Annotated in this window: 52 protein-coding genes, 1 pseudogene and 1 riboswitch (2 of these 54 cut by a window edge); of the genes and pseudogenes, 30 read left to right on the top strand and 23 right to left on the bottom strand. The window is 65.0% G+C overall.

The genetic code is table 11. The annotated features are described in order from the left end of the window. From DVB37_RS17505 to DVB37_RS17485, 5 genes are all read left to right on the top strand, one after another. A protein-coding gene (locus DVB37_RS17505; protein WP_120157543.1) for a 4-hydroxythreonine-4-phosphate dehydrogenase PdxA crosses the window boundary here: on the top strand, positions 1 to 352 show its 3' portion. 680 nt of this gene lie to the left of the window's left edge; only the last 352 of its 1,032 coding nucleotides appear in the window; the start codon falls outside the window, past its left edge; its stop codon occupies positions 350 to 352. Between the two features lie 13 nt (positions 353 to 365). Further along, entirely contained in the window at positions 366 to 1,538 is a 1,173-nt protein-coding gene (locus DVB37_RS17500; RefSeq protein ID WP_046805392.1) for an L-rhamnonate dehydratase, read from the top strand. Between the two features lie 6 nt (positions 1,539 to 1,544). Continuing rightward, positions 1,545 to 2,477, top strand: coding sequence for a dihydrodipicolinate synthase family protein (locus DVB37_RS17495; RefSeq protein WP_120156327.1), 933 nt, complete (start codon positions 1,545 to 1,547; stop codon positions 2,475 to 2,477). A gap of 161 nt (positions 2,478 to 2,638) precedes the next feature. Further along, positions 2,639 to 3,562 (top strand): ABC transporter ATP-binding protein, encoded by a 924-nt coding sequence (locus DVB37_RS17490; protein ID WP_046805390.1) that lies wholly within the window; start codon positions 2,639 to 2,641, stop codon positions 3,560 to 3,562. Further along, positions 3,559 to 4,320, top strand: a complete 762-nt coding sequence (locus DVB37_RS17485) for an ABC transporter permease (protein ID WP_046805389.1) — start codon at positions 3,559 to 3,561, stop codon at positions 4,318 to 4,320. The genes DVB37_RS17490 and DVB37_RS17485 overlap by 4 nt, the downstream gene beginning before the upstream one ends. A gap of 45 nt (positions 4,321 to 4,365) precedes the next feature. On the opposite strand, the gene DVB37_RS17480 is transcribed toward DVB37_RS17485, so the two are convergent. From DVB37_RS17480 to DVB37_RS17470, 3 genes are all read right to left on the bottom strand, one after another. Further along, a complete protein-coding gene (locus DVB37_RS17480; protein WP_120157542.1) occupies positions 4,366 to 5,064 on the bottom strand; it encodes a glutathione S-transferase family protein in 699 nt (232 codons plus the stop codon). A gap of 172 nt (positions 5,065 to 5,236) precedes the next feature. Continuing rightward, on the bottom strand, positions 5,237 to 5,629 hold the full coding sequence (locus DVB37_RS17475; RefSeq protein ID WP_046805387.1) for a DUF4168 domain-containing protein: 393 nt from the start codon (positions 5,627 to 5,629) through the stop codon (positions 5,237 to 5,239). A 243-nt stretch (positions 5,630 to 5,872) separates the two neighbouring features. Then, a complete protein-coding gene (locus DVB37_RS17470) occupies positions 5,873 to 6,688 on the bottom strand; it encodes a sulfite exporter TauE/SafE family protein (RefSeq protein ID WP_120156326.1) in 816 nt (271 codons plus the stop codon). A gap of 187 nt (positions 6,689 to 6,875) precedes the next feature. Here DVB37_RS17470 and DVB37_RS17465 point away from each other — a divergent pair, with 187 nt between their 5' ends. Next, positions 6,876 to 7,643 carry a helix-turn-helix domain-containing protein gene (locus DVB37_RS17465; RefSeq protein WP_120156325.1) on the top strand — a complete coding sequence of 256 codons (768 nt, stop codon included), beginning with the start codon at positions 6,876 to 6,878 and terminating at the stop codon, positions 7,641 to 7,643. 18 nt (positions 7,644 to 7,661) lie between these two features. Here DVB37_RS17465 and DVB37_RS17460 read toward each other — a convergent pair whose 3' ends face one another. Beyond that, positions 7,662 to 8,306, bottom strand: coding sequence for a hemolysin III family protein (locus tag DVB37_RS17460; protein WP_120156324.1), 645 nt, complete (start codon positions 8,304 to 8,306; stop codon positions 7,662 to 7,664). Between the two features lie 417 nt (positions 8,307 to 8,723). Between DVB37_RS17460 and DVB37_RS17455 the strand changes: the two genes are divergently transcribed. Both DVB37_RS17455 and DVB37_RS17450 read left to right on the top strand, forming a co-directional pair. Further along, on the top strand, positions 8,724 to 9,833 hold the full coding sequence (locus tag DVB37_RS17455) for a PHB depolymerase family esterase (protein WP_104144331.1): 1,110 nt from the start codon (positions 8,724 to 8,726) through the stop codon (positions 9,831 to 9,833). A 243-nt stretch (positions 9,834 to 10,076) separates the two neighbouring features. Next, positions 10,077 to 10,589: a DUF1993 family protein gene (locus tag DVB37_RS17450; protein WP_104144332.1), complete on the top strand. Its 513-nt coding sequence runs from the start codon at positions 10,077 to 10,079 to the stop codon at positions 10,587 to 10,589. Positions 10,590 to 10,632: 43 nt separating this feature from the next. Here DVB37_RS17450 and DVB37_RS17445 read toward each other — a convergent pair whose 3' ends face one another. Both DVB37_RS17445 and DVB37_RS17440 read right to left on the bottom strand, forming a co-directional pair. Beyond that, positions 10,633 to 11,124: a VOC family protein gene (locus tag DVB37_RS17445; protein WP_046805381.1), complete on the bottom strand. Its 492-nt coding sequence runs from the start codon at positions 11,122 to 11,124 to the stop codon at positions 10,633 to 10,635. 103 nt (positions 11,125 to 11,227) lie between these two features. Further along, positions 11,228 to 11,584, bottom strand: coding sequence for a DUF1428 domain-containing protein (locus DVB37_RS17440; protein ID WP_120156323.1), 357 nt, complete (start codon positions 11,582 to 11,584; stop codon positions 11,228 to 11,230). Positions 11,585 to 11,752: 168 nt separating this feature from the next. On the opposite strand from DVB37_RS17440, the gene DVB37_RS17435 reads away from it, so the two are divergent. The 4 genes from DVB37_RS17435 to DVB37_RS17420 all read left to right on the top strand — a co-directional run bounded on the left by DVB37_RS17435 (position 11,753) and on the right by DVB37_RS17420 (position 16,445). After that, entirely contained in the window at positions 11,753 to 12,727 is a 975-nt protein-coding gene (locus DVB37_RS17435; RefSeq protein ID WP_120156322.1) for a GlxA family transcriptional regulator, read from the top strand. Positions 12,728 to 12,871: 144 nt separating this feature from the next. Next, positions 12,872 to 14,392, top strand: a complete 1,521-nt coding sequence (locus DVB37_RS17430) for an FAD-binding oxidoreductase (RefSeq protein WP_120156321.1) — start codon at positions 12,872 to 12,874, stop codon at positions 14,390 to 14,392. A gap of 28 nt (positions 14,393 to 14,420) precedes the next feature. Then, positions 14,421 to 15,638, top strand: a complete 1,218-nt coding sequence (locus DVB37_RS17425; protein ID WP_120157541.1) for a beta-propeller fold lactonase family protein — start codon at positions 14,421 to 14,423, stop codon at positions 15,636 to 15,638. A gap of 252 nt (positions 15,639 to 15,890) precedes the next feature. After that, positions 15,891 to 16,445, top strand: coding sequence for a M23 family metallopeptidase (locus DVB37_RS17420; RefSeq protein ID WP_104144336.1), 555 nt, complete (start codon positions 15,891 to 15,893; stop codon positions 16,443 to 16,445). Here the strand turns inward: DVB37_RS17420 and DVB37_RS17415 are convergent. Beyond that, positions 16,402 to 17,649 (bottom strand): D-amino acid dehydrogenase, encoded by a 1,248-nt coding sequence (locus tag DVB37_RS17415; RefSeq protein ID WP_046805375.1) that lies wholly within the window; start codon positions 17,647 to 17,649, stop codon positions 16,402 to 16,404. The genes DVB37_RS17420 and DVB37_RS17415 overlap by 44 nt on opposite strands. Before the next feature lie 134 nt (positions 17,650 to 17,783). Next, positions 17,784 to 17,874: riboswitch (glycine riboswitch) on the bottom strand. Positions 17,875 to 17,979: 105 nt separating this feature from the next. Between DVB37_RS17415 and ampC the strand changes: the two are divergent. Then, positions 17,980 to 19,188: pseudogene (ampC, locus tag DVB37_RS17410) on the top strand (class C beta-lactamase); the annotation flags it as partial. A gap of 152 nt (positions 19,189 to 19,340) precedes the next feature. Here the strand turns inward: ampC and DVB37_RS17405 are convergent. From DVB37_RS17405 to DVB37_RS17395, 3 genes are all read right to left on the bottom strand, one after another. Continuing rightward, complete coding sequence (locus DVB37_RS17405) at positions 19,341 to 20,351, bottom strand: 3-hydroxybutyryl-CoA dehydrogenase (protein ID WP_120156319.1); 1,011 nt, start codon at positions 20,349 to 20,351, stop codon at positions 19,341 to 19,343. Continuing rightward, a complete protein-coding gene (locus DVB37_RS17400; RefSeq protein WP_120156318.1) occupies positions 20,345 to 21,442 on the bottom strand; it encodes an NAD/NADP-dependent octopine/nopaline dehydrogenase family protein in 1,098 nt (365 codons plus the stop codon). The genes DVB37_RS17405 and DVB37_RS17400 overlap by 7 nt, the downstream gene beginning before the upstream one ends. A gap of 172 nt (positions 21,443 to 21,614) precedes the next feature. Next, positions 21,615 to 22,598: an AraC family transcriptional regulator gene (locus DVB37_RS17395; protein ID WP_120156317.1), complete on the bottom strand. Its 984-nt coding sequence runs from the start codon at positions 22,596 to 22,598 to the stop codon at positions 21,615 to 21,617. A gap of 103 nt (positions 22,599 to 22,701) precedes the next feature. Between DVB37_RS17395 and DVB37_RS17390 the strand changes: the two genes are divergently transcribed. From DVB37_RS17390 to DVB37_RS17375, 4 genes are all read left to right on the top strand, one after another. Beyond that, on the top strand, positions 22,702 to 24,087 hold the full coding sequence (locus DVB37_RS17390) for an MFS transporter (RefSeq protein ID WP_120156316.1): 1,386 nt from the start codon (positions 22,702 to 22,704) through the stop codon (positions 24,085 to 24,087). A gap of 95 nt (positions 24,088 to 24,182) precedes the next feature. Beyond that, complete coding sequence (locus DVB37_RS17385) at positions 24,183 to 25,244, top strand: DUF2242 domain-containing protein (RefSeq protein ID WP_120156315.1); 1,062 nt, start codon at positions 24,183 to 24,185, stop codon at positions 25,242 to 25,244. 124 nt (positions 25,245 to 25,368) lie between these two features. Continuing rightward, positions 25,369 to 25,794 carry a CopD family protein gene (locus DVB37_RS17380; protein WP_223264877.1) on the top strand — a complete coding sequence of 142 codons (426 nt, stop codon included), beginning with the start codon at positions 25,369 to 25,371 and terminating at the stop codon, positions 25,792 to 25,794. Between the two features lie 154 nt (positions 25,795 to 25,948). After that, entirely contained in the window at positions 25,949 to 26,146 is a 198-nt protein-coding gene (locus DVB37_RS17375) for a hypothetical protein (protein WP_120156314.1), read from the top strand. A gap of 156 nt (positions 26,147 to 26,302) precedes the next feature. On the opposite strand, the gene DVB37_RS17370 is transcribed toward DVB37_RS17375, so the two are convergent. After that, a complete protein-coding gene (locus DVB37_RS17370) occupies positions 26,303 to 27,073 on the bottom strand; it encodes a hypothetical protein (protein WP_240433913.1) in 771 nt (256 codons plus the stop codon). A 173-nt stretch (positions 27,074 to 27,246) separates the two neighbouring features. Then, a complete protein-coding gene (locus DVB37_RS17365; protein WP_046805366.1) occupies positions 27,247 to 27,693 on the bottom strand; it encodes a hypothetical protein in 447 nt (148 codons plus the stop codon). Positions 27,694 to 27,923: 230 nt separating this feature from the next. Between DVB37_RS17365 and ppk2 the strand changes: the two genes are divergently transcribed. Further along, complete coding sequence (gene ppk2 / locus DVB37_RS17360) at positions 27,924 to 29,210, top strand: polyphosphate kinase 2 (protein ID WP_120156312.1); 1,287 nt, start codon at positions 27,924 to 27,926, stop codon at positions 29,208 to 29,210. A 4-nt stretch (positions 29,211 to 29,214) separates the two neighbouring features. Here ppk2 and DVB37_RS17355 read toward each other — a convergent pair whose 3' ends face one another. The 5 genes from DVB37_RS17355 to DVB37_RS17335 form a co-directional block, all read right to left on the bottom strand. Then, complete coding sequence (locus DVB37_RS17355; protein ID WP_046805364.1) at positions 29,215 to 29,568, bottom strand: DOPA 4,5-dioxygenase family protein; 354 nt, start codon at positions 29,566 to 29,568, stop codon at positions 29,215 to 29,217. A gap of 15 nt (positions 29,569 to 29,583) precedes the next feature. Then, the gene (locus DVB37_RS17350) at positions 29,584 to 29,946 is read right to left on the bottom strand and encodes a translation initiation factor Sui1 (protein ID WP_046805363.1); all 363 of its coding nucleotides are present in this window, start codon (positions 29,944 to 29,946) and stop codon (positions 29,584 to 29,586) included. Next, on the bottom strand, positions 29,946 to 30,326 hold the full coding sequence (locus DVB37_RS17345) for an RNA-binding S4 domain-containing protein (protein ID WP_046805362.1): 381 nt from the start codon (positions 30,324 to 30,326) through the stop codon (positions 29,946 to 29,948). The genes DVB37_RS17350 and DVB37_RS17345 overlap by 1 nt, the downstream gene beginning before the upstream one ends. Before the next feature lie 325 nt (positions 30,327 to 30,651). After that, entirely contained in the window at positions 30,652 to 31,641 is a 990-nt protein-coding gene (locus DVB37_RS17340; RefSeq protein WP_120156311.1) for a tripartite tricarboxylate transporter substrate binding protein, read from the bottom strand. Positions 31,642 to 31,706: 65 nt separating this feature from the next. Continuing rightward, positions 31,707 to 32,609: an amidohydrolase gene (locus DVB37_RS17335; RefSeq protein ID WP_120156310.1), complete on the bottom strand. Its 903-nt coding sequence runs from the start codon at positions 32,607 to 32,609 to the stop codon at positions 31,707 to 31,709. Positions 32,610 to 32,725: 116 nt separating this feature from the next. Here DVB37_RS17335 and DVB37_RS17330 point away from each other — a divergent pair, with 116 nt between their 5' ends. Both DVB37_RS17330 and DVB37_RS17325 read left to right on the top strand, forming a co-directional pair. After that, on the top strand, positions 32,726 to 33,613 hold the full coding sequence (locus DVB37_RS17330; protein WP_046805359.1) for a LysR family transcriptional regulator: 888 nt from the start codon (positions 32,726 to 32,728) through the stop codon (positions 33,611 to 33,613). Between the two features lie 132 nt (positions 33,614 to 33,745). Further along, complete coding sequence (locus DVB37_RS17325) at positions 33,746 to 35,593, top strand: ABC transporter ATP-binding protein/permease (RefSeq protein WP_046805358.1); 1,848 nt, start codon at positions 33,746 to 33,748, stop codon at positions 35,591 to 35,593. Positions 35,594 to 35,596: 3 nt separating this feature from the next. On the opposite strand, the gene DVB37_RS17320 is transcribed toward DVB37_RS17325, so the two are convergent. The 4 genes from DVB37_RS17320 to DVB37_RS17305 form a co-directional block, all read right to left on the bottom strand. Continuing rightward, positions 35,597 to 36,400, bottom strand: a complete 804-nt coding sequence (locus tag DVB37_RS17320) for an aspartate dehydrogenase (RefSeq protein ID WP_046805357.1) — start codon at positions 36,398 to 36,400, stop codon at positions 35,597 to 35,599. 144 nt (positions 36,401 to 36,544) lie between these two features. Further along, entirely contained in the window at positions 36,545 to 37,939 is a 1,395-nt protein-coding gene (locus DVB37_RS17315; protein ID WP_120156309.1) for an amidohydrolase, read from the bottom strand. 170 nt (positions 37,940 to 38,109) lie between these two features. Beyond that, positions 38,110 to 39,084, bottom strand: a complete 975-nt coding sequence (locus DVB37_RS17310) for a tripartite tricarboxylate transporter substrate binding protein (protein ID WP_240433912.1) — start codon at positions 39,082 to 39,084, stop codon at positions 38,110 to 38,112. 153 nt (positions 39,085 to 39,237) lie between these two features. Next, the gene (locus DVB37_RS17305; protein ID WP_120156308.1) at positions 39,238 to 40,656 is read right to left on the bottom strand and encodes a carboxylesterase family protein; all 1,419 of its coding nucleotides are present in this window, start codon (positions 40,654 to 40,656) and stop codon (positions 39,238 to 39,240) included. Between the two features lie 622 nt (positions 40,657 to 41,278). On the opposite strand from DVB37_RS17305, the gene DVB37_RS17300 reads away from it, so the two are divergent. From DVB37_RS17300 to DVB37_RS28735, 6 genes are all read left to right on the top strand, one after another. Then, positions 41,279 to 43,351 (top strand): type VI secretion system Vgr family protein, encoded by a 2,073-nt coding sequence (locus DVB37_RS17300; protein ID WP_120156307.1) that lies wholly within the window; start codon positions 41,279 to 41,281, stop codon positions 43,349 to 43,351. A 113-nt stretch (positions 43,352 to 43,464) separates the two neighbouring features. Continuing rightward, complete coding sequence (locus DVB37_RS17295; RefSeq protein ID WP_120156306.1) at positions 43,465 to 44,424, top strand: hypothetical protein; 960 nt, start codon at positions 43,465 to 43,467, stop codon at positions 44,422 to 44,424. Continuing rightward, complete coding sequence (locus tag DVB37_RS17290; RefSeq protein WP_120156305.1) at positions 44,421 to 47,879, top strand: T6SS effector BTH_I2691 family protein; 3,459 nt, start codon at positions 44,421 to 44,423, stop codon at positions 47,877 to 47,879. The genes DVB37_RS17295 and DVB37_RS17290 overlap by 4 nt, the downstream gene beginning before the upstream one ends. A gap of 125 nt (positions 47,880 to 48,004) precedes the next feature. Further along, complete coding sequence (locus DVB37_RS28740; protein ID WP_240433911.1) at positions 48,005 to 48,679, top strand: DUF6708 domain-containing protein; 675 nt, start codon at positions 48,005 to 48,007, stop codon at positions 48,677 to 48,679. A gap of 442 nt (positions 48,680 to 49,121) precedes the next feature. Next, on the top strand, positions 49,122 to 49,859 hold the full coding sequence (locus tag DVB37_RS17280) for a hypothetical protein (protein WP_162941239.1): 738 nt from the start codon (positions 49,122 to 49,124) through the stop codon (positions 49,857 to 49,859). Continuing rightward, the gene (locus DVB37_RS28735) at positions 49,859 to 50,659 is read left to right on the top strand and encodes a DUF6708 domain-containing protein (protein WP_240433910.1); all 801 of its coding nucleotides are present in this window, start codon (positions 49,859 to 49,861) and stop codon (positions 50,657 to 50,659) included. The genes DVB37_RS17280 and DVB37_RS28735 overlap by 1 nt, the downstream gene beginning before the upstream one ends. A gap of 97 nt (positions 50,660 to 50,756) precedes the next feature. Here the strand turns inward: DVB37_RS28735 and DVB37_RS17270 are convergent, their stop codons facing one another. Together DVB37_RS17270 and DVB37_RS17265 are read right to left on the bottom strand one after the other, a co-directional pair. Further along, on the bottom strand, positions 50,757 to 51,707 hold the full coding sequence (locus DVB37_RS17270) for an adenosine deaminase (protein WP_120156301.1): 951 nt from the start codon (positions 51,705 to 51,707) through the stop codon (positions 50,757 to 50,759). Between the two features lie 72 nt (positions 51,708 to 51,779). After that, positions 51,780 to 52,715 carry a LysR family transcriptional regulator gene (locus DVB37_RS17265; RefSeq protein ID WP_120156300.1) on the bottom strand — a complete coding sequence of 312 codons (936 nt, stop codon included), beginning with the start codon at positions 52,713 to 52,715 and terminating at the stop codon, positions 51,780 to 51,782. 112 nt (positions 52,716 to 52,827) lie between these two features. Between DVB37_RS17265 and DVB37_RS17260 the strand changes: the two genes are divergently transcribed. The 4 genes from DVB37_RS17260 to DVB37_RS17245 all read left to right on the top strand — a co-directional run. Further along, a complete protein-coding gene (locus DVB37_RS17260; protein WP_240433909.1) occupies positions 52,828 to 53,565 on the top strand; it encodes a hypothetical protein in 738 nt (245 codons plus the stop codon). Between the two features lie 25 nt (positions 53,566 to 53,590). Beyond that, positions 53,591 to 53,953, top strand: a complete 363-nt coding sequence (locus DVB37_RS17255; protein ID WP_104144361.1) for a hypothetical protein — start codon at positions 53,591 to 53,593, stop codon at positions 53,951 to 53,953. 6 nt (positions 53,954 to 53,959) lie between these two features. Further along, on the top strand, positions 53,960 to 55,423 hold the full coding sequence (locus tag DVB37_RS17250) for an MATE family efflux transporter (RefSeq protein ID WP_240433908.1): 1,464 nt from the start codon (positions 53,960 to 53,962) through the stop codon (positions 55,421 to 55,423). 108 nt (positions 55,424 to 55,531) lie between these two features. Further along, positions 55,532 to 56,432, top strand: partial view of a lytic murein transglycosylase gene (locus tag DVB37_RS17245; RefSeq protein ID WP_120156297.1) — the 5' portion only. 761 nt of this gene lie beyond the right edge of the window; only the first 901 of its 1,662 coding nucleotides appear in the window; the start codon lies at positions 55,532 to 55,534; the stop codon falls past the right edge of the window.

Here is a 56,432-nt window from a genome sequence, read left to right as displayed (position 1 = left end):
AGAAGTCGACATCATCGAACCCGCCGTGCGGCAGCTGAACCAGGAAGGCTTGCCCATCGCCGGACCGTTTCCCGCCGACACGATTTTCCTGAAGGCGCAGGCGGGCCAGTTCCAGGCAATTGTCACGATGTACCACGACCAGGGGCAGATCGCGATCAAGCTGCTGGGCTTTTCGCGCGGGGTCACCGTGCAGGGCGGCCTGCCCATCCCCATCACCACGCCGGCGCACGGCACGGCGTATGACATCGCCGGCCAGGGCCGCGCCAACGTGGACGCTACCTGGCAGGCGTTTCTGATTGCGTGCCGTATGGGTGCGTCCACGGGTGCGTCGCACCGAGCTTCCCTTGTTTGAACAGGATCACACCATGAAAATCAAATCCGTCCGCGCCCGCGTTTTCGAATGGACCGGCAAGACCGTGCCGCCGCAAGGCAACTTCTGCTCCAACGCGATGGACCTGGTGCCCTCGCGCGAGGAAACCATGAGCACCTTCCGCTTTCATGGCTGGACGGTGGTGGAAGTGGAAACGGACGACGGCATCGTCGGGCTGGGCAACGTGGCGCTGGCGCCGCGCGTGGCCAAAGCCATCATCGACCAGTACCTGGCGCCGCTGGTGGTGGGGCAGGACCCCTGGGACTATGAATTCCTGTGGCAGCGCATGTACCGCGCCACGCATGCGTGGGGCCGCAAGGGCGTAACCATGGCGGCGATTTCGGGCGTGGACCTGGCCATCTGGGACATCCTGGGCAAGTCGGTGGGCAAGCCCGTGTTCAAGCTGCTGGGCGGGCGTACCAAGGAGAAGATTCCCGTCTATTACTCCAAGCTGTACCGCACCGACCTGAAAGCCATGCAAGACGAAGCGCAGACCTATCTGGACCAGGGCTTTACCGCGTTCAAGATGCGCTTTGGCTACGGCCCGGCGCACTTGCAAAAGGGCGTGGTTGAAAACCTGAAGTCGGTCCAAGCCATTCGTGAAGTCATCGGCTACGACACCGACCTGATGCTGGAATGCTATATGGGCTGGACGCTGGAATACGCCAAGCGCATCCTGCCCAAGCTTGAAAAATTTGAGCCGCGCTGGCTGGAAGAGCCCGTCATTGCCGACGATATCGACGGCTACGCCGAATTGAACCAGCTGACCTCGATTCCGATCTCGGGCGGCGAACACGAATTTTCGCTGTACGGATTCAAGCAATTGCTGGACCGGAAGGCGGTGTCGGTGGTGCAGTACGACACCAACCGCGTGGGCGGTATCACGGCGGCGCACAAGATCAACGCGCTGTGCGAAGCGTATAGCGTGCCGGTCATTCCGCACGCCGGCCAGATGCACAACTATCACCTGACGATGAGCACGCTGGCCTCGCCCATGAGCGAGTACTTTCCGATGTTCGACGTGGAAGTGGGCAACGAACTGTTCTACTACATCTTCGACGGCGAGCCCGTCGCCAAGGAAGGCTTCATCGACCTGGACGACAACAAGCCGGGCCTGGGGCTGACCTTGAAAACCGAATACCTCAACGATTTCAACATCATCGAGTAGGCCGCCATGACTGCCATATCCCAGGCGCCGCGCTATCGCGGCATCTTCCCGGTAGTGCCCACCACGTTCACGGAATCAGGCGAGCTGGACCTGCCCAGCCAGAAGCGCGCGGTGGATTTCATGATCGATTCCGGCGTGGACGGCCTGTGCATCCTGGCCAATTTCTCGGAGCAGTTCGTGTTGTCGGACGATGAACGGGAAGTGCTGACGCGAACCATCCTGGAACACGTGGCCGGTCGCGTGCCGGTGATTGTGACGACCACGCACTTCGGCACGCGCGTGTGTGCGGCGCGCAGCCGCCGCGCGCAAGAGCAGGGCGCGGCCATGTTGATGATCATGCCGCCGTATCACGGCGCCACGATCCGGGTGCCCGAGGCGCAAATCGAAGGGTTTTTCCAGCAGGTGTCGGACGCGGTGGACATACCCATCATGATCCAGGATGCCCCGGTGGCAGGCACGCCGCTGTCCGCCGCGCTGCTGGCCAGGATGGCGCGCGAAATTGAACAGGTGTCGTACTTCAAGATCGAAACGGCGGGCGCGGCCTCGAAGCTGCGCGACCTGATTGCGCTGGGCGGCGCAGCGGTGGAAGGGCCCTGGGATGGCGAAGAAGCCATCACGTTGCTGCCGGACCTGGACGCGGGCGCCACCGGGTCGATGACGGGCGGCGGCTTTGCCGACGGCATCCGCCCCATCATCGAGGCGCACCGCGACGGCCGGCGCGACGAGGCCTACCGGCTGTACGAACGCTGGCTGCCGCTGATCAACTACGAAAACCGCCAGGGCGGCATCCTGACGGCCAAGGCGCTGATGAAGGCGGGCGGCGTGATCGATTGCGACGCGCCCCGGCATCCGTTTCCGCCGATGCGCGACGACGTGCGCCAGGGCCTGCTGGAAACGGCGCGGCGGCTGGAGCCGCTGGTGTTGCGCTGGGGGCGGTAACAGGCTTGTCTTCGAAGGGCGGCTGCGTCGCCCGTGCGCGCATCGCGCGGCCCCGGCCCGGCCTCGCTGCCGGGGCCCAAACACAGCGTTCCACCACGTCGACCAAGCGGCGCCAGGGTAACGAGTAAAATTCCCGGCTATCGATCACGTTGGGGGCTCGTGTGCAGCCGGTTATATCAGTTCAAGGTTTATCCAAGCGATACGCCTCGGGATTCCAGGCGCTCAAGGGCGTCAACCTGGAAATCCAGCGCGGCGAGATCTTCGCCTTGCTCGGGCCGAACGGCGCGGGCAAGACGACGCTGATCAGCATCATCTGTGGCATCGTCAACCCGTCCGATGGACGGGTGCTGGCCGATGGCCATGACATCGTGTCGGACTTTCGCGCCGCGCGTTCCAAGATCGGGCTGGTGCCCCAGGAAATTTCCACCGACGCGTTTGAAAGCGTCTGGAACACGGTTACCTTCAGCCGTGGCCTGTTCGGCAAGCCGGCCAACCCGGCCTATATCGAAAAGGTGTTGCGCGACCTGTCGCTGTGGGACAAGAAGGACAGCCGCATCATGGCCTTGTCCGGCGGCATGAAGCGCCGCGTGATGATCGCCAAGGCCTTGTCGCACGAGCCGGCCATCCTGTTCCTGGACGAGCCCACGGCGGGCGTGGACGTCGAGCTGCGCCGTGGCATGTGGGAAATGGTGCGGCGCCTGCGTGAAAGCGGCGTCACCATCATCCTGACCACGCACTACATCGAAGAAGCCCAGGAAATGGCCGACCGCATCGGCGTGATCCGCAAGGGCGAGATCATCCTGGTGGAAGAAAAGAACGCGCTGATGGCCAAGCTGGGCAAGCGCCAACTGACGCTGACGTTGACGGCGCCGCTGCCCGGCATCCCGACGGCGCTGGACGCCTATCAGCTGGACCTGTCCGCCGATGGCTATCAACTGGTCTACACCTACGACAACCAGGGCGGCGGGCAGATTTCGCAATTGCTGCAGGACCTGAGCCGGCTTCAGATTGAATTCACCGACCTGAATTCATCGGAAAGCTCGCTTGAGGATATCTTTGTCAGCCTGGTACACGGTCAATCATGAACTTCTACGCCATTCGCGCTATCTACCTGTTTGAAATGGCCCGTGCCTGGCGCACGCTGATGCAAAGCGTGCTGTCGCCCGTGATCTCCACGTCGCTGTATTTCGTGGTGTTCGGGTCCGCCATCGGTTCGCACATGGTCGAGATCGACGGGGTCAGCTACGGCGCCTTCATCGTGCCGGGCATGATCATGCTGTCGCTGCTGACGCAAAGCATCGCCAACGCGTCCTTTGGCATCTATATGCCGCGCTTTTCCGGCACCATCTACGAAATCCATTCGGCGCCCATCTCGTACGTGGAAATCGTCATGGGGTATGTGGGGGCGGCCGCCAGCAAGTCCATCATCCTGGGGCTGATCATGCTGGCCACGGCGCGCCTGTTCGTGTCGTTCGACATCGCGCACCCCATCTGGATGCTGGGCTTTCTGGTGTTGACGGCGGTGACGTTCAGCCTGTTCGGCTTCATCATCGGCGTCTGGGCCGATGGGTTCGAGAAGCTGCAAATCATTCCGCTGATGATCGTCACGCCGTTGACGTTCCTGGGCGGCACCTTCTATTCCATCAAGATGCTGCCGCCGTTCTGGCAGACCGCCACGCTGTTCAACCCCGTGGTCTATCTGGTCAGCGGCTTTCGCTGGGCGTTCTACGGCGTGTCGGACGTCAGCGTCGGCGTCAGCGTGGGCATGACGCTGGTGTTCCTGCTGGCCTGCCTGATCGGCGTGCGCTGGATCTTCAAGACGGGTTATCGCCTGAAGACCTAATCAAACGGTCGGGACGGTCCCAACCGCCCCGACCGATCAGCTCGATCAGCCAGCAACGGCCGGCGCACGGCGCGCCAGGCCGTCGAAGGCGTCCAGCAACTGCTCGCGCCAGGCATACACCGGGTCGTCGGCCTCCAGCAGTTCCAGCGTGCTGGTGCAGCGCGCCCACATGAACATGCCAAAGACCGCGTAGTCGGCATACCCGTGCTGCTCGCCCGACAGAAAAGCTTGCCGGGCCAAGGTGTGACGCAAGGGCAGCAGCGCAGCGCGCAGCGCACCGATCTGCTCGTCGTAACCCGCCGGCAGGTCTTCCAGACGGCCAAAGCGCTTTTCGCGCGAGGCGCGGAAATAGTCCTTGTCTTTCTCGTGGATCAGCCCGTGGATGGCCGGCAGCAGCAAGCGCGCCAGCACGGGCACCAAGGTGGTGTCGGCCCAGGCGTTCGCAAACAGGCTGACCGCGCGCCCGCCCGCGCCGTTAAATAGCGAGGGCCGCTCGGGGAACGTGTCTTCCAGATAGCAGGCAATGCGCCACGAATCGCTGACCACGTGTTCGCCGTGCACCAGCACGGGCACCAGCTTCTGGCCGGAAAAATCGATGGCTTCCTTTTCCGTGAAACGCCAGGGCACGGTCTTGGCCGACAGGCCTTTGTGCGCCAGCGCCATGTGCGTTTTCCAGCAGTGCGGGCTGAAGCGCAGCGACTCGTCCGCGCCAGCCAGGTCATACAGGGTGATGTCCGGGGTCAAGATGCCGTGCTCCTTGCCGAGTGGGTCGAATGCAAACCGGCTGCCAGGATACTGCTTTGCGCCCGTGCGGGAAACGTCAAGGAAAAGCGCCAATGAAAAGCGCCACGCGCCCAAGGGACGCGTGGCGCAGGCTGGACAATCCCCGGTCCAGCCTTGCCCTGCTTTGGTTGCCCTACTTGGGCGCGCCTTTGCTCATGCTCATCACCCGCTGCTTGAGCTGCGGATTCTGTTGCACGGCTTGGCCGATCCCGTTGAATTCTTCCACCGTCAGGCCGTCGGCGCGCACCAGCTGCACCATCTTGGCGTCGGCTTCTTGCACGACCTTCTGCTTGGCGTCATCGGTCTTGGCGGCGTCGACCTTCGGGCGGTATTCGTCAACCACGCCCGAGACCTTTTGCGATGCCGATGCGAAGCGCTGCAATTGCTGGTCGGTGGGTTGCGTGATGGCGGGGGCCATCTGCGGTTGCGCCGGCGGCTGGCTGGCGTTTTGCGCCATGGCCGCTGCACCGGACAGCGCCGTCGACAAGATGGCGGCGGATAGGAATGCGTATTTGGAACGCTGCATGAAACCTCCGTGTTCCGGTTAATGTCCGACCATGATGACGACCACAACCGCCATGGGACAAGTTTCGCGATGTGTTTTCCTGTGTCGGCAGGACACGATGGCGGGCAGCCTGTCAGGAGGGGGGCCGGGGGGGCGGTTCGGAAACGTTTTGCGTGGTTTCGTAGTCGCTGCTGGCCGCGATGTTTCCGCAGGTGTGCCGGTTTTCCGCCGAAGGTGGTGCTGGCGTCGCGGCGCGCGGCGCCGTTACATCAGCAGCATGGCCAGCATCACCGACACCAGCAACGCGATGTAGACACGCGCATGCAGGCGGTCGGGCAGGCGCGGAATCAGCGGCGCCGCCAGGCGGATGCCCAGTAGCGCGCCCAGCGCCAGCACGGCGAAGGCCAGCAGGTCGACATAGCCGATGATCCAAGGCGCAAGCGGCGCGGGCAGATCGCGCGCCGCCGCCATGTAGGCCACGGTGCCAACGATGGCGACGGGTATCGTCAACGGGTTGGCCATGGCCGCCGCCTTGGCCATCGGCAGGCCGCGCCGACGCAGCAAGGGCACCGTCATCACGCTGCCGCCCACGCCCAGGAACGTGGCCACGATGCCGATCACCACGCCGCCGCCCACCACCACGCCTGGGCTCAACGGCACCGCGTCGGCCCCGTCGGCTTGCGCAAGGAACCCCTGGCGCAGCAGGCAGTCCAGAATCGTCACCGCCAGGTAAGCCACGAAGGCCCAGCGCACCAGCGTGCCACTGGCATGCGTGGCCGCCAACGCGCCCACCAATGCGCCCACCGCGATGTACCCCGCCAGAGGCCAGATATAGGCGCGAACCAGGTTGCCCGCGCGCTGCTGGCGGCGCGTGGCGGCGATGGCGTTGACGACCATGACGCAGGTTGAGGTGGCCACGGCAATGTGCATGGCCGATGCCCCGACGGCGTCGTCCGCGCCATGCGCGGCGGTCAACACGCCATACAACACCGGCACCACGACAAAGCCGCCGCCAAAGCCGAACAGCACGGTGGTGACGCCGCTGGCGCAGCCAAAGAAAGCCAGTATCAGGTAGAGCATCGGACGGGTCCAGGTTGGGAAGTCGTCACGATACGAAAGGATGTGGTGGCCGGCTTTCGTGCTTTGGACAATAATGTTTGCGTTTCGGCCAAGCCGGGTGCCGGGCTGCACATTTCCCGACCCGCGCTCCAGCCCCGCACTCCAGCCCCCTCTCTTCCACCGCACGCTCCCACCCCCCGCTCCCGCCATGCGCAATACGCACATCGACCGCTACGATCAGCTGGACCGCGCCGTGGTTGCCATCGGCAATGACTATCCGACCGGCCATGTGCTGCCCGCGCATTCGCACCGCCGCGCGCAACTGCTGTACGGCGCGACCGGCGTGATGCAGGTGTCCACACGCGATGGCAACTGGGTGGTGCCGCCCCAGCGCGCGGTGTGGATTCCGGCAGGGGTGACGCATCAGGTGCGCATGCTGGAGGTCAGCACGCGTAGCGCGTATATCGAGCCAGATGCCGCGCGGGCAGGGCGCCAGGCCTGCGAGGTAATCGAGGTATCGCCGCTGCTGCGGCAGCTGTTGCTGGAAGCGGTGGACATGCCCGCTGCGTATGCGTCAGGCGGGCGCGATGGCGCGTTGGCGGCCTTGCTGCTGCATGAAATCGACCGTGCGCCGGTGTTGCCGCTGCACATTCCGCTGCCTCGCGACAAGAAGCTGGCGCCGCTGTGCCGCGCCTTTATCGCCGCGCCGGATGCGCGCACGCCGCCCGACGCATGGGCCGCGCGCCTGCACATGAGCCCGCGCACCTTCAGCCGCTATTTCCGCCGCCAAACGGGCATGACGTTTTCCGAATGGCGCCAACGCGCCTGCGTGGTGCTGGCGCTTGCAAGGCTGGCTGCGGGCGGGGCCGTCACCACCATTGCACTGGACTTCGGCTACCAAAGCCCTGCGGCGTTCTCAACGATGTTCCGACGCGTGCTGGGCCAGTCGCCCACGGACTACTTGCGCGGCGGGTAGCGGCCTGTGGCCTGCCCGTCACGCCGCGTACCAGAGCACGGCGAAGAAGTGGCACACGGTGCCCGCCAGCACGAATAGATGCCAGATGAAGTGGCCGTAGCGCCAACGGTTGTCGAACACGAAGAACACGACGCCGCCGGTATACGCCAGACCGCCCGCCACCAACCAGCCCAGCCCGCCCGTGGGCACGCTTTCGATCAGCGGCTTGATGGCAATGACCACCAGCCAGCCCATCGCCAGGTACAGCCCGGTGGACAGCGCCGGCCGGTTCAAGCGTTTGCTGGCTTTCAGGCCCACGCCCAGCAAGGCCATGGCCCAGACCAGGCCGAACAGCGTCCAGCCCCACGGCCCGCGCAGCGCGCCCAGCGCAAACGGCGTGTACGTACCGGCGATCAGCAGGTAGATGGCCGAATGGTCCAGGACGTTGAAAATCTGCTTGGCGCGGCACAGCGGCAGCGCGTGATAGATGGTGGACGCCAGGTACAACAGGCACATCGACGCCGCGAACACCGCGGCCCCCGCGATGAAGGCCGCGTCGCCCTGGCGCACGGCGGCCACGATCAAAATGGGCGCGGCGGCCAAAGCGCCTACCGCGCCGATCCCGTGGCTGATGGTGTTGGCGATTTCTTCGCCCAGGGTCTGGGGTCTGTCGTTGGGAAACATGGTGCGTCTGGTGAATGCGTGATACGTGATGGGGGTTGCAAGGTCATCACCTTAAGCGCTTTGCGTGCCGGGCTCAACGCCACGGCGGCGTCCAGTCGGTCGCAAAGCCGCATCGCTTTGATTTTCAGCAATAGGCGCTGCCACGCTCGGGACAAAAGGGTGGGAACGCTGGTTACCCTGTGATACATTTCCTGCGGCTGTTTTACCGACACCGTTTGATTGAGTTCTACCGCCCACAGAGGCGACCACGTTCTTTTTTCTGGGCTCGCACCCGCGCTCGCGCAGTCGCGCAAGACGCAACGGATATCCTTACCGATCTGACCATCGCCGTCGCGCTGGTGGCCTGTGCGCCATGGCGACAGGTGGCCCCGGCTACGCCGGGAAGGTTCAAGCAGGTTTACTGGCCGAGGCCTACCAATGGCGCGCAGTTTTTCCAATCTGTTTTTCAAAGCCGCAAAGAAGATCAGCAAGCTACAGCGCACGGCGCTGCGCATGGCATCGCCCAAGCCCGCCAGAAAGCGCGCCACCACCCCACGCAAGAGCGCTACCAAGACCGCTACCAAGACCGCGTCTTCCGCTGCCGCGACCCGTCAGCCCGCGACCCCATCGCTGGGCAACGGGCGCTGGGAAGGCACGCGTCAATTTTCCGACGGCAAGGGGCGGCAGCTGACGTTTGCGCGTTACACCCCGGCCGGGGCCACGCCGGGTCGTATGCCGGTTGTGGTGATGCTGCACGGTTGCCGGCAGACCGCGCTGGCTTTCGCACGCGGCACGCGCATGAACCAATGGGCGGACGCCGGCGGCTTCATGGTGCTGTACCCGCAGCAATCCATGACGCGCCAGGTGCAGCGCTGCTGGCGCTGGTTCCAACCCGATGACGCCCATGGCGGCGCCGAGGCAGACCTGATTGCGGCGTTGATCGAATCAGAAGTGGCGCGGCATGGGCTGGATCCCGAACGCGTGTATGTGGCCGGCCTGTCCGCGGGCGCCGGCATGGCGGCGCTGGTGGCGCTGCGGCACCCGTCGTTGATCGCTGCCGTGGCCATGCATTCCGGTCCGGTGGTGGGCGACGCCCATAGTGCCGCCGCCGGCATCAGCACCATGCGGCGCGGCTCGCTCAAGCCGTTGCCGTCGCTGGTGCGTGACGTGGCGGACCCCGCTGCGTTCGAGCTGGGCATGCCCGCGCTGATCCTGCACGGCCAGCTGGACCCGGCGGTGGCCCCGCGCAACGCCAAGCAATTGTTCGAGCAGTTTCGCGCCTTGAACCACCCGCGCCCCGAGGACATGCCCATCGAGCGTGTGCTGGGTTTGGGGTCCGAGAAGGCCTATCGCCGCGTGGACCTTACGCGGGGACGCAAGACGGTGCTGCGCCTGTGCGAGATCACGCGGCTGGAACACGCCTGGAGCGGCGGCGATCCGTCGGTGAAGTACCACGCCCGCAACGGCCCGGATGCGTCGGCGTTGGTGTGGCGGTTTTTTCAGGGACTGCGGCGCGTGGGGGCGGGCGAACCGGGGGCCGGGGCCTGAGCAGGCAGTGAGCGCGGACGCGGACTCGGACCCAGGCCAGCTCCCGACCCAGATCCGGACCCGACCCAGGACTTGGACCCGACCCAGGACGTGGACCCAGCTACCGATTGTTCGCCGATTGGGAATGGATATGTCGACCCGGCGCGTCATGGCGATGGCTCGTCGCGGCGGTAACATCGCCGCATCCCCGGTTGGCGCTGCATTGACGCAGCCGCCGGCCAGGACCCACCTGGAACTTCTGCCATGACTCTTTCTGTTTATCAGGCTTCCGTGCCTGTCTTCATCCGCGGCATGACCGTGCTGGCCACGCTGCTTGAAAAAGCGGCCGCGCATGCCCAGGCCGCCGGCATCGACCCCGCTGAACTCGTCAACGCCCGCCTGGCGCCCGACATGTACCCGCTGTCCGGTCAGATCCAACGCGCCAGCGACGCCGCCAAATTCGCGGCGCAGCGCCTGTCGCAAGGGCAGGCGCCCAAGTTTGCCGACGAAGAAAAGACCCTGGAAGAGTTGCAGCAGCGCATCGCCAACACCATCGCCTACCTGCAAAGCGTGACGGCCGAACAGGTGGAAGGCGCCGAAGACCGGCAGATCGTCGTCAACTTTGGCGACTTCAAGCCGGAATTTCGCGGCGATACCTACCTGCTGACCTTCGCGCTGCCCAACTTCTACTTCCACGTGACGACCGCTTACGACATCCTGCGCCACGCCGGCGTGAAGATCGGCAAGCTGGACTTCCTGGGTCCGTATTCGCAGTAAGCGGATGTTGACGTGGCCAGGAAGCGCGGGGCCGTCAGGCGGGTCAGTCGGCGTTGCCGCAGCCTGACATCTCGCCCATCTTGGCCATGTTCTGCTGGATTTCCTCGGGCGTGTAGTCGAACTGGTGCGTGGCGATCGACCAGCGGTGGCCGAACGGATCGATCACCTGGCCGTAGCGGTCGCCCCAGAACATGTCGGCCACCGGCATCGCCACGGTGGCGCCGGCATCCACCGCCTGTTTGAATGAGGCGTCCACGTCCTTGACGTACAGATGCAACGTCACCGGTGAGCCCTTCAGCGCCTTCGGGCCCAGGCTGCCCCACTGAGGAAAATCGTCCATCAGCATCAGCACCGAATCGCCGATACGGATGGCGGCGTGCATGACCTTGCCTTCCGGCCCGGGCATGCGCGCCAGTTCTTCCGCGCCGAAGGCTTTTTTGTAGAAGGCGATGGCGTCGGACGCGCCCTCGCAAACGATGTGCGCGGTCAGCGTGTGCATGCCGGCGGGAATGGGCGTGGTTGCGGGCGTAGCCATGATGCGTCTCCAAAATCGGTGTTGGGTTGGCGGGACAGGCGGTAGGCGTGTCCCTGCCTATACGACGAACGGGCGGCGCCGATATCGACACGCCCCACGGTTTTTATTTTGCTACCAGCGTGCTGAATCCGCCCCAGCACATGCGTTTGAAATCGAACACGCCTTCGCAGCACGTGTTGGCCAGGCGCGGGTCGGCCATCACCAGCGCGTTGATCCGGTCGCGTTCGGCCTTGCTGGCGTACACGATCCAGGCAAACACCACGGTTTCGTCGTCCTTGGCGTTGGCCGCTTCCCTGAACGACCGGAAGGTTTCGCTGGCCAGGTCATCGGCCACGCCTTCGCGGTAATCCAGCGCGCCGTGCTCCAGCCAGACCGCCTTGGCCTGGTCCGCCATCTTCTGGTAGGCCGGCACGTTCGCCTTGGGCACCGGCAGCAAAAAACCATCTATGTATTCCTGCATCGCACACTCCTCGGTTGCTGTTGTTGTGTGGGATTCGGCATGCCCGCTGGTCACGCCGCGTCCACCCGGCACGAGCGGCCGGTAGACGCCACTTTATCGGGATCGCCGGCGCTTTCAGATAGGGGATTGCGACATTCTTGCGGGTGGATTGCGACAGCGCTCGGGCGTATGCTTACCGACATGAAAAACGTCGCTTTCCTGCTGCCGACGGGCACCAATATTGCGTCCCTGGAAACGGCGCGCCACGGCTTCCAGGTGGCCAACGCCTACCTGGTCGCGCAAGGCCGCGAACCGCAATTCCACGTGTGCACGCTGGCGTTGACGCGCGAGGTCAGCCTGGACGACGGGCGTATCAAGGTGCTGGCGGACCAGGTGCTGGCCGATGCGCCGCGTATCGATATCTGCATCGCGCCGCCCCTGCTGGGCGCGGTGCCCGATGTGGTGCTGTCCAACCGCGAGCTGATCGATTGGCTGGCAAGCCACCATCGCGCCGGTGGCGAAGTGGCCAGCCTGTGCATGGGAGCCGCCTTGCTGGCGGCGGGCGGCGTGTTGGACGGGCAGCAGGCGGTGGTGCATTGGGTGGCGCAAAATCTGTACGCCAGCCTGTTTCCCAATGTCCACTGGATCAGCGATCGCGTGGTGATGGCCGAAAACGGTGTCTACACCAGCGGCGGCGCGTTTTCCGCCGCGCATCTGGTGCTGCACCTGATCGAAAAGTACACCGATCGCGATACCGCCATCTGGTGCGCCAAGTACTTCCAGCTGGACTGGAGCCGCCAGAGCCAGCTGCCGTTCGCCGTGTTCATCGGCCAGAAGGCGCATGCCGACGAGGTCGTGCGCGCGGTGCAGAGCTACATCGAACGTTGCTACACCGAAAAGATCACCGTTGAATCCCTGGCCGAGCGCCACGCGATGGGGCGGCGCACGCTGGAACGGCGCTTTCGTCAGGCGACCGGCAACAGCATCGTGCAGTACCTGCAACGCGTGCGCGTGGAGGCCGCCAAGAAGCGGCTGGAAACGTCGCGCAAAAGCGTGGCCGAAGTCATGTATGAAGTGGGCTACAACGACACGAAGGCGTTTCGCGACATCTTCAGCAAGCACTGCGGGATGTCGCCGGTCGGGTATCGGGACCGCTATCAATAGGACGTCGAAGAATTCGCTATGGCACTGGCAAAAGTGCTGGCCGAACTCCCCCCGAAAATAAGATTTCTACTACAGCTATTGGCGCGCCACCGGCCTATCCTTGACACGTCGCGGCCTGACCCCAGGCCAGGAGGGCGAGTCAAGATGAGCATCAGCGTGACGCCAGGCGATCCCCGCTACAAGACCTTGAAAAAGGGCTTCAACCTACGCTGGCCCGCGCGGCCCAGCCATGCGGCCACGCGCATCGAACTATGCGAAACCCCGGCCCAGGCGGCGGCAGCGCTGGGCCGTATCGTTGCCGAGGGCAAGCGCCCCACGATACGCAGCGGCGGCCATTGCTACGAAGACTTTGTCTCCAACAATCCCGGCGGCGTCATCCTGGACCTCAGCCTGCTGGACCGCGTGCCGTCCTCGGATGGCCTGCTGCGTGTGGCGGCCGGTTCGCAAAACTGGAATGGCGATCAAGACCTCTACAAGCGTCACGGCGTGTCGCTACCCGGCGGGTCGTGCTACTCGGTTGGCGCGGGCGGCCATATCAGCGGCGGCGGGTATGGGCTGCTGTCGCGCCTGCAAGGGCTGGCGTGCGACTGGTTAAGCGCGGTCGACATCCTGACCGTGGACGCCCACGGCAATGTCGTGCCACGCACCGCCAGCGCCACCCAAGACGCCGACCTGTTCCGCGCATGCCGGGGCGGTGGTGGCGGCAATTTCGGCGTGATCACCAGCTATGGCTTTGCCGCCTTGCCGCGCGCCCCGCGCGAAGTGGCCATCGCCACCGTCGCATTCGACTGGGCGGGCATGACGCCCGGGCGCTTTGCGCAGTTGCTGGATATCTACGGCAGCTACTGGAACACGCGCGGCCGCGACACCGATACCTGGGGCATGTTCTCGCTGCTGAAACTGACGCATCGCTCCGCCGGGCAGATTGTCATGATCGTGCAGTTCTGCAACCCCGACGGCACCTGCCAGGACCTGACCGTGCTGCAAGATTTCCTGGATCGCTTTCGCCCTTGCGCACCGGTGGCCGCGCGCGCCACCACGCCCGGCTTGCCACGTCCGCGCGCGGGCGGCGACCTGCTTTGCAGCGAACCGCATACGGTCATTCGCCATGACTGGCTGGTGGCCACGCAAACGCTTAACGGCTCGGGGCCGAATCAGCGCGGCAAATACAAATCCGCCTACATGAAGCGCAATTTCACGGCGCACGAAGCCGCGCGTATCCATGCCCACCTGACGCGCGATGTCCCCGGCGCCGACCTGCGCCAATCGCTGTTGCAGGTGGATTCGTACGGGGGCGCCGTCAACCAGCCGGATCGCCTGCGCGACACCGCCGTGCACCAGCGGGCGTCGATCATGAAGCTGCAATACCAAACGTACTGGACGCACGCCGACCACGACGCCCTGCATGTACGCTGGATGGCGGATTTCTATCGCGACGTATATGCCGACCCGGCATCCCGGCCCGACCACGCCGGCACCCCGTTTCCCGGCGACCGCTACGAAGGGTGCTACATCAACTACCCCGACAGCGACATGCTGGCGTACCCCTTCTGGCCACGGTTGTACTACGGCGACGGCGGGCTTTATCCTTTCCTGCAAGAGGTCAAGCGCCGCTACGATCCCAACAACGTTTTTCACCACGCGATGTCGGTGCGCCCGTCATGACGCGCCGCCCGCCTTGCCGGACTTCGCCATGAATTCCCTATCCAGCGCACCCCGCCGATCCTTCATCCAGTTCGCCGGAAGCTTGTCCGCGGCCGGCGCGGCAGGCCCCTGGCTGTCGGCCATGGGCGCCGCCACCGCGCGCGCCGACCCCCGCTACGCCTATGTGGGCACCTATACCCGCGATGCGCCCGGGGGCACGGCCGGCGGGCCGCCATCGCGCGGCATACACGCCTATGCCCTGCGTCCGCAGGGCGGCTGGCATCTGATCCAGGTGATGGAAAGCGACAACCCGTCGTACTTGGCCGTGCACCCCACGCAGCGCTTTCTCTACGCCATCAACGAGATCGATCAATGGGAAGGCCTGGCCCGAGGCACCGCCGAATCCTATGCGATCGACCCGGCTGACGGCAGCCTGCGCTTGCTGAACCGGCAGCCCCTGTCGCTATCCAGCACCGCGCCGGCGTTTCTTGCCGTATCGCCAGACGGCCGCTACCTGGTCACGGCGCAATACGGGGGTGGCACGTATAACGTGTTGCCCGTCCAGGCCGACGGCGCGTTGGGTGAAGTGTCGGGCATCGTCAAGGAAACCGGCTCGGGGCCGCGCCCCGAACAGCAATCCGCGCATCCGCACATGGTGCTGTTCGACTCCACCGGCCAGCGCGTCCTGGCCACCGATCTGGGCAGCGATCGCATCAATCTGTTCACGTTCAAGGATGGCAATCTGTCGCTGTCCGAGCGCACGACGCTGCCCGCGGGCAGCGGGCCACGCCATCTTGCGCTGCACCCCGATGGCGCGCTGTTATACGTCTTGAACGAACTTGACGCCTCAATCGCGTGCTTCGGCTACGACGCCCACGCCGGCCGGGTGCTGGCGCAGCGCCACCTGGTCCCCGCCACACCGCCCGGATTCACCGGCGCGGGCAACGCGGCGGCGTTGCTTGTCCACCCGTCCGGCCGCTTCCTGTACGCCTCTACCCGCCGCGTCGACAACGACCACCCGCAAGCCGACAGCATCGCCGTCTTCGCCATCGCCAAGGATGGCGCATTACGCCGCGTACAAACCTGGACCGAGGGGCTGCGCTTTCCCCGCGCACTCACCCTGGCGCCAGACGGCGGCAGCCTGTACGCGTTGAACCAAAAGGGCGACTCCATCCTGCGCCTGCGCATCGATGTGGCAACAGGGCAGCTAAGCGACATGGACGTGGCAGCGCAGACGCCAACACCGGTATGCCTGGTGTTTGCATAGGCGGGGCAACCGCGGGCGATCTTGATAGCCGGCGCAACAGGCCACTCTGAAACCCCTTTGAAGCCCCTCTGAAGCTCCTCTGAAGCCACTCGGAAACCCCCTCGGGCACCCCCTCGGAAACCCCCTAGGGAACCCCTCGGGCACCCCCTCGGAAACCCCCTAGGGAACCCCTCGGGAACCCCTCGGGAACCCCTCGGGAACCCCTCGGGAGTCCCTCGGGAACCCCTCGGCCAGCCCGCCGTCGAACCTTGCATGACCGTTAATCCTGTATTGCGCTTCCTCTGGCGCCTCGTCATCCTGGGCTTGTTTGTCTGGCTTGCTGCGTGGGCGTGGCCCCGCCTGCCCGACGCCGCACGCGCACCGTGGCATATGGCGCGGCTGGCCTGGCAACAAGCCCCGTCATCCTTGCCCGTGCCGGTACAGGGCGTGTCCGCCAGACGATTGACCGACACATGGGGCGCGGCCCGGTCCGGCGGCCGCCAACACGAAGGCATCGACATCTTTGCCGCGCGCGGCACGCCTGTGCTGTCCACCACGGAAGGCGTGGTCATGCAGGTTGGCACGAACAACCTGGGCGGCCAGGTCGTGTGGGTGCTCGGGCCCGGACGCCAGCGCCATTACTACGCGCACCTGGATGGCTACGCCGATATTGAACGGGGGCAGCTGGTGGCCCCCGGAGACGTGCTGGGCTACGTCGGCAACACCGGCAACGCGCGAGGAACGCCGCCGCATTTGCATTACGGCATCTACGACGGCGGCGCGATCAACCCCTATACGCTGTTGATGGCGCCGGCAACGCCGCCCTGACGCTTTGCGCCAGCACCTGCGCCGTCGCGGCTGACAACGTCCACCCCAGGTGTCCGTGCCCCGTGTTGTAGAACACGCCTGGGCGTTTGCCCGGCCCCACGCGCGGCATCATGTTGGGGGTCATGGGGCGCAGGCCGCACCACGGCACGACGCGCGTGGTGTTGATGTTGGGGAAGTGTTTACGCGTCCAGTCGATCAGCGGCTGCACGCGTTCGGCACGGATGTCCATGTTGAAGCCGTTGAATTCCGCCGTACCCGCCACGCGAAAGCGGTCGCCCAGGCGGCTGGTGACGATCTTCGCGGCTTCGTCCAGCAGGCTGACGCGGGGCGCGGCGCCCTGGCTGTCGGCGTCGTCCAGGTGCACGCTGATCGAATAGCCCTTGACCGGATAGATGTTGATGGAATCTCCCAGCAGGCGGGCGAACTTTCTGCTGGCCGCGCCCGCGCACACGACGATGGCGTCCGCTTCGTGCCGTTCGCGCTGGGTGCCGCCGTCGCGGCGGATGTCCAGCACGTAAGGGCGGTCGTGGCGTTGGATGTTGTCGATGTCGGCATCGTGCACGAACGTGACGCCACGGCGTTCGCATGCCTGGGCCAGACCACGCGTGAACTTGTGGATGTCGCCGGTGGCGTCCGATGGCGTGTAGAAGCCGCCGTGGCATCCGGTTTGCATGGCGGGTTCGATGGCGCGCGCTTCGTCGGCGGTGACTGCGTAGCGGTCCAGGCCGCCGGCTTGCAGCAGCGCGTTGGCGCGATGCGCGGCCTTGAAGCTGTCGGCGTCGTGGTAGATGTGCAGGATGCCCCGGCGCTCCAGATCGAAGTCGATGCCTTCCGCCTCGGCCATGTCGAATAGATGCCGGCGCGCTTCGATGGCCATGCGCGTGGTGGCGATGGTGTTGTCGCGGTAGTTGGGAATTTGCGCCATGAACTGCGCCAGCCACGAATACTTGTGCCAGCTGAAGCGGGGGTTCAGCAACAGCGGCGCGTTTTTGCGCAGCATCCAGCGTAGCCCTTTGATGATCGTGGCCGTGCTGTTCCAGACTTCGGCGTTGCTGGCGGATAGCTGGCCGCCGTTGGCATAGGACGTTTCCATGGCGGGATAGCGTTGGCGGTCGTAGACGGTGACCGCGTATCCCAGATTCGACAGGGCATAGGCGGACGTGACGCCGGTGATACCGGCGCCAATGATGGCGATGCGGGGCATGGTGGCTCCAGACAAGGTGGCCGCGACCAATGTGGACGCGGCACCCCATCTGTCTTTGGTACCTGAGAGTTTCACCCGCGCGGGCGGCGGGTTCCCCTTCGGTGGGCGCGCACGGCGCCTCTCTCCAGATTGTCTATACGCGCGCAGTCCTGTTGCCTGAGAGTTTCCGGGGCGGTTGCTCCGTCGGCGCCGGCCGCCAGGGCCGGTCTCTTCTGCGCGGTTTTGAATCGACGGGGTAGAGAATAGCTAAGTTCATGTCGCATTTGCTTCAGGGTTAGTACTATGTCGCGTGCGCCGTTGGGCCGGCGTGAACCGAATAGGACGATAGAAATGAGTTTTCGTGCCGCGCGACGCACTGTTTTGCAAACCCTGGCCGTGATGGCCGGCGGCGCCCTGGTTTCGTTGGCCGCGGCCGAGCCGGTGGCCCCCGGCGCCGACATCGACGACGCCGTGCATGCGGTAATGCGCGAGTACGACGTGGCGGGCCTGGCCATCGCCGTCACGCGCGAAGGGCGGCATGAATTTCGCAGCTATGGGGTGGCCTCGCTGCAAACGCATGCGCCCGTCAGCCGCGACACGCTGTTTGAACTGGGCTCGATCAGCAAGACCTTTACCGCGACGCTCGCGACCTACGCCCAGGCGCTGGGCAAGCTGTCGCTGACCGACAGCCCGGCGCGCTTCGTGCCTGCCTTGCAAGGCACGGAATTCGGCAAGCTGAACCTGATCCACCTGGGCACGCACACGGGCGGCGGCTTCCCGCTGCAAGTGCCGGACACGGTGGGCGACGAGGCCCAGCTGATGGCCTACCTGTCGGCGTGGACGCCGCGCTATGCACCGGGCACCTACCGCACGTATGCCAACCCCAGCATCGGCATGCTGGGCGTGGTGGCGGCCAAGAGCCTGGGCCAGCCCTATGCGCAGGCCATGGAGAAGACGCTGTTGCCCAAACTGGGCCTGACCAACACCTATATCCACGTGCCCGCCGCCAGGATGGGCGACTACGCGCAGGGCTACAACAAACAGAACGCGCCGGTGCGTGTGAACCCGGGCGTGCTGGCCGACGAAGCCTACGGCGTCAAGACCAGCGCCAGCGACCTGATCCGCTTCGTGGACGCGAACATGGGCGTGGCGTCAGCGCCCGCGGAATTCAGCGCCAAGGCCGCCCGGGATGCGAAGATCGCCAAGGCCGTCGTCAACGACGCCGTGCTATCCAAGGCCTTGGCCGATACGCATGTGGGCTACTACCACGTGGGTGGAATGACGCAGGACCTGGCCTGGGAACAACTGGCGTATCCGGTGACGCTGAAAGCGCTGTTGGCGGCCAACGCCGGCACGTTGAACAGCCAGAGCCACCCGGCCAAGGCCCTGACCCCGCCGCAGCCCCCGCGTGCCGATGTGTGGATCAACAAGACGGGTTCCACCAATGGCTTTGGCGCCTACGTGGCGTTTGTGCCGGCCAGGAAAATCGGCGTGGTGATCCTGGCGAATCGGAACATTCCGAACGACGCCCGCGTGCGGCTGGCGTATCGCATTCTTGAAGGGGAAACGGCGGCGGGAGCAAGAACGGATACGGGAACGGGAACGGATTCGGGATCGGCCCCGGAAACGCAATCCGAAGCCCGCGCGCAAGCGAACTGAAACAGGCAGAAGACAGTGGCAGGCCGAAGGCCGTGGCCGGCCCCTGTCAGCCGTCAAGCTTCCGTACCCGCCGCCGTGTGGGCTCCATCAAAACGCGGCAATAGCCCCATGACCTCCAGCCTTTTGCACAGCTGTCCCAGGCGCTGCATCTTGTAGGCGTCCACGTCCAGGTCGGCGTAGTCGTAGAAGCCCTTGCCATCGCGCAAGCCGTTGCGGCCTTGCTCCATGTTTTTGGCGATGACATCGGGCGATGCAAAGCGTGGGCCGATCTGGGCTTCAAGGTAGCGCGATGCGTAGTACAGAATGTCGCCGCCGCCCCAGTCGATGAACTCCAACAGGCCCAGCACCGAAAACCGCAAGCCGAATCCCAGACGCACGGCGGTGTCGATATCTTCGGCGCTGGCCACGCCTTCCTCGACCATGCGCGCGGCCTCGTTCATGGCCAGGGCCTGGATGCGTGGCACGATGTAGCCCGCCGTGGGCGCGCATTGCACGGGCGTCTTGCCGGCTTGGCGCAGCACGGCCAGCAACGCTTGCAGGGCGGCGTCGGCGGTGCGCGGCCCGGCGCTGACTTCGACCAGCGGTATCAGATAGGCGGGGTTGAGCCAGTGCGCGTTCAAAAAACGCTCGGGGCCCGGCATCAATTCGGCCAGCCCGGTCACCAGGAACGTGGACGTGGTTGACGCAATAACGGTGTCCGGCGCGCACACGCGGCCCAGCCAGGCGAAGGTGTCGCGCTTGGCGTCCAGGCGTTCCGGCACGGCTTCGAAGATGATGCGCGCGCGTTGCAGGTCGGCCACGGCGTCGTCGCGGCCGCACAGGCGCACGCGCTGCATGGCGGTCTCGGCCTGCTGGTCATCCAGCAGGCCAAGCCGGCTTAGCGCGCCCAATTCGCGCCGCAGGTTCGCCAGCACGCGCGCGTGGTGATCGGCTTGTTCCGCCTGAGTCCTGGGCTTGATGTCGACCAGTGTCACGGCGCGTCCCGCGTGGATGTACGACAGCGTGATGCCTTCCCCCATGCGCCCGGCGCCGATCACGCAGATTCTGTCTTCCATGGTCAGCATCCTTGTTCCAGCAATTCCGCCATGCCGGCGCGCGACAGGCGCTCCAGGCCGAGACTTTCCAGCGTGCGGCCCTCGGCGTAAAGATCGCGGCCGGTGATGGCGCCGGCAATGCTTAGCAAGCCTTGCGCCACCGGCGTCGGTACGCCCGCCCAGCGCCCCGTGGACACCAGCAAGGACAGGCCAAGCCGCGTGTCCTCAAGCATGTAGCGGTGCGTGTGCAGGTCGATGGCTTCACGCCAGTCGCCACTGTCGGTCAGCTTGCCGTGCGCGCCACGGCCGTACATCCATTCATCGCCTTCCGTGGCGTAGTGGTCGGCCAGCGGAAAGTGCGGCGCGGCATAGCCCAGCGCCTCGCGGATGGCGATGCGTTCGGCGTCCAGCGCGTCGGTAACGCGGCGGATTGATGGCTGGGTGCCTTCGTTGTGGATGTCCCACTTATCGAAATGCTCCAGGGGGCCCGCGTTCATCATGATGAGCGGCGGATGGATGATGGGGCCGGCGTTCATCAAGGCGCCCGCCAATCCGTCTTCGATGGGCTCGATGCTGGGGTAGACCTGGCCCAGCAACGCCAGCGCGTCGTCGGTCAGCCGGCTGGGGAACACGCCGGTGGGCAAGCGCGTGGCGTAGCCGCTGATGACGACCGTGTTGCCGTGCTTGCGCGCCAGGTAGGGCAGGGTGCCCGTCTCGGCAAACGCCACGCGGGCGGTATTGCCGGCGTCCCGCTGCGCGCGCGCAAACAGGTAGCTGCCAAAGGTGCCGGGCGGCAGGAACACCACCTGCCCGTCCTGCAACAGCGGGGCCAGCATGGGCGCCAGCGCATCGTGCGTGGTCGAGGGCAGGGGGATGACGACAACCCGCGCGTCAGTCAGCGCGGCCTTCAGCGAGCCTTGCAGCGCCAGGTGGCCGGGACCCTGGCCCAACGGAACCTGGCGCGTGCCGCGATAGTCGGTGACGGTCAGCGCGCCGGCCTGTCGCAAGCCGTCGAACGCGGCGTCGTCGCGGCGCCACCAGCACACCTCGTGTCCGTTTTCGGCTAGTTCGGCCGCGGCCGCGTAGCAGCCGTGGCCGCCGCCAATTACGCTGATTCGCATGATCAAGCTCCTTCTTTGAAGGCTTGATCCTAGCGACGGCGTGGCGCCTGGGCTGCGCCAAACGCGCAAGCTCCGTTCCGATCCGGCAAGGGATTTGGGCAGCGCAGGCAGCGTGTCGCGGCCGCGTGGGCAGGGGACAACGCAGGTGCTTGCCGGGGAGTGCGACGGCGCGTCAGGGGCGAGGCCGACGCAGCGTGTCCGACGGCAGGCAGCCGTAGCGCTTGCGGTAATGCGTGGCGAAATGGCCGAAGCTGCTGACGCCGTGGCGCAGCAGGATATCGGTCACGCTGTCGCCGCCGCGCGCCTGTTCCAGCGCGGCGTGCACCAGGGCCAGGCGGTGGTTGCGCACGTAGTCGCTGGGGCTTTGCTTGAGAAACTGCGTGAAGCCGTTTTGCAGCGTTCGCACCGACACGCCGCAGTGCGCCGCCAGGTCCGCCAATGAAATCGCTTCGTCGACATGGCTTTCGATGTAGTCGCGCGCGGCGCGCACATGCTGAGGCAGGGGCTGGCGGTGGTCGGCGCGCAACGCGTCGGAATAGTTGTGCGGCACTTGGGTCAGCAGCAGCGCCAGCAGGTAGTCGGAAAAGCCGGCCGCAAGCGTCTGCGTGACGCCGTCAATGGCGGGGTGCTGATAAAGGCGGCATAGGTAGTCCAGTGTTTCGCGCACGGCGGCAAGGCCGGGGGAATCGGGCGGCGCTTCCAGGTCGAACACCAGCGCGTGCTTGATGGGGCGGTCCAGCAGGCGCTGCAATTGATGTTCCAGCGCTTGCCGCTCGACACGCAGGATCAGGTTGCGGCAGTCGCGGCCGATGCTGATCACGCTGGGTTCCGACGGCGACGAAATGGTGAGGCTGCCCGCTTGCATGGACGCACTGCGCTTGCCCAGCGTGACCAGGCCCGAGCCTTGCAGCGTGATGCGGATCAGGTAGTAGCTGGAGATGTCGCCCGCGTCGATTTCGACTTCGGCGCCGTAGTGCAGGTCAAACAGCGCCGCGTTGCCGAAGAACACGCCATACAGCCGCGATTGCAAGGGTTTGCCCTGAGCCACGCACATGCGGTGCGACCAGAGGTGCTGGCTGACCTGGTCCTTGACCTCGGCGGCGTTGCCCGAGTCCAGCAAGCAATGGCGGTTCAGCGGATAGGTGTCGTTGAACATGCTTTCCTGCGCGGTGGGAATAGTCGTTGCGCGCGGCGTATAGAGTCCCGCTGCGCAAAGACCTACAAACGATGGACAAGACTAAGGAAAACAAGGGAAAAACATGACTGACGCGACGCTGCCGCCACTGACGAAACGAAGCTACGCCTACGAGTGGTACGTCGTCGTGATATGCATGCTAGCGTACATATTTTCCTTCGTCGACAGACAGATCCTGGCGCTGATGATCGAACCCATCAAGCACGATCTGCAACTGTCCGACACGCAGTTCAGCCTGCTGCACGGCTTGGCGTTCTCGCTGTTCTACGCCGTCATGGGCATCCCCATCGCCTTGTTGGCCGACCGCTATTCGCGTCCGAAAATCATTGCCATCGGCGTGGCGTTCTGGAGCCTGGCCACTGCCGCCTGTGGCCTGTCGCGCAGCTTTGCGCACATGTTCCTGGCGCGCATCGGGGTGGGCGTGGGCGAGGCCGCCTTGTCACCCGCCACGTATTCCATGCTTAGCGATATGTTTCCGCGCGACAAGCTGGGCCGCGCCGTCGGCATCTATTCGATCGGCTCGTTCATTGGTGGCGGCATGGCGTTTTTGATCGGCGGCTATGTCATCAACCTGCTTAAAAGCGTGGACAGCGTGGTGGTGCCGTGGGTCGGCGCGATGCGGCCGTGGCAGGTCACGTTTTTCATCGTGGGCCTGCCGGGCCTGCTGGTGGCGCTGGTTATCCTGCTGACGGTGCGCGATCCGCAGCGCCTGGGCTTGCGCCGTAGCGCAGACGGCCACGCGCACAAGCCTACGGTGGGCGACACGTTCCGTTTCCTGGGCCGCCATCGCCGCACGTTCTTTTGCCACTACCTGGGCTTTTCGTTCTATGCCATGGTGCTGTTTGCCCTGTTGGGTTGGACGCCCGCTTTCTACATGCGCAAGTTCGGCATGTCGCCGGTGGATGTGGGCTACATGCTGGGTGTCGTAGTGCTGGTGGCCAATACGGCGGGCGTATTTTGCGGCGGCTGGCTGATGGACGCGCTGGCCAAGCGCGGCTATCGCGATGCGCCGCTGCGGGCGGGCGTGATCGGGGCGGTCGGCATGGCGCTGCCCGCCGTGGCGTTCACGCAGGTGGACAGCTTGGCGGCGTCGGTGGCGCTGTTGCTGCCCGCGATGTTCTTTGCGTCCTTTCCCATGCCGACGTCCACGGCGGCCATGCAGATATTGCCGCCCAACCAGATCCGCGCGCAGGTGTCGGCGCTGTTCCTGTTGATCTCCAATTTGATCGGCCTGGGGCTGGGGACGACGGCGGTGGCTTTGTTGACCGATCGTCTGTTCAAGAATCCGGCGGCGGTCGGGCAGTCCTTATCGCTGCTGATTGGCGTGGCCACGGTGCTGTGCGTGTTGCTGCTGGCGGCGGGTTGCGCCAGCTATCGGCGCAGCCTGGGGCAAGAGGAAGGGCGTGCAGAAAACGGGGTCGGAACTGTGCTGTCGCCCCGGCCCCGTTAAAACTGTTTCAAGGGATCACGCGGGGCAGGCGAGATTCGCCAGCCGCCCCCTTCCTGGCCGATAATGCCCGCTTTACGCCTAAAGCCGGACCCCTCATGCCTTGCGTTACCCGTCGTCTGCCCGTTGCCCTGTTTGTCTGCCTGACGGCGATCCTTGCGGGATGCAGTTCACCCAAGCCGGCCTACGAACGGGAAGACTTCACACAGAACGACGTGTTCTCGCGCACCTTCCCCACGGCCAGCACCACCGCTTGCGATGCGGGCCGCCGCGCCTTGCTGAGCCAGGGCTACAACATCGACCGCTTCGACGCGGCCCGCGTGTCCGGGCACAAGAACTTCCAGGGTGAAGACGGGTTGCACACGCAGATCAATTTCAATATCGACTGCGCCTCGGACGGCAGCGCCAACCAGCGCGCCACGGTGTTTGCCAACGCGGTGCAAGACCGCTATTCGATCAAGCGCACTTCCAGCTCGGCCAGCGTGGGCGTCAGCGTGCTGGGCCAGGTGTCGATGCCGTTCGGCTCCAGCGACGACTCGCTGGTCAAAACGGCTAGCCAGACGGTGTCGCGTCCGAAATTCTACGAAGGCTTTTTCCAGCTGTTGCAGCGCTTCCTGCCCGACGCGGAAGCCGCCGCCGCCCCGCACGTACCGCCAAGCCCGCGCGCCCGCGCGTCTCAAGCCAAGCCGCCGGCACCGCCCGCCGATCCCGTCGTGTCCCCGGATGCGCCCGCCGACACCCTGAATCCCGCTGCGGCGAACGGGCCGTCAGGGCCGGGCGCCGGCAGCGACAAGGGCAGTGATAAGGCCGGTGACAAGGCCGGTGACAAGGCCACTGACACGACCACGCAAAAGCCCGCCGCGGACGCGCCGCACGCCGCGCCGTCATCGACGCCGGGCAATACCCAAACCGGCGCCCCGCCCGCCACGCCCGCCACGTCTCCGGCGTTGCCGGGGCCGGGCGCGTCGATTTCGACTCCGTCGGCGGTCAGCCCGTCCGCTGCTACGACCGGTGCGACCGCCAGCGCTACGACCGGCGCTACGACCGGCGCCGGGGGGCCGGCCACGGCTGCGATCACCGGTACCACGGCGGGCGTCTCCTCTACCGTCAGCGGCGCCGCTGCCAGCCCCGCAGCGTCGGCGTCCGCCACCGGCAACTGACCCCTGCCGCGCACGCCGGGCCCGGCGTGCACTCGGTCGTGCCCTCGGGCATGTCATCCCGCGCGACCGACCTGTCGCCGCAGCCGACTACTGCCCGCCGCCGCATCCGGCGATAATGCCGGCCATGACTTATCAACTGCTGAAAATGGCCCACGTGGCCGCCGTGGTGGCCTGGCTTGGGGGCTCGCTGTTTGTCTCGCTGTTCCTGCTGTCGTCGGCGCCGCAAGAGGGCGATGAAGCGCCCAAGGAACGCAAGATGCTTGGCGCGCTGCGTCGTTGGACGTTGTGGGTGACGACGCCCGCGATGGTCGTGTCCTGGCTGATCGGCCTGCATCTGGCCATGACGTTCGGCTGGTTCGCCATGAACTGGATTTGGGTCAAGGCGGGGTTTGCCTTGGCGCTGTCGGCCTTGCTCGGCATCCAAAGCGCGTCGCTGCGTCGCATGGCCAACGGCACGCTGAAACGCCCGCCGATGGTGGACTTCTACGCGCCGTTCACCGTCATTGCCTGCGGCGTCATCGTGACATTGGTGCTGGTCAAGCCGTTCTGACGCGCGCGGGCAATATCGCCCCAAGCTTGTAATAAGGATTCAACCAACGCGTCGTTGGCGGGCGGCGGTCGGCTGCCTAGAATCGTCTGTCCTGTCCGCGCGTGCTTTGCTTTGCACGGACGTATCCGCGCAAGACCGCGAAGGCGATTCAATCATGACCACCCGCACTGTCCAGACCGACGCGCGCCGGGAAGACGGCAACGCGTCGCCACGCCGGCCCGGCCATCGCGGCTGGTTCCAGGCGCTGCTTGGCGCCGCGCTGGACGCGGCTTCGATGTTTCATGGGCCTGATTTTCCGGCGGACCCCAGCGCTTTCAACAACGAGCGCCCGCGCCCACGTTCCCGCCACTGAAGGGCGGGTGCGGGGCGGCGGCGCCGGGCAGCGCTACGGCAACACCGCAGCAACACCACGGCAACGCTACGGCAACTCAACGGCAACACCGAGGCAACACCGAGGCAACACCACGGCAACACCGAGGCACAACACCACGGGAACTCAACGGCAACGCTACGGCAGCGCCGAGAACAAATTAGCCAGCTGCTGCTTGCCCAGCTTTTCCTGTTCGGTCGCCATGGTGTTGATGGCCGCCATGTGCGCGTAAAAGCGTTTCAGATCATCGTCGCGTTCGAACATCAGTTCGTCGTGATCCGCGTACCAATACTGACGGTTGTCATCCAGCAGCGTGATCATCTGGCCAAACTCTTGCAGGATGCGCGTTTCCAACAACCAGACCTTGCCCAGGCTGTCGCTGCGCCGCGCCAGCGTAGACGTCAGCGTCGCCATCATTTTCTGCTTTTCGGGTTCGCGGATGGCCAGGGACCGGATCAGGTCAGGCATGTCTTTCAGCACCTGCATGCTCTGATCGCGGTACTTCGGCACCAGCCGCTCGGCAAGCTCAAGAATCATGCGGCTTTCCACCAGCCCGGTGTCCAGCGCCAGCCGATGCGCGTCCAGCAGCCGGGGCATGCCGATGTCTTTCAGTTCATTCAGATAGGCCTTGTGCTGCGCAACGCGTTCGCCGGCCACTGTCTTGATCGCGCGTTCCAATTCCCCGTAAAAGCCTTTCGCCTTGGGAGTGGGGTCGATGGACGGCAGGTTGTCCGGCACGCCGTCGCCGCCCGTCACCATCTGGTTCAGGGTGTCGGCCACCTTGCGGATTTCAGCGGTGGCGACTTTTTCCTCCGCGCGCTCGCCCATCCGGTTCCAGCCCACGGCCAAGCCCAGCGCCAGCAGAATCAGCGCGGCCCCCGCCAGTAAGCGCCGGCCGTCACGACGCACGCGCAAGCGCCTGGAAAGCGTAAGGGTGTCTTCCTGCGGAGTCATGGCGCACCAAGATTGGGGTCATAGGGCATGAATGTAGTAAGCGGGCCGGCACGCGTCAACGCGCGCCGGCAGTCGTAACGGAGTACCGCAGCTACCGCAAGTACCGTGCCGAAGCCGCCCGCCGGGCGCTATGACGCGGCGGCATTGCGCCGCCACGCCGCCCATTCGCCTTCGCCTTCAAAGTAGCGGTCGCCGCGCGCGGCGGTGGCCAGCCCTTCATGCAGCACGCCCATGTCCAGCCCCGGCAGGTTGCGGAGCAGGGCGGGCGGCAAGTGCTTGGCGTCAAGCAGGCGCTCGTCCAGGATCACCCGCATCATGTCGCCGTCGTCACAACGCACCCATAGATACCAAAGGCTTTCCATGTAGTCGCCGGACCAGGGGTCGGGGTATATCGCCGGGCGAAAAGAAAAGCCGAATTCGTGAACGTCAGCCCAGGCCCAGTGCTCTTGCAGGCCGATTGCGCGCGCCAGTTCGCAGTGCCGGGTGAAGCCGGTGTCGTCAAAGCTGACCGACTGCCGGAACGGGTCTTCCACGGGGGGCGGGCCGGACAGAAAGCGCTTGATGCTTGACCACATGGGAATCGGGATGGGATACGGGATGGGAATCGGGGAAAGGCTGGCGGGCCGTGCGGGCGGGAGTTGCCAGAGTGTAGCGGGGCGCGACCATGTAATAAATGTTACAACGTTTGATTCTCGTCAATTCCATGCCGTCTACAAGCGGGTAGGGTGGCGCCTTGCCCGAATGGGCGCCCCGTGACGGGGCGACCGGCGTGGGGCAGACGACCAGCGCAGCAAGGACAGGATCGATGACAGACAAGACACCGCAAGCAGCCCCTAAGCAAGACGTTGCCGCGACACCGCGCAAGCGCGGCACCCCGTCGCCCGCCGCCCAGCGAAGCGCCGGAACCGCCAAGGCGGCGGCAGGCCCGGCGACGAAGAGGGCTTCTAAAGGGACTTTCCAGGCGACTTCCCAGGCGACTTCCCAGGCGGCTTCCAAAGCGACTTCCAAAGCGACTTCACAGGCGACTTCCAAGGCGACCCCCAAGACGGCCTCCGGCCCCGCCACCAAGCAGCCCTCCGAGCAAACCCTGCTGGCGCGCAAGAAAGTCGTGGCGCGCGAAGACGCCGCGCGCCAGGAAGCGGTGTCGGTGTTGGCTGACATCGCGCGGCGCTACAACGTGGTGCCCCAAGCGCAAGCGCACGAGGCGCTGCGGTCCGTTATTGAAGAGCTGTCGCCCGACGATGCACGCGCCGTGCATCGCGCCTTGCTGGAGGCAAACGCGCAGGGTCCGGCCGTGCGCCGCAACCCCGACGAAGAGCTGGCGACGGACTGGCGCGACGGCATCTATCCGTATCGCAACCGCATGCTGCGCCGCAATTATGAAAAGCAGAAATACCAGTTGCAGGTCGAACTGCTGAAGCTCCAAGCCTGGGTCAAAGCCACAGGCCAGCGCGTGGTGATTCTGTTTGAAGGGCGCGATGCAGCGGGCAAGGGCGGCACCATCAAACGCATGATGGAACACTTGAACCCGCGCGGCGCGCGCGTGGTGGCCCTGGAAAAACCGTCCGACACGGAAAAAGGCCAATGGTATTTCCAGCGCTACGTGCAGCATCTGCCCACGGCTGGCGAGATCGTGATGTTCGATCGGTCCTGGTACAACCGCGCGGGCGTCGAGCGCGTGATGGGCTTTTGCACGCAGCAGGAATACCTGGATTTCCTGCGTCAGGTGCCTGACTTCGAACGCCACCTGGTGTCCAGCGGCATTCACTTGGTGAAATTCTGGTTCTCGGTCAGCCAGGAAGAGCAGCGCCGCCGTTTCCTGCAACGCAAGGTGCACCCGCTGAAGCAATGGAAATTAAGCCCCGTGGATCTGGCGTCGCTGGACAAATGGGACGACTACACGCGCGCCAAAGAGGCAATGTTCGCGCATACCGATACCGCGGACGCGCCGTGGATCGTGGTCAAGTCGGACTGCAAGAAGCGCGCGCGGCTGAACGCCATGCGCTACGTGCTGAGCCGCCTGCCGTACGAAGGCAAAAGCGCCGAACCGGGCCTGGCGCTGGACCCCTTGATCGTGGGCCGCGCGCTGTAAGTGTTCAGCCGCCCAGCGCGGCCAGGTTCAACGTGTGGCTATGGCCGATCCACACCGCGCAATCACGGTGGTCGCGCAGCGAATCGCCTGTGTTGGGATGCATGAAAACGTCCAGCGCGCCGTGGTTCAACGTCAGCCACGTGGCGATCTCGGCCAACTGCTCGGGGCCGAAGGCAATCTGATAGCTCCATTGCGGATGCGGGCCGACGGGGCGCTCATGGAAGCGCCCCATTTCCATCTTGCCGTCGAATTGCGCCACCACGCGCTCTCGCAACGCAAACGCGGCATCGCGGCTGGCCGCGTCGAAGTACACATGGGCGTGCCAGCTGGTCACGCCGCTTACTGCCAGATCGTTCATGGTTGTCTCGTTGATTCAGCCGCCGGCGCGCTTGGCGCGATGGCCGCTGGTAGTCAGCACTTCGATGATGCGTGCGCAGTGGTCGCCCTGCACTTCGATCACCCCGTCCTTGACCGTGCCGCCCGACCCGCAGGCCGTGCGCAATTGCTTGCCCAGCACGGCAAGCGCCATCGGGTCCAGGGCCAGGCCCCGCACCACGGTCACGCTTTTGCCGCCCCGGCCCTTGGTCTCGCGTGATACGCGGGCAACGCCGTCGCCCGCCGGTGCGCCGCGCGCTGCCGCCTGGCATTGGCATTGCGCCAGCGGCTGGCGGCACTGCGGGCACATGCGACCGCTTTCGGTGGAATAGACCAGCCCGCCGGTGGTTGCGCGCTTCATTACTTGCCTCGCATCAGGTCGATCAGGCGGCGGTCACGCTTGGTGGGCCGGCCGGTTTCGATACCCAGCGCGGGCTCGGGCGCCAGCCGCCGCATTTCCGCCGCGCGTTCGCGGGCGGCGATGCTGTCCGGCGTTTCCTCATACAACAGGCGCGCCACGGGCGCGGGGCCGCGCACCCCGCTGACCGCAACCACCTTTACCTGTAGCGCCGGATCTTCCTTGCGGATCGTGATGCGATCGCCGGGCGCGACCTCGCGCGACGGTTTGGCGGCCTGGTCGTTCACGAAGACGCGACCCTTGCCGATCTCTTGCACGGCCAGGCTGCGCGTCTTGTAAAAGCGCGCGGCCCATAGCCATTTGTCGAGTCGAATCTTGTCCATGTTGCTGCTCTTTGCGTGGGTTCTAGCCAAGCCGCAATCATAGCGCCGGGACGCCGGCGCAAAAAAAGCGCCCCTTGGAGATGGGGCGCTGGGGGGCTGGGCGGCTGGGGTGCGTTGCTGTGTTGCTGCGTGGCGGTGTAGCGGCGCAGCGGTGTGGCGGTGCAGCGGTGTGGCGGTATAGCGATGTAACGGTGCAGCGGTGTAGCGATGCAGCGATGCAGCGATGTAGCGGTGTAGCGGTGTAGCGATGCGGCGGTGTAGCAATGCGGCGATGTAGCGATGCGGCGATGTAGCGATGGGGCGGGCAAGATGGCCCGCCCCGCCATCAATCCAGTTTCAGATTTGCTTCGCTGACCACGCGCTGCCACTTGGCGATTTCGGCGCGGCGGAACGTGTCCAGTTCGGCCGGCGTCGAGCCGATGGGCTCCGCGCCAATGCCGGCAAGCTGCTCGGCAATCGCCGGGTCGCGCAGCACCTTGGCCAACGCTTGCGACACCTTGTCGACGATGGCCGGCGGCGTGCCAGCGGGGGCGAACACCGCGTTCCATTCATACGTCTCGTAGCCCGGCACGCCGGATTCCGCGATGGTGGGCAAGTCGGGTGCCGTCTTGGACCGCTCCAGCCCGCCGACCGCCACCGCGCGCAGCTTGCCGTTTTTCACGTGCTGCCAGGCCGAGCCCATGCTGGCGAACATCACGGGCACCTGGCCCGACATGACATCGATCATGGCCGGGCCGCCGCCCTTGTAGGCCACGTGCTGCAAATGCGTCTTGGCGAGCAGATTGAACAGTTCGCCGGCCAAGTGCTGGGCCGACCCCGGGCCGGCCGATGCAAAGTACACCTGCTCTTTCTGTCCGGGCTGCCCCAGCCTGATCAGGTCGGCCACGGACTTCACTTCGTACGACGGCGTGACGACCAGCACGTTGGGCACGCGCAGCAGCAGCGACACGGGCGCGAAAGCGGTCAGCGTATCGAACTGCATCTTGGAATGCAGCGCGGGATTCTGCGCGTGGTTGGACGCGTCCAGCATCAGCGTGTAGCCGTCGGGCTGCGCCTTGGCGACGACCGCGCCGCCGATCATGCCGCCCGCGCCACCGCGGTTTTCGATGACCACGGGCTGGCCAAGTTCGGCGGCCAGCTTGGGGCCGATCAGCCGCGCCACCACGTCCACCGTGCCGCCGGGCGGGTAGGTCACCACCAGCGTGACAGCGCGCTCGGGGTAGGCGGCGGATGCGGTCGCGGCCGCACCCGCCAGCAGGCCGGCGGCGACCAGCATGGCGCTGCTACGCGCCAGACGTTTGATGAAGGGGGTCATGATTTGTCTCCTGGGAGTTGGATCTGGTTTTGGTTTTGGTTCTGGCCTTGGGCCTGGCCGTGGGTCTAGCCTTGGCTCTGGCTTTGGATGTTGAATAGCTGCATCGGCGTGTCCGCCAGCACGATGCGTCGCTGCGCGGGATCGTCGATCCACCCGTCCAGCCACTGCGTCGCAGCCGGGTAGGACGCCAGGTGGCGGTGTTCGGTGTGTGGCCAGTCGCTACCCCACATCAGACGCTTGGCCGTATAGGCGCGCAGCAAAAGCTGGGCAGCCTGACGGCCGGCAACGCCGTAATCGGGGATCCCGGGGCGAAAGGTGGGGCCGGTGGGCGCGGTGGCATCGCTGCGGTCAGTGCTATCCGCCACCCGCCAATTCCGGTACGGCGCCGACAGCTTCACCCATACCTGCCCGCTTTCGGCCTGTTGCAGCAGGTAGGCAAAGCCCGGGTCCGACACGCCCAGCGCCGGGTCAGGCCGACCGAAATGATCGACAACCACGCGGCAACCCGCGGCCAGCAGCGCGGGCAACACCTCGCGCAGCCTGCCGGCTTGCATGTGCACTTCAACATGCCAGGCCAGCGCGTTGACCCGGGCCAGCAAAGCCTGCCAGTCGGCGGCTTGCAGGTCGGGCGAGGGCAGGCCGATGAGGTTCAGCCGCATCCCCACGACACCGGCGTCGGCCAGTGCCTGCAACTGTGCGTCGGTGACCTCGGGCGACACGACGGCGACACCACGCAGGCGCTGCGGGGCCGCGCGCAATGCGTGCACCAGATGGCTGTTGTCGGTGCCCAGGAAGCTGGGCTGCACCAGTACGCCGTGGCTCAATCCATCGGCGTCCAGCAGCGCCAGGTATTGCTCCAGCGTGGCGTCGTAATCGGGCGTGTGGCGCCGGGCGTTCGCCAGCGCCAGCCCTTGCCGGAAAACATGGGCATGGGTATCGACGGCAACGCCGAGGGGGGACGGGGGCAACGCGGTCTCCTGTTTTGTGCGCCGGCGTGGCCGCGCGCTGTTCTATGAGGCGGATTCTAGGCAGCGCGGGTATAGTTTTCTATTGGCTAAAACCGCTTTTTATATATCGGATCAATATGGAAACCCGACACCTGCGCTATTTTCTGGCGGTGGTGGACCATGGCAGCGTCAGCCGCGCGTCGGAATGGCTGGGCATCGCGCAGCCGGCGCTGAGCCAGGCGCTTGGCCGCATGGAAAAAGACCTGGGCGTGCGCCTTTTCGACCGCTCGCGACAGGGCGCCGCGCCCACGCCCGCCGCGCTGGCCATCCTGGAGGACGTGCGTATCAGCGTGGCCCGCATCGACGCAGCGGCGCATCGCGCGCGCGAGATCGGGCGCGGCAGCGCGGGGCAGTTGACGGTGGGGCTGGTGTCCTCCGCGCTATTCGACACCCTGCCGCGCGCGCTGCGCGAAATGCGTCGGCAGGCGCCCGGCGTGCGGGTGATCCTGCGCGAGATGAGCAACGCCGAACAGGCCGATGCGCTACAAACCGGCGAAATCGATATCGGCCTGATGCACACGCCGGTCGCAGTGGGCGGGCGCATGCGCGAACGCCAGCTGTTGCGCGACCGGCTGGTGGCGGCAGTGCCGGACGAGTTCGACGTGGCGGACGATGGCACGGTGACGATGGCGCAAATTGCACAAGCCGGTCTGGTGATGTATCCGCAAGCGCAATTGCCGGCGTTCTATGCCGGCATCATGGACGCGATGCGCAAGGGCGGGCATGCGGTGCAGGTCGCGCAAGAGGCCAACCGCACGCTGACCGTGTTGTCGTGCGTGGCGGGCGGCTGCGGGGTGGCGCTCTTGCCCAGCTGGATTCGCACCATGAACTTCGGCGGCGTCCGCTTTTGCGAAGTGCGCGACGGACAGGCGCTGCCCAGCTTCGACCTGAGCGCCATCTGGCCCGCCCGATCCGTGCCCACGCTGGCCGACGTCTTCGCCAATCTGGACCTGGGCAGAGGTTGATTTGCGCCAATCTTTCAACCCGCCTTCAATTGCCTGGCCAGAACGCTTAAGCGACGCTTAAAGCGGCAGTTTTCGCGGAACCCGGCGCATGCGTCCCGTCTAACCAGAAACGGTTCCGAATGGGGTGCGCCAATGAATTTGAACTGGCAGCAGCAGTTGATGGAAAGCGCCATCTGGCTGGCGCAAGCGTTTGGCATCACGGCCGTCGTGCTGGTGGCCGTGTCCGTCGTGCTGGCACGCACAACGGACTGGGGGCGCAAGTTCTGGCGCCTGGCATGGCCGTACCTGACGCCTCGACGCAGTTGGCGGCCGCTGCTGATGCTGGCGTTGTTGTTGCTGCTGGCGATGGCTGCCGTGCGCATGACGGTGCTGTTTTCGTTTTGGTACAACGGCTTCTACAGCGCGTTGCAAGCGCTGGACCAAAGCGCCTTCTGGCGCTTCCTGGGCATCTTTTCGGTATTGGCCTGTGTGCACGTGGTGCGCTCGCTGGCGGACAGCTACGCCGGCCAGGCCTTCGACATTCATTGGCGCGTCTGGCTGAACGACCGGCTGACGCGCGACTGGCTGGGCGCGGGCGCGTACTACCGAGGCCACTTTGTTGAAGAGCCGGTCGACAACCCCGACCAGCGCATCGAGCAAGACATCGCCATGTTCGTGACGGGCTCGCGCACGCTGGCCATCGGCGCGTTAAGCGCGATGGTGTCGCTGGTGGCGTTCACGGGAATTTTGTGGGGCCTGTCCGGGCCGCTGACGGTGGCGGGCGTGGAGATTCCGCGCGCGATGGTCTTCGTCGTGTTCCTGTACGTAATTGTCGCAACCTGGTTTGCCTTCAAGATCGGCCGCCCGCTGATCCGCCTGAATTTTCTGTCTGAAAGATTGACGGCCAATTTCCGCTATGCGCTGGTGCGGCTGCGCGAAAACGCCGAGAACGTCGCGTTCTATCAAGGCGAAGCCGTAGAAAGCCGGAACCTGTTGCAGCGGTTTTCCGCCTACATCGTCAACCTGTGGGCACGCGTGTACCGAGGCTTGAAGTTCGACGGGTTCAACTTGTCGGTCAGCCAGGTGGCCGTGGTGTTTCCGTTTATCTTGCAGGCGCCACGTTTCTTCAGCGGCGCCATCAAGCTGGGTGATGTGATTCAAACGTCGCAGGCCTTTGGGCAGGTGCAGGACGCGCTGTCGTTCTTTCGCACGTCGTACGACACCTTTGCGCAGTACCGCGCCACGCTGGACCGGCTGAACGGCTTCCTGGATGCCAACGAAGCGGCGCGCGCGCTGCCGACGGTGCATACCGAACCCTTGCCCAACGGCCTGGACATTGATGGCGTCACGGTCAGGCGGCCGGACGGCAGCACCTTGCTGCGCGAGCTGACCTTGCGCCTGCGGCCTGGCCAGACCCTGCTGATCAAGGGGCCGTCGGGCAGCGGCAAGACGACATTGCTGCGCGCGCTGGCGGGCTTGTGGCCGTATGCACAGGGCCAGGTGCGGCGGCCGGAAGGCGCGTCGGCGTTGTTCCTGTCGCAACGGCCGTATCTGCCGCTGGGCGATCTGCGCAGTGCCGTGGCGTATCCCGGACACGCGCAGCCGCAAGACGATGCGCGCCTGGCCCAGGCGCTGCATCAGGTCAACCTGGGCCACTTGAGCCAACGGCTGGACGAGGTTGCGGATTGGTCACGCATCTTGTCGATTGGCGAGCAGCAGCGCGTGGCCTTTGCCCGCGTGCTGTTCAATCGACCGGCCATCGTGTTCCTGGACGAAGCCACATCGGCGACCGACGAAGGCCTGGAACATTCGCTATACAGCCTGCTGCGCAGCGCCTTGCCCGATTGCATGCTGGTCAGCGTGGGCCATCGCAGCACGCTGGACCCGTTCCACACGCACCGGTTGCAACTGGACGGCGCGGGCGGCTGGACGATGGGACCGATCGGGCCGATGGACCCGTATGGCCCGCCGCAGGGCGCGCCGCTGCGCGAGGCGGCGTGACGCTTACGTGCCCACGCGCAAAGGCCCCGTCAGCTTGCGCAACGCGGCAACGACGCTTTGCGCGGTGATGCGGCCGGTCTTGGGATTGGCGGAAGGGATGTTCTGGATTTCCATCGAAAAATTTGCCGAGTCGGACACGACTTCCACGCGATGCACGTTGCGTTCCAGCGACGGGTCGGCCCAGATTTCCAGCGTGGTGCGGTCCGGCCCGATGCCGGCCAGCGACACGCTGACCGCCACATTCAGGTTGGCCGGAAAGCCCGTGGCGGCATCGCGCGGCGAGCCGCGGAAGATCAAGCGCGGTTCGGTGACGTCGTCCAGGCTGATGTTGTTGTCGGTAAGGTAAGGCGCGCCCAGCAGGCCGCGCGGCGGCTTGCGGGTGATCATCGTGACGGAATGGATGACGCCTTCGGCGGCTGCCGTAATGGCGTCCAGCCCCAGGATGGCGCCGGACGGCACCAGGATCTGCCCGTGATGCTGGCGCGCCACGTCGATCAGGTCTTCGTTGGCCAGCAGCGCACCGGAACTGAGCACCACCAGCTTCTTGCCGGCACGCAGCACGGGTTCGGCAATGCTGCGAAACACGGCGGCGGGCGCACATTCAACGACCACGTCGCAATGCTCGTGCAGGGCGTCCAGCGTGGTGAACCTGGGGGCCGCCTGGGTCCAGGCGAAGTCGGGCGCGGCCTTGGGGTCGCGCACCGCGACGGCGGACAGGGTCAGGCCGGGCAGCCCGGCATCCAGGGATTGCGCCACGGCCTGGCCGATGGCGCCGAAGCCGGCGATGCCGACGCGGTAGCTGTTCATGGTGAATCCGGAAGGTAGGGCTGCGGCGCACCGCAAGCCGGGCCAAGAAAAAAGAACGCCATCGATGCCGATGGCGCAAGGTTGCCAGCCACTTTATCCAGCGCCCGGGCGGGCGTCAATGCGTAGCGACCGCAGGCTACCGGCTCAGCTGCCGGATTGTTGTTGCGCGCGCGCCATGTAGTCCACCGTCAGGTTCGACAACGCGCGCACCCCGTTGATCAGGCCGGATTCATCCACGTAAAAGCGCGGCGAATGGTTGGGCGCGGCCTTGTCCACGTCGGTGCCCTTGGGCGTGACACCCAGGTAGAAGAACATGCCCGGCACCTTCTCTTGATAGAACGAAAAGTCCTCGGACGCGGTGGACTTGGGCTGCAAGCCATAGTTGCCTTCGCCTGCCACGCGCCGCAAGGTCGAGCCCATCTTCTCGGTCAACGCCGGGTTGTTGACGGTGGCGTTGTAGAGTTCCACCACGCGCACATCGGCCTTGGCGCCCGCGCTTTGCGCAATCATGTCGGCGGTACGCGCGATGCGTTGGTGGATGTCCTTCTTCATGCCTTCGTCGTAGGTGCGGATGGTGCCCGTCATGGCCACGCTGTCCGGCACGATGTTCATGCGATTGCCGCCGTGGATGGCGCCCACCGTGATGACGGCCGGCTCCAGCATGCTGTTGATCTGGCGGCTGGGAATGGTCTGCAAACCCAGAATGATCTGCGAGCTGACGACGATAGGGTCGATGCCCGACCACGGGCGCGCGCCATGCGTCTGCTTGCCGGTGACGTCGATCCAGAACTGGTCGGCGGCGGCCATGGCCGGGCCGCTGCGCCACGACAACCAGCCGGCCGGATACGCGCTGGACACGTGCAGGCCGAAGATGGCGTCCACCTTGGGATTGTCCAGCACGCCTTCCTGCACCATCATCTTGGCGCCCCAGATCTTCTTGCCGTCCGGTTCGAAGTCGGCCGGGCTTTCCTCGGCGGGCTGGAAGATGAATTTCACGCTGCCGGGCAGCTGGTCTTTCATGCCGGCCAGCACTTCGGCCGTGGCCATCAGGATGGCCGTGTGGGTGTCGTGCCCGCAGGCGTGCATCACGTCCACTTCCTTGCCCAGGTACGTGCCCTTGGCTTTCGACGCAAAGGGTACGTCGACTTGTTCCTTGACGGGCAACGCGTCCATGTCGGCGCGCAACGCCACCACGGGGCCGGGCTTGCCCCCCTTGAGCACGGCGACAACCCCCGTGCCCGCCACGCCGGTCTTCACATCCATGCCCAGCGCGCGCAGGTGGCCCGCCACCAGCTTGGACGTGCGCGTTTCCTGGTTGCCGAGTTCGGGGTGTTGATGAATGTCGCGGCGCCACGCGATGAGCTTGTCCTCGATGGCGCGGGCGCGGGTGTCGATCTGTTCGGACAGCGCGGCGTTGGGGGCGGGGGCCAGCGGGCCTTGCGTGCCGGGGGCGCTTTGCGCGGCTGCCGGGCCGCTCATCAGCAGATGGGCGGCCAGGGCCAGCGGCGCCAACCGGAATCGCATGTTGCGAGACTGCATGGGTGTTCTCCTCGTGGTTGTTAACCTGTTATTGGACAAGGATCTTACCCAAGCGCCACGCGGCCGGCGTGTTTGTTACGGATGATTAAATTCCGACCGTTTTGATTCCGAAAGGTGGAATTTCCGGCGGTGAAAGGTTGGACGAGCCAAATTTTCGACCGCCGCATTTTCTATTGCAGCTTGATGCCCAGCTCCTTGATCAGCGGCTCCATGTCGGCTCGGTCCGCCTTGATCGTGGCCGCCAGTTCTTCCGGCGTGCTGCCGATTGGAATCATGCCCAATGTTTCCATCTGCGCGCGCATCGCCGGTTCTTTCAGAATGTCCGCCACCGATTTCTGAATCAGCGCCACGCGGTCTTGCGGCACGCCGGCGGGGGCCATCAAGCCGATCCAGGGTTGCGGGGCGTAATCCTTCAAGCCGGACTCCTTTAACGTGGGCGTGTCCGGCAGGCCCCCAAAGCGTTCCGGACTGGTGATTGCCAACGCGCGCAAACGGCCGCTGTCGATCAAGCCCTTGGAACTTGATGGCGCGTCCAGGCCCACGTCCAATTGACCGCCTATCAGATCGTTCTGCGTTTTGCCTGACGAGGACGACGGCACGTACAACGCGCGGATGCCGGCGCGCCGCGCGGTTTGTTCCCAGACCAGATGAAACGCGGTGCCGATGGAAAACGAGCCGACGCTCAGGCTGCGCGTCTTGCTTTCGCGCACGAAGTCGTCCCAGGTCTTAAGCGGGCTGTCCTTGGGCACGATGAAGATGAATGGCGTGCGCGCCACCAGCGAAATCGGCTGCAAGTCTTTTTGCGTATCAAAAGGCAGGCTGTCGACAGCGAAGGGCACGATGGTCACGGACGAGGCCACCACCATGCCCAGCGTATAGCCGTCGGGCGCGGACTTCACCAGCGCGCCGGTGCTGATGATGCCGGACGCGCCAGGGCGGTTCTCGACGACGACGGGCTGGTTCCACGCCGCGCCCAGCTTGCTGGCCAGCACGCGCAGCATCACGTCCACCGGGCCGCCGGGCGGATTGGACACGATGATCTTGACCGGCTTGTCGGGATAGGCGGCCTGCGCGGCCAGCGGCGTCAGCATCGCGAGCATTAGCATCAGTGCCAACGTGCGCATCGGCGCAATGTGCTTAATCATGGAATTCCCCTTGTGTTGTAGGTGTGTACAGAATGTTCGGCGTCAAAGGTCAGGCATGTGGCGTCTGGCATGTGACATCCGGCAGTGACATCTGGCATGTGGCGTCTGGCATGTGACATCCGGCGTGTGGCATCCGGCGCCCGACATCAGCCTTCAGGCAAAGACGTGCAGGTGCGGCGCCATCGGCCAATCGGGTGCGTCGCCGCGTATGAACGCGAGCCATGCCTGCTGCGTCTGCGCGGTCAGGCGCTGCGCGTGGTCCGCGTCCAATCCGGCCAGCATCGGCGCGTCGCCGAACGCGGATACCGTGTCGAACACGAAGGGCAGTTCAATGCAGTGGCACGCCTTGAAGCGCGCGGTCGGAGCAACGTCGAAGCGCGCCAGCCAGGCTTGACGGCCCTGCGTGACCGCCGCCCGCGCCCACGCGCGTGACGGTGCGCCGAACACCTGATCACCGATGGGGTCGTCAAGGGCGGGGCCGACGTGGTCGACGTGGCCCGGCTTGACGTGGTCGACCCGGCTGGGGTCGACGTGGCCGGGGCTGACATTGCCGACGTGGCTGGAGTCGACGTGGGCGCGGGCGTGGTTATCCGTCGTCGCCTGCGCTTCGGCCCTTGTTGCATTCGCCACGTACCCGGGAAAGGCCGCCATTTCATTGCGCGTGTACGCCACCAGCACGTCGGCGCGGGACGCGGCCCGCTGTAGCGCGGGCGCGATGTCCTCGGGCAGCACGTGCCCGTCCAACACCGGGCAGAACTGGCTGCGGCTGCTTCCTTCGGCCCGCAACACCTCCGCGACCGCGGGCGATTGCTGCGCGGCCAGCAAAGCGGAAACGGGAAGCGCGCGCGCGGCGTCCAGCGACGCGACGCCGGCCGCCTCTAGAAAGGCCTGGCCCAGCGCCTGCGCCTGTGCCGCCGACCGAAACCCCCGGCCCAGCGCGGCGCTTTGCAAGATAGCGCGCGAGAAGCGCGGCTTGCGCGCCAGCATTGCGCAGATCGACGACGCGCCGGCCGACTGTCCCATCACCGTGACGCGTTCGGGGTCGCCGCCCAGTCCCGTGATGTTGTCAAACACCCAATCGATGGCGGCCTCTTGGTCCAACAGCCCCACGTTCGCGGTCTGACCCGGCACGTACAGCCAGCCCAGCGCGGCCAGCCGGTAGTTGACCGCCACCACCACCACGTCGCCACGAGCGGCCAGGGCGGACCCGTCATACCAGTCCAGCGCGCCGCCGCCGCTTTGCCAAGCGCCGCCATGCAGCCACACCACGACCGGGCGACGCGCGCCGTCCGCGCCCGGCGTCCATACCGTCAGATGCAGACAGTCTTCGGATTGCGGCGCGTTGAAGTCACCCATGGCATCGCGCAGGCGCGACGGCAGTTGCGGCGCCACGGGGCCGGGCTGCGTGGCATCCAGATCCCCTTGCCAGGTCGCGGCTTCAGGGGGCGCAAAACGCAGCTTGCCCACCGGCGGCCGCGCATAGGGAATGGCGCTAAAGCGGCACACGCCGCCGCGTTCCTGCACACCGGTCAGCGTGCCTGCCGGCAGCGTCGCGTGGACGGTTTGATTCATCGTTGCCCCTGTCTTTTCGTGGTTGCTGTTCATATGGCGCCAAGCTGCCGGCGTCGGGATAGCAGGCCTATGGTAGGGACGAAAGCGGCGCGGCGGACATGCCGGTTTTGATCGAGGCCATGCGAAACCCGCATGGCCAGCCGGGAGGCAAGGGCGGCGTAAATGGGCGGCGTAAATAGGGCGGCGTAAATGGGCAGCGTAAAAGGGCAGCGTAAAAGGGCGGCGTAAATGGGCAGCGTAAATGGGCAGCGTAAATGGGCGGCGTCAAAGAGCAGCGTAAAAGAGCGGCGTAAAAGGACATGCCGGACTAAGACCGCCCACCGTCGCGCGGGCCAGAATTGACCCGATCGGGCCAATTCTGGCCCAGTGAACCTCCTTAGGAATCAGGCACTTGCAAAACTTCGAGCCAGATCTGGCCTGATTTATTGCAGAACAAGCCGGTTTTAGCGAGGAAAACCTGTGTTTTCACGGCTTTCGGCGCGTTTGGCCATAACCAGGTCCATTTCTTCGCCGTTCGCACTGCGCCCGAAATCCTAAGTCGCTGAAAGCATTGGGTTTAACCGGACGCCGTGAAAGTTGGCATGGATGTTGCATAGCTGTGGGGACTTATTCCAGGATCCCCATGGCCCACTCATCCGACCTGCGTTTTACCTTCGTGCCCGCTGCCCGTGGCGTGGCGTTCGACGTTATTGAATTCACGCTGGACGAGGCGCTATCCGAGACCTATCGGTTGGACCTTGAACTATCCAGCTTCGACCCCGCCATCGACTTTGGCGCGCTGCTGGATCAGACAGCGTTGTTCACGCTATGGCGGGGCGATGTGCCCGTGCGCCACGTGCATGGCATCGTCACCGCCTTCGAGCAAGGCGACACCGGCTTTCGGCGTACGCGTTACCGCGGCGTGGTCGAACCGTCGCTGGCGCGCGCGGCGCTGTGTTCGGACTGGCGCATCTACCAGCAACTGTCCGTGCCGGAAATTTTGGCCGATGTCTTCAAGCGCCATGGCATTACCGACTACGAACAGGTCACCACCCACCACCACCTGGTGCGTGAATACTGCGTGCAGGCCGGCGAAACCGATCTGGATTTCGTGGCGCGCCTGGCCGCCGAAGAGGGCTACTTCCACCGCTACGCCCATACCGAAAATTCCCACCGCCTGATCCACGGCGACCGCATCTACATCCATGGCGAGATCGCCGGCGGGCCGGTCCTCTACAACCCCACGCCAGGCGGCGATCAACACCAGCCCGCATTGCATCGCTTCATCTACACCGAACAACTACGCACCGCCCGCCAGACGCAACGCGACTACACCTACACACACCCGCAGTACGACCAGGAACACACGCAGGTCGCCACCGACCTGCAACACCAAGACGGCCGCTACGAGCGCTACAACTACCCCGGCCGCTACAAGCGCGACGAGGCCGGCAAACCCTTCACGCAAAGCCGCCTGCTGGGCTTGCGCCGCGATGCGCGCATGGCCCAGGTGCACGGCGACGATGCGCGACTGATTCCCGGCGTGGCGTTCGACCTGACCGGCCACCCGCGTGATGACTGGAACCACGGCTGGCGCCCGGTGCGCATGCGCCACCACGGCATCCAGCACAGCAGCCAGGAAGAAGACGGCGCGGGCGCCGAGCAAGGCACGCGCTACGGCTACACCGCCGACATCGTGCCCGACAAGGTCGACTGGAAACCCGCGCCCAGCCGCAAGCCGCGCGTGGACGGCCCGCAGATCGCCAGCGTGGTCGGCCCGCCCAATGAAGAAATCTATTGCGACGAATTCGGCCGCATCAAGGTGCAGTTTCCGTGGGACCGGCTGGGGCAGAACAACGAGCACAGCTCGTGCTGGATCCGCGTGTCGCAGAACTGGGCGGGTGCGGGCTGGGGCCACATGGCCATCCCGCGCATCGGCCAGGAAGTCATCGTCAGCTTTCTGGATGGCGATAGCTCGCAGCCGATCGTCACGGGCAGAACGCACCGGTCGATCAACCCGCCGCCCTACGAGCTGCCGCGCCACAAAACGCGCATGACGATCAAAAGACAGACGCACAAGGGCGAGGGCTATAACGAGCTGCGCTTTGAGGATGAACGGGATCAGGAAGAGATCTACGTTCACGCGCAAAAAGACCAGAACATCCACGTCAACCACAACGAGACCACCTTCGTCGGCAACGACCGCAGCGAACAGGTCGAGCATGACGAAACCATCACCATCGGCCACGACCGCAGCGAATCGGTGGGCAGCGATGAACAGGTCCACATCGGCCAGGACCGCCGCCACACCATCGGCCAGGACGACTTCCTGACCATCGACCGCAACCACACCATCGCCACCGGCCGGGACCGCACGGAAGACGTGGGCAACAACCGCCGCGACAAGACGGTGGCCAATCACTGGATCGAAACGGGCGGGCATGTGGAACATAAGGTGCAGGGGCATTTCCAGGTGCATGCAGGCGAGCGGATCGAGGGCAAGACGGTCACGCTGGAATTGCAGGCCGCGCAAAGCGTGGTGATCAAGGGGCCGGGCGGCACCATCACGATCAATGGTTCCGGCATCACATTGGAAGCACTTGCCATCAACCTAAAAGGCCCGGTGGCGCAGGCGGGCGGCGGCGGCAATTCGCTGTCGATGGCGGGCGATGTCGTCGAAGGCTTGCTGGACGATTGCATGGAACGCGCGCGATGACGGGGCGCACGGTGACGCCGGGCAATATGACGGCGGCTACGAAGGCGGCTACGAAGGGGGCGGTCCGGCCCGCGGCACGCATGATGCCGACAGACACCCCGACGCCAGGCACGATGGCCGCCCTGGTCGCAGCGCGCCGCGCAGCGGATGACAGCGTCTACCTGTTGTTGAATCCCCTGGCGGACTGCGCGCCGGAGCATGGTTTGAGTCTTGCGTCGTTGACCAAGATGTTGGGCGCCGATGCGCTAACGACCGTCGCGCGCCCCGACCTGGCCCACTCGCCAAAGGCATGCCCAGTGCTGGTCCGGTTGGCGGGAAGTGCGGATGTGCCCGCGCCCGAACTCATGGGGCTGGCCCAACGCCTTGCGCAGGCGGACGCCGCCCGCCGCCGTCGCTATGTGTGCGGCTGCCTGCTCAGTCCCCTGGACGGGCAGACGTTGGCCGATCACGTGGCCGCGCGCTGCATGGACTTTTCGGCCGATTCCCCGCGCGGAATGTCGCCATGGTTTGAACCGTTGCGCCTGGAACTGCTGGCCGCGTCCATCCACGCTGAAACGCTGGGGCCGCTGATGTGGCCCATACGCACGTGGTTGTTGCCTAGCAGTTGGGGATCGCTTGCGATGGTGAATGGTTTCCAGCGCAGTACGGGGATTGATGTCGGGATTGGCGTCGGGCGCATTGGCGCCGAGCTCCCCGCGCTTGCCCGACAGACTCAACGTGACGCGCCGCTAATTGCGCAACTGCTGTCGGCCTGGCGCCGATCGCTGCAATTGCCATTGTCGTACGCACCGGGTCGCTGGCAAGGTCCCTCGCTATTGCCTCCGCAGGCCGCCGCACAAGCCTTTCGCTGGATACGCCAAGCCCGGGAAGCCGGGCTGTCAGATACCCGGGACATCATCGTGCTGGCGCTGCATCAAGCCGCAATACACCCGCGCTTACTCGATTACGAACCGCTGCGACTCGCACTTGCCCGTGCAGCGCCCGGCGGTGCGTCCACCGTGCTGGCTGCGTATGGCGACCATGCCTGGCACCGCATTGCCACCCATCTTGACCAAGTAGGTTCCCCGCCATGACCACCAGCAGCCAATTAGCTATTGCCGCCCAAGAGACGTCGCCCCTGCCATTGGGCAGCTGCCCCGCCTGCCGGCGCACCGGCATCCCGATCCTGTTGCTGCGCCCGGCCGTCATTCCCAAGGCAGCATCGTTGCACAGGCACGGCGCAACGACGCACCCCGACTTGCAACAGTCGCTGCGCATTCTACGTAGTGGTTACGTCTACGTGCTGTTGGACCATGAGGTCTGGCAGGCGTACGAAGTCACTGACGCCGGTCACCTGCGTCAATTCGACCCTTACGAGATGGCCAAGGGCCCACCCGCGCTCTTGTCCGAACGCTGCGTCCAAAGCGCGCACGATCTGCCGGCATCTTTTATCGGTATCGACGTCGATATGTACACGACAGCCTGGGTCGCGTACGCGCAAGACCCGTGGCCCGTGGCTGTGCTGGACGCGTACAAGACCGGCGCGGGTGCCGCGAAGGCAGCGGGGGCCTCACAGCCGGCAGCGGGCGCGTCACACGGGACGGCACGCGCGGCACATGCAGTCGCTGGTGCCCAACAGGCGACAGCCAACTCGGACCACGCACTGCGCTTTGTCATCCTGGACCTATCCAAGCTGCGCAAAGAGCCCACGGCGGGAGGCGCGGCGCTGGCGCTGGAACACGCTCACCGCATCGATCGACACATAGCAGAGTACAGCCACGCCGTCCGTGATTTTGGCAGCGTTCATGGCTGGCATTCGCGGGTATTGCAGGCTACGGGCATGCGCAACTATCTGAGGCTGATGGAGCTTCAGCATGATCTGGCCAAGGGCGTGCCCGGGCTGATCCTGCCCGACCCGGTGGGCCTGGCGCAGGAACTGAACAACTTCCGTTTGGCCGCCTACACGCAAAAGCGCATGTGGGCGGAAGAGCCGCAGCGGCGCTATGCGTATCTGACCTCGCAATGTTTGCTGGGCATTGAACAGCTTTACGCCGCCCAGGCCGATGCCGAGATACCGGACAGCCCCACCTACATGCTGGACACGATGCCCAGCGAATCCGGCATGGCGCCGATCTTCCGGGATCTGGCCTTGGAGCGCCGCGAACGCATCGCCTACAAGACCGAGCAGCGGATGGATCGGCTGAAGGAACGCTATTGGGAATCTGACCCGCCCTCCGAGCTAGGCCGCAAGGGCCGCGCCAGTTTTCAAGCGAGCTATGACAAGGAGTCCAAACGGCTGGAGGCAATCATCGATGCCTATGGCGAAGACTGGGCACAGGTTGTGCGCGGCGCAGCCTGGAAGCGGGTGGTAGACCTGGATTACAGCGACACCGATGAACGCTCGCGCCGCCTGCGCCTGCTGATGGTCAGCGCGTGCCTGGACGGCGGCATTACCGATGCGGCGTCTGTGCCGCTCGCCGTTGCGGGTAGCGGCGTTTCCTCCGCCGCCGCCAGTTCGGCTGCGACGGCGAATCCGCCGACTGCCGGACATACGGGTGGTGCTGCCGATCCCGCCCGCACCGACAATCCAGGTCCCACATCGCAGGCTTGGAAGCAGCTATTGTCCGACCCCCACAGCGCCGTCTATCTGGCGTTGAACGGCCAACGCAGCGATCTGCAATCCAGCTTTCTGCCCCTGTTCAGTGCAGGGGCTGGGGGCGGGGCCAACGACGCCGCGAAGAAATACTTCGACGCCGTCAAAAACCTGGTCAGCAGCAAAGAGATCGGCGCCTGGCGCGAAGGCTTGGCGGCGGACGCCGCGGACCAGCTGCTGGCCGCCGTGCACGGCGCCAGCAGCCGACTTCACGCCCAGTTAAACGACGCCACCCGCGCGGCCGTCAACGCCGTGCACGTCGGCGGCGCCTGGCTGTACCGTGGTGCGCAAATGACGCAGGTCGTGATCCAACTGACGGTCAGCGAACTCCTCGCCATTTACGCCGACGAACTGCAACGCGTCGGCGAATCCCTGAACCAAAACACCGGCCGCCGCGTACGCGCTTTCATCTTCGCCGGCCTGATCAGCATCCCGGACCCTGCGTTGCACAAGCTGCTGGTCGACGTGACGATCTGGATGGAAGGCAGCGCGGAGGATATCGCCCAGAGAATAAAAACAATGAGGACCGGCGCGGCGGACGTGTCCGACGCAGCGCGAGACGCCGCGCACAGCATGCAAGCGGCCATTGATGACGTCACGCACAGTACGCGCGCCATGGCGGGCGGCCTGATGCGAAGACTGTCGATAGGCGTCCATCACCTGGAAGCCCCGGTGGCCGACCTGCTGATCGGTCTGGAACTGACCGCCGAACAAGCCCGAGAATTCGCCAAGAACGGCTTCGTCAGCTTGAAGCGTCTGTCGGTAGGCTCGGGCTACGGCGCGCTATCGCTCGTCAGCCTCTACTTTCTGCACGACAGCGTACAAACCAGCCTGGAATCCGCTCGAAACGCGGTGGGCGCGGAGCATGCAGAGGCGATGGCTGCGTTGTACGGAGCGGGCATCGGCATGCTAGGCGCGGGTGTCGAGGCGGGCGGGTTGGCGGTCAGTGTGGCAGGCGAGGCGGTCCAGCCGTTTATGCGGAGGATTGCGAATGCGGAGCTGGGCGTGGTCGCGAAGGCGATTGGGTTGGGGAAGGGGTTGGTGAAAGCGGGTGGGGCGATAGCGGCGTTGGGGGGAGTGGCGGATGGGGTGGGTGCGTTTGCGGCGGGAGGGCGAGCAGCTGCTGTTAGGGATGGAAAAGCAAGGACGACATACACATTTGCTGGGCTAGCCTCGTTTGGTGGAGCTTTCTTTAGTCTGATCGGGGCCGCGACTAAGCCGGTGTTGATGGGACCGCTAGGCATCGGCATAGCGGTCGGGCTTTTAGCGTTCATCTTGTCGCAGAGTGCAAAAGCGCGAGAGTCAGATGCCCTGGAGTTATGGGCTCGTCGTTCGTATTTCGGTCAGGCAGAGCCTAACTTCCGCTGGCTGACGGCAGATCAAATGGATGCCGCGATTTCGGAACTGAATGCCGCACTTATTGGTATGGAGGCGATCCTCGGCTTTCGTTCGGTCGTGCGGCCGATGGACGTCGAGTCGCTTCTGGCGGCCGACATATTGCAAATCCAGGCGTCGGGCGGCATGGAGTCGCGCTCCGAGCTCGGCTATCGAATCGTCCTGCCCGGCTTCGATCCGGAGGTGTCACGCTATGAATTCAAGCTACTTGTAGAGTGCTTCGGGATAGACAAAGTCGGACGACACGCTCCGGCGGCGATGGAAGGCGTGCTCGAGGCCGTTCATCACAACAGCGCCCTAAGTGCTCCGGCTCTCGATGAGTTTCGATGGTTGACGCCTAAAGGCCATGTATTGCCGACTAAGGAAGCGCCAGTTCTAGCTTGCAAATACTGGCTCGAACCCCTACACGGAATCAAGAGTGCTACGGTCAGCATCGCCTATTGGTGTGACAAGGACGATGTCGCCGGCTATGCCAGCATCACAATGACGGAGGTGGCTTAATGGCGCGATCCAAACTTGTTCCGCAGTGTGCGGGATGGAAACGCGATTTGCCGGGGCCTGGTGACCCACCTGTGGTGACACCAAGCATAAGGGCGGATGCGCCGAACCACGTTGACGGCATTTACTTGGAATTGCCCAGGCGTTCGTCCACCATTCGTGGAATTTTGCTGTACGGGGTGGTCTTAATGGGTTATTGCACCGTCGTTGAGGCGCCACGCGCCCTTTTTACGGCGATTTTGCACGCGCTATCAACTTTTAGTTCATCCGATCTGCTTATGGTTCTGGCCGCGCTGCTCGTCGTGGCGCTATGCATCTGGAGCACCGTGCTTGCGTATCGAACCGAAGTCACTCAACCCCGCGACCTCCCCATCCGGTTCAACCGTCTTCGCCGAAAAATCTACGTCTACGGTTTCCACATGGTCTGGTGGAAGCCTTTCTCCCACTGGTACGTCACCACCGCCAGCTACGACTGGGACGACGTTCGCGCGGAAGTCTGGGAGCAATGGGGTGCCTCGTCCAGTGGCACCCTGATGGTCACGTGGGGTGTCTCAATCGCCATCGTCAAACCCGGTACGAACGAAGTTATCGAACGCTTCCACCTCAGCACCTACAACAAGGACCTGGACAATCTCTGGGCCTATGTCTGCACCTACATGCAGCAAGGCCCCGACGCCTTGCCGCCGTGCGACGTCGAACCACGCGATGCGAATGACGTGCCGGCATACAACCTGGCGCTGCGTTGGGCGCCGTTGGTTGAATGGCCGGAGGCAATGGACATCGAATCGCGGAGCGCGCCGTGACGGTGCGGCTAGCGCGGGCAACTGCAGTATCTCGGCCCCAGCGCGGCTCTGTTTCGGCATACGGCGCACTATCGCTTGTCAGCCTCTACTCTTTTCACGACGGCGTGCAAACCTGCCTGGAATCCGCTCGTAGCACGGTGGACGTGGAGCATGCAGAGGCGATGGCAGCGTTGTGTGGAGCGGTCATCGGCATGCTCGGGCGGGTGTCGAGGCGGGCAGGTTGGCGCTCAGTGTGGCCGGCGAGGCGGTCCAGCCGTTTATGCGACGGGTCGCGAATGTCGAGCTTGGCGTGATCGCGAAGGCGATTGGGCTGGGGAAGGGGTTGGTTATAGCCGGTGGCGCGATTGCGGCTTTGGGGGGAGTGGCGGATGGGGTTGGAAGCTTGGGGGCCGCGGGGCGTGCCGATGGGGTGGGGGATGGCGATGCTGGCGAGAAGTACAGAATGTCTGGCGCCATCGCGTTTGGCGGAGCATTTTTTAGCGTGTATGGAGCATTAACCGGGGCGGCGCTGATAGGATCTCTGGGTATTGGTATCGCGGCCGGACTTCTAGCATTCGCCCTGGGCAGGGTCGCCAAAGGCAGAGAGTCGGATGCTCTAGAGCTGTGGTCCCGCCGTTCATACTTCGGTCAGGCAGACGAAGGGTTCCGCTGGGCAACGGCAGATCAAATGGATGCCGCAATCTCGGAGCTGAATGCCGCACTTATCGGTATGGAGGCGATCCTCGGCTTTCATCCTGCAAGAAGGCCAATGGACTTCGATTCGCTCCTGGCGGCCGACGTATTGCAGATCCAGGCAACGGGCGGCATGGAATCGGGATTGGAGCTCGGCTATCGGATCGTACTGCCTGGCTTTGATCCGGAGCATTCATGCTATGAATTCAGGCTTTTTGTAGAGTGCTTCGGGATAGACAAAGTCGGACGACACACTCCGATGCCGGTAGAAGGTGTCCTTGAGGCCGTCCATCACAATAGCGTACGAGGAGCACTTGTTCTGGATGAATTTCGGCGGCTGACGCCTAAAGGCCATCTGTTGCCGACGAAAGAGGCGCCGGTGCTAGCTTGTAATTACTGGCTCGGACCTCTGCACGGGATCAAGAGTGCTACGGTCAGCATTATCTATTGGTATGACAAGGACGATCTTGCCGGTTATGCGAGCGTCACGATGACGGAGGTGGCGTGATGGCGCGTTCTATCTTGACTCCGCAATGCGTGGGATGGCAGCGCGACTTACCCGGGCCCGGCGAAACGCCTGTTGTGAAGCCGAGCCTGAAAGAAAGTGGGCCAAATCACGTTGACGATACCTACTTGGAACTTTCCAGACGTTCTTCCAGCGTACGCGGGGTGTTGCTGTTCGCCGTCATCATCACAGGCTATTGCGCAGTCGTTGAAATGCCTGGGGTCATTTTCAGAACACTCTTACGTGCTTTCGCAAGCATTAATCAAGATGTTCTGTTTAACCTGGTGATTGGGCTCTTCGCAATGGCCCTATGCGCTTGGATCAGTGTGCTCATGTATCGGACCGACGTCACGCAACCCCGCGACCTTCCCATCCGCTTCAACCGTCTCCGCCGAAAAATCTACGTCTATGGTTTCCACATGGTCTGGTGGAAACCCTTCTCCCACTGGTACGTCACCACCGCCAGCTACGACTGGGACGACGTTCGCGCGGAAGTCTGGGAGCAATGGGGAGCCTCGTCCAGCGGCACCCTGATGATCAAGTGGGGCGTCTCAATCGCCATCGTCAAGCCAGGCACGAACGAGGTCATCGAACGTTTCCCCCTCAGCACGTACAACAAAGATCTGGACAATCTCTGGGCCTATGTCTGCACCTACATGCAGCAAGGCCCCGACGCATTGCCGCCGTGCGACATCGAACCACGCGATGCGAATGACGTGCCGGCATACAACCTGGCGCTGCGTTGGGCGCCGTTGGTTGAATGGCCGGAGGCAATGGACATCGAATCGCGGAGCGCGCCGTGATCCGCGATACCAGAGTGAATCAAGCCCGCGAAATAGCCAGAGGCTGATCCCTCTGGTGCCTTACTTCCAGCCACGGCCCGCCGCCTTCCTCCACGCCTCACTTCGCGATGCGCGCATCCAGACTGTTATCCGCCAGCGCCTTCGCCTGATCTTGCGTCATGCCCAAATGTTCATGCAGCGCCTGAAAATTCTCGGTCACATACCCGCCGAAATAAGCCGGATCATCCGAATTCACGGTGACCTTCACGCCCGCGTCCAGCAGCGACAGGATGTTGTGGTCGCGCATGTGTTCGAAGACGCGTAGCCGGGTGTTGGATAGCGGACAGACGGTCAGGGGGATCTGTTCGTCGATCAGCCGCGCGATCAGGTTCGGGTCTTCGGCAGCGCGCACGCCGTGGTCCACGCGCAGCACCTTCAACAGGTCCAGCGCTTCCCAGATGTACTCGGGCGGGCCTTCTTCGCCCGCATGCGCCACGGCGGGCAGCCCTTCGGCGCGGGCGCGGTCGAAGACGCGCTGGAACAAACGCGGCGGGAAACCTTTTTCGCTGCTGTCCAGGCCGACGGCGATGAATGCGTCGCGAAAGGGCAGGGCCTGTTCCAGCGTGCGCATGGCTTGCTCTTCGGGCAGGTGGCGCAGGAAGCTCAGGATCAGTCCGCTGGATACGCCCAACTGCTTGCGGCCGTCTTCCAGTGCGCGGCTGATGCCATCCAGCACGACCTGGAACGGAATACCGCGATCGGTGTGCGTTTGCGGATCGAAGAAGGGTTCGGTGTGCACCACGTTCTGCTCGCGGCACTTCAACAGGTAGGCCCAGGTCAGGTCGTAGAAGTCCTGCTCGGTGCGCAGCACGTCCGCGCCCATGTAATACAGGTCCAGAAATTCTTGAAGGTTGCCGTAGTTGTAGGCGCCGCGCAGCGCATCGATGTCGGGCCAGGGCAGCGCAACACCGTTGCGTTGCGCCAGCTGGAACAGCAGCTCGGGTTCCAGCGAGCCTTCCAGGTGCAGGTGCAGTTCCGCCTTGGGCAGTGCGTTGAGCCAGTCGTACATGGGTGCTCCGAAAAAAAGGGGCGTGTTCAGAAAAAGAGGATCGGCGAAAAGTGCCGGCGTTATAACGAACGATCACGCGGCCAGCGCGATGTCGTCCGCTTCGATGGCCTGCGCCAGATGCGCCGCGAAAGCGCGGGCCTGTCGGGTGCTGGGGCGGTCGCGCCGCCAGATCGCGGCAAGCGGGGACTTCTTGATCGCGGGGCGCGCGGGCAGCACGACCAGTTCGCCGCGAGCCTGGCGCACCGTGGCCACGCTGCCGGGCAGCATCCACAGGTAGTGCCCGTCCAGCAGCATTTCGCGGCCAAACTCCAGGGACAGGGCGCCGATCATATCCGGAATCGCCAAACCGGCCTGGCGCAGGGACATTTCCAGCTCGCCTCGGATACGGCTTCCAGGCAACGCGGTGATCCAGGGGTAAGCCACATAGTCAGCCAGCGTCGTGCCCGCCACCCCGGCCAACGGATGGTGCGTGGCGCAACCGAGCACGACGGCGTCTTCCAGCAAGGTGGTGGAACGATAGATCTGCGGGTTGACGGTGGACGAAAATCGGCTGATCAGCACGTCCAGCGCGCCCGCGTCCAGGTCTTCGATCAGGCGTTCGTGCGTGCCGATCTCGATGGTCAGCGTGATGCGCGGATAGGCTTGCCGAAACGAGCGCGCCGCCTGCGCCACCGGCCAGCCGGCAAACATCGAGAAGCAGCCGACGGTCAGACTGCCTTCGTCGCCGCGCGACACGGCGGCCAGGTCGATCTCTGCCTTGCGAAAATCCGTCAGCAGCAGGCGGGCGTGGCGGCACATCGCCTCGCCCAGCGGCGTGCAGGTGGTGCCCTTGGCCGTGCGCTCGAACAGGCGCGCGCCCACCAGCTCCTCGATCTCGGCGATGGCGCGCGACAAGCCGGATTGCGTGCTGTGCAGCTGCGCCGCCGCTTTGGACAGGTTGCCCAGCTCGGAGACGGTCAGCACGATTTCCAGGTGCCGGATGCGAAGTTTGCCTCGGAACGGTGTCATGGTGCCTGGCCGGTGGAGATGTGCCGATTATTCTCCGCCGCGCACCGCTTGGCAACGGCGGGGCGGGTTTCAGATATAGTTCAGCGCCGATCCCGGCTGGACGCGCGCAACCATGAATTCATCCCTATTTTCCGCCCAACCGCTTGCTACGCCCTGCGCGAGCCGCGCGCGTTCGCTTGTCCGCATGGGGGCGGCCGGCCTGTTGACGTTGACCTTGGCCGCTTGCGGCGTGTCGCGCGTGGATGAAGTGGCCGTCACGTGGCCGTCGTTCAAAAGCGGCGAGCCGGTGGTGCTGCCTTCGGACCCCGCGCAATGTCCGGAGCTGGCGGGCACCTATCGCGCCCGGGGCGAATTGCGCGCGGGCGAAGAAAACGGGGCGTTAAAGGACTTGCGCACCTTCTTCCTGTATCCGCTGGGCTTGCCGGGCATGCGCGAATCGCTGCTGCCGGAATGGCGGTTGACGGATCAGGCGACTGTGTCACTGGTGGCCGAAGCCCGGGGCTGGAGCGTGCTGGCGCTGGACGGGCAGGGCTCGCGCTCCGCCGCGCGGCTGCCGATGCAGGACGGCGCGCAGGACATGACGGCCATGCCGGGCGATGCGCGTTTGAACATGCCCGACGGCATCCGGCGCTACACCGGCTGCACCCAGGGCAGGTTATGGGTCAGCGTGCGGCACGATTGGCGCCAGCATGAAGCCATGGGTGTGCGACGCCACGTGGCAATGTTTCGACCCCAGGACGGCGGCCTGCTGGTGACGGTGCAGCGCGAGTCTGACAGCATCGGCTTGCTGCCGTGGTATTCCAACGAAAGCAGTGTGTCGCAATATTGGTTCGCGCCGCTTCAGCCCTGATTTTCATCCCGTATTTCATGCCCCCATGACTCGTAAAAACCTGCTTATCGTTGCCTTGGTCTTCATCGCCTTCATCCTGCTGACCGCGTTGTTCTGGCGGCAGCAGTTTGCACATAACCCGCCTTCGCTGCGCGGCATGATCGAAGACCCGGTGGGCAATGACGCGCACGTGTATGGCGAGTCGCCGCGTCAGGACGCCCTGGCGCAGCGCGCCTTGCTGGCCGATGCGCAGCGCGGCAATCCCGATGCGCAATACGTGCAGGCGATGATTCTGGAACAGACGGATATGAAAGCCGCACTGCACTGGTACGAAGCCGCCGCCGCGCAAGGCCTGGAGGCGGCCATCGAACGCTTGCAGCAGCTGCGCGGCGACGCGGCGCCTCGGTAGATAGCAGTGGATACGCCCGGCGCGAAGCGACCTGAAGCCGCATCCACCAGCGTGGGGCTTGAGCCGGGCGTAGACGACCACGCACCCGGCGGCGCCGGCCAGTCAGCGTATCCCCAGGCTGACGTCTCGCGCGCCCGTTTCATAGCGGGGCCGCTCGGGCCGCATGTGCTTGAAATGGTGTTGACCGGCTGGGCCAGCATGCTGGCCGTCTTCGCTGTGGAATTCCTGTCGTTGCTGTATCTGGGCACCTTGCAGGACGAAGCCGTGATGGGCGCGGTGGGCTTTGGGTCGATGACGCAGTTCACGATCACGTCCGTGTGCATCGGCGTCACCGTGGGCGGCGCCGCGCTGGTGTCGCGCGCACTGGGCGCGGGCAATGCGCCGCGCGCGCGCACGTTGGCCGGTGCGTCGCTCATCTTGATGGCAGGGTCCGCGCTGGCGGCCGGTGTCCTCTTTTTGGCGGCAATCGGCCCGTTCACGGCGGCGATCAATTTGGCGCCCGACATGCGCGAACACCTGTTGTCCTACGTGCTGATCACGACGCCGTTCGCAGCGGTGATGGGCATCGGCATGATGTTGTCCAACCTGCTGCGGGCATCGGGGCGCGGCAGGCAGTCCATGTGGGTGCTGTTGGCAGGCACGACGACGGTGGCGGTGCTGGATCCCATCGTCATCTTCGTGCTGGACGGCGGCATGCAAGGCATTGCGTGGGCGGGCGGGGTGGGGCGCATGGCCACCGTGGCGTTGGGCGGCTGGTTGGTGTTCCGCAAGCATCGCCTGGTGGCTTGGCCTGGGCGGGCCGCGCTGCTTGGCGACCTGGCCGCCATAGGCAGGATCGCGCTGCCGGCCGCATTGACCGCGCTGGCGACGCCAGCGGCCGTGATCTTCACCGTGTCGACCTACGCCACGTTTGGCCCCAGCGTCATGGCGGGGGCGACGGTGGTCGACCGCGTGCTGCAACTGGCTTATTCGCTTTACTTCGTGCTGCCCGGCGCGATAGGCCCCATTCTTGGACAGAACCTGGGCGCGGGCCAATGGGACCGTGTCAGGCAGGCGGTAAGCCTGACGTCGCGCTGGGCTGTGGTGTATGGCCTGGGTGCGGCGACCTTGCTGGCGCTGGCCGCGCCGTGGGTGGCCGACCTGTTCCGCATGACGGGGCCGGGGCGTGAGCTGGTGATTTTCTTTTGCCGCTACGGCAGCTTCGCCTGGGCAGTAAACAGCCTGTTCTTCGTGTCGATCGCCGTGTTCAACAACCTGGGGTACGCCACGTATTCGACGATGATCGGTTGGCTGCGGTCCACGGTAGGCACGATCCCGTTTGTGTGGCTGGGCGCGCACTATGGTGGCGCCGAGGGCGTGCTGCTGGGACAGGCGCTGGGCTTTGCGGTGTTCAGCCTGATTGCGATGGCGGTCTGCCTGCGTGTGTTGCGCGCGCCGCCGGTCGATAAAGCGCAGTCCCACGCGGCCTGACGTCAGGCGGGGCGGCAAGGGGCGACGCAAAAACATCACTGCGCCGCGTTCGATTTCGGCGGCCGGTCGCGGTACGATCCGGGCTGACTTGGATTTTTCAGGAATACCATGCGTCTGCGTTCTTCACGCCCTCGAATCGATTCCCCTGGCCTGTCGCGCCTTGTGTTGGCGGCGGCCATCATCGCCGTCGCGGGCGCTGCTCAGGCGCAATCGCCTGCGTCCGCCACCGGCACGCGCGTGCAGAGCGCACCTGCGCCGGCCCAGCCGCCGCTGACGCCCAAGCGCAGCTTTGACGACGTTGTTGCCGAGCAGGAAGCCACAAAGGCCGGCACCGCAACGCCCGCGCCGGCCCCCGCGTCGGCGCCCGCTGCCGCTCCGGCCGCTGCCGCTCCGGCCGCTGCTGCTCCGGCCGCTGCCGCTCCGGCCGCTGCCGCTCCGGCCGCCGCTGCTCCGGACGCCGCTGCTACGCCGGCCACTGCGACGCCCGCTGCGGCCCCCGCCGCTAGCGGGACGCCCGCTACTGCCGCGCCTGCAGCCGCGCCTGCCGCCGCCGCGCCGACGGTCATCATTCCGACCGAGCTGGACACGAAGGCGTGTATCGCCAAGTTGCGCAAGGGTGCCGCCGCCAATGGCCTGACCGTGGCGGATTGGGATAAATACACAGCCAGCGCCAAGCTTCTGCCCACTACCGTTGCGTCCGCCAAGGGCCAGCCCGAAGGGCGCGAAAGCTGGTGGGACTACATCGCCAAGACCGTGGACGACGAACGCGTCAATGACGGCCTGGCGGTGATGAAGAAGGTGGGCCCGCAACTGGCCACCATCAGCCAGCAATACCAGGTGGACCCCGCCACGCTGGTGGCGATTTTTGGTATTGAAACGAACTACGGCCGGCAGATCGGCAAGACCGACGTGCTGAACGCCTGGTTGACGCGCGCCTGCACGGAAAACAAAACGCTGTGGGAAAAAAACGCCTACGCCTCGGTGCGTCTGCTGCGTGACGGCACGGTGC

It is taken from the genome of Achromobacter sp. B7 (assembly GCF_003600685.1).
In the GTDB taxonomy this organism is placed as follows: Bacteria; Pseudomonadota; Gammaproteobacteria; order Burkholderiales; family Burkholderiaceae_B; genus Achromobacter; species Achromobacter spanius_B.
Note: the sequence above shows the minus strand (reverse complement) of the source record. Positions and strands in the feature narration are given on the sequence as shown.

Excerpts from the sequence above, each read along its gene's own strand:
- DVB37_RS17260 (WP_240433909.1), top strand. The coding sequence starts at position 52,828 with ATGAATTCATCCCTATTTTCCGCCCAACCGCTTGCTACGCCCTGCGCG.
- DVB37_RS17305 (WP_120156308.1), bottom strand. The coding sequence starts at position 40,656 with ATGAATCAAACCGTCCACGCGACGCTGCCGGCAGGCACGCTGACCGGT.
- DVB37_RS17440 (WP_120156323.1), bottom strand. The coding sequence starts at position 11,584 with ATGCAGGAATACATAGATGGTTTTTTGCTGCCGGTGCCCAAGGCGAAC.
- DVB37_RS17465 (WP_120156325.1), top strand. The coding sequence starts at position 6,876 with ATGCGCAATACGCACATCGACCGCTACGATCAGCTGGACCGCGCCGTG.
- DVB37_RS17325 (WP_046805358.1), top strand. The coding sequence starts at position 33,746 with ATGAATTTGAACTGGCAGCAGCAGTTGATGGAAAGCGCCATCTGGCTG.
- DVB37_RS17425 (WP_120157541.1), top strand. The coding sequence starts at position 14,421 with ATGAATTCCCTATCCAGCGCACCCCGCCGATCCTTCATCCAGTTCGCC.
- DVB37_RS17385 (WP_120156315.1), top strand. The coding sequence starts at position 24,183 with ATGCCTTGCGTTACCCGTCGTCTGCCCGTTGCCCTGTTTGTCTGCCTG.
- DVB37_RS17365 (WP_046805366.1), bottom strand. The coding sequence starts at position 27,693 with ATGTGGTCAAGCATCAAGCGCTTTCTGTCCGGCCCGCCCCCCGTGGAA.
- DVB37_RS17435 (WP_120156322.1), top strand. The coding sequence starts at position 11,753 with ATGCTTACCGACATGAAAAACGTCGCTTTCCTGCTGCCGACGGGCACC.
- DVB37_RS17430 (WP_120156321.1), top strand. The coding sequence starts at position 12,872 with ATGAGCATCAGCGTGACGCCAGGCGATCCCCGCTACAAGACCTTGAAA.
- DVB37_RS17270 (WP_120156301.1), bottom strand. The coding sequence starts at position 51,707 with ATGTACGACTGGCTCAACGCACTGCCCAAGGCGGAACTGCACCTGCAC.
- DVB37_RS17345 (WP_046805362.1), bottom strand. The coding sequence starts at position 30,326 with ATGGACAAGATTCGACTCGACAAATGGCTATGGGCCGCGCGCTTTTAC.
- DVB37_RS17300 (WP_120156307.1), top strand. The coding sequence starts at position 41,279 with ATGGCCCACTCATCCGACCTGCGTTTTACCTTCGTGCCCGCTGCCCGT.
- DVB37_RS17420 (WP_104144336.1), top strand. The coding sequence starts at position 15,891 with ATGACCGTTAATCCTGTATTGCGCTTCCTCTGGCGCCTCGTCATCCTG.
- ppk2 (WP_120156312.1), top strand. The coding sequence starts at position 27,924 with ATGACAGACAAGACACCGCAAGCAGCCCCTAAGCAAGACGTTGCCGCG.
- DVB37_RS17400 (WP_120156318.1), bottom strand. The coding sequence starts at position 21,442 with ATGCGAATCAGCGTAATTGGCGGCGGCCACGGCTGCTACGCGGCCGCG.
- DVB37_RS17330 (WP_046805359.1), top strand. The coding sequence starts at position 32,726 with ATGGAAACCCGACACCTGCGCTATTTTCTGGCGGTGGTGGACCATGGC.
- DVB37_RS17320 (WP_046805357.1), bottom strand. The coding sequence starts at position 36,400 with ATGAACAGCTACCGCGTCGGCATCGCCGGCTTCGGCGCCATCGGCCAG.
- DVB37_RS17500 (WP_046805392.1), top strand. The coding sequence starts at position 366 with ATGAAAATCAAATCCGTCCGCGCCCGCGTTTTCGAATGGACCGGCAAG.
- DVB37_RS17395 (WP_120156317.1), bottom strand. The coding sequence starts at position 22,598 with ATGTTCAACGACACCTATCCGCTGAACCGCCATTGCTTGCTGGACTCG.
- DVB37_RS17390 (WP_120156316.1), top strand. The coding sequence starts at position 22,702 with ATGACTGACGCGACGCTGCCGCCACTGACGAAACGAAGCTACGCCTAC.
- DVB37_RS28735 (WP_240433910.1), top strand. The coding sequence starts at position 49,859 with ATGGCGCGTTCTATCTTGACTCCGCAATGCGTGGGATGGCAGCGCGAC.
- DVB37_RS17450 (WP_104144332.1), top strand. The coding sequence starts at position 10,077 with ATGACTCTTTCTGTTTATCAGGCTTCCGTGCCTGTCTTCATCCGCGGC.
- DVB37_RS17340 (WP_120156311.1), bottom strand. The coding sequence starts at position 31,641 with ATGACCCCCTTCATCAAACGTCTGGCGCGTAGCAGCGCCATGCTGGTC.
- DVB37_RS17315 (WP_120156309.1), bottom strand. The coding sequence starts at position 37,939 with ATGCAGTCTCGCAACATGCGATTCCGGTTGGCGCCGCTGGCCCTGGCC.
- DVB37_RS17355 (WP_046805364.1), bottom strand. The coding sequence starts at position 29,568 with ATGAACGATCTGGCAGTAAGCGGCGTGACCAGCTGGCACGCCCATGTG.
- DVB37_RS17445 (WP_046805381.1), bottom strand. The coding sequence starts at position 11,124 with ATGGCTACGCCCGCAACCACGCCCATTCCCGCCGGCATGCACACGCTG.
- DVB37_RS17375 (WP_120156314.1), top strand. The coding sequence starts at position 25,949 with ATGACCACCCGCACTGTCCAGACCGACGCGCGCCGGGAAGACGGCAAC.
- DVB37_RS17460 (WP_120156324.1), bottom strand. The coding sequence starts at position 8,306 with ATGTTTCCCAACGACAGACCCCAGACCCTGGGCGAAGAAATCGCCAAC.
- DVB37_RS17265 (WP_120156300.1), bottom strand. The coding sequence starts at position 52,715 with ATGACACCGTTCCGAGGCAAACTTCGCATCCGGCACCTGGAAATCGTG.
- DVB37_RS17380 (WP_223264877.1), top strand. The coding sequence starts at position 25,369 with ATGACTTATCAACTGCTGAAAATGGCCCACGTGGCCGCCGTGGTGGCC.
- DVB37_RS17310 (WP_240433912.1), bottom strand. The coding sequence starts at position 39,084 with ATGATTAAGCACATTGCGCCGATGCGCACGTTGGCACTGATGCTAATG.
- DVB37_RS17495 (WP_120156327.1), top strand. The coding sequence starts at position 1,545 with ATGACTGCCATATCCCAGGCGCCGCGCTATCGCGGCATCTTCCCGGTA.
- DVB37_RS17280 (WP_162941239.1), top strand. The coding sequence starts at position 49,122 with ATGTCTGGCGCCATCGCGTTTGGCGGAGCATTTTTTAGCGTGTATGGA.
- DVB37_RS17455 (WP_104144331.1), top strand. The coding sequence starts at position 8,724 with ATGGCGCGCAGTTTTTCCAATCTGTTTTTCAAAGCCGCAAAGAAGATC.
- DVB37_RS17415 (WP_046805375.1), bottom strand. The coding sequence starts at position 17,649 with ATGCCCCGCATCGCCATCATTGGCGCCGGTATCACCGGCGTCACGTCC.
- DVB37_RS17255 (WP_104144361.1), top strand. The coding sequence starts at position 53,591 with ATGACTCGTAAAAACCTGCTTATCGTTGCCTTGGTCTTCATCGCCTTC.
- DVB37_RS17485 (WP_046805389.1), top strand. The coding sequence starts at position 3,559 with ATGAACTTCTACGCCATTCGCGCTATCTACCTGTTTGAAATGGCCCGT.
- DVB37_RS17475 (WP_046805387.1), bottom strand. The coding sequence starts at position 5,629 with ATGCAGCGTTCCAAATACGCATTCCTATCCGCCGCCATCTTGTCGACG.
- DVB37_RS17295 (WP_120156306.1), top strand. The coding sequence starts at position 43,465 with ATGGCCGCCCTGGTCGCAGCGCGCCGCGCAGCGGATGACAGCGTCTAC.
- DVB37_RS17405 (WP_120156319.1), bottom strand. The coding sequence starts at position 20,351 with ATGCTGACCATGGAAGACAGAATCTGCGTGATCGGCGCCGGGCGCATG.
- DVB37_RS17290 (WP_120156305.1), top strand. The coding sequence starts at position 44,421 with ATGACCACCAGCAGCCAATTAGCTATTGCCGCCCAAGAGACGTCGCCC.
- DVB37_RS17470 (WP_120156326.1), bottom strand. The coding sequence starts at position 6,688 with ATGCTCTACCTGATACTGGCTTTCTTTGGCTGCGCCAGCGGCGTCACC.
- DVB37_RS17350 (WP_046805363.1), bottom strand. The coding sequence starts at position 29,946 with ATGAAGCGCGCAACCACCGGCGGGCTGGTCTATTCCACCGAAAGCGGT.